The organism is Brachybacterium nesterenkovii, from assembly GCF_900163655.1.
GTDB classification, from domain to species: domain Bacteria; phylum Actinomycetota; class Actinomycetes; order Actinomycetales; family Dermabacteraceae; genus Brachybacterium; species Brachybacterium nesterenkovii.
Genome location: NZ_FWFG01000030.1, coordinates 1 through 55938 on the forward strand (window position 1 = coordinate 1; position 55938 = coordinate 55938).

Genomic DNA, 55938 nt, shown 5'->3' on the forward strand with positions numbered 1-55938 from the left:
TCTACCCCCAGCTACCCGACCACACCGGCGCGCCCACACTCAACTCTGAAGAGCCAGATTGCTCCATGAGCGTGCCGGCTGGCTCGCGGGGCCGACGTGGTCGGCCTCCAGCTCGTGCAGACGCTTGACTGCTCTCCCTGCGTCGTATCGCTCCCTGGCCGTGTCAGCGGGCGCTCCGTCGATCCATTGCAGGATCAGCCACGGGGCAGATGCGCGGTGGCTTGCGGCCAGGAGGCGGGCAGTAGGCACTGCGGGTGACGATGCGAGACGGGCCAGGGCGGTGGTCTCGTTGCTCCAATCCGCCTCGGGGCAGCATTTGACCGCCACTGTGCCTGCATCGGTCGCAACGCGCCAGGACTGATTGGTGACCGACCCCGCTAGGGGATCGACCGAACGCACTCCGGTCCCCAGCTCCTGCACCACGAGCTCGACGACGTCCGGCTCTCCCAGCATCCTCATGCAAACAGTATCCAGCGCACGGTAAGGACGACGCGCGCGAGGTCGGTCCACCGGCAGCGCAGGGGCTCTTAGCCTCCCCTCATCGAGCCTTGGTTCTTCACCTTCAACTGGATGGTCGCAGCAGACATCGTGGCCGCGATCGTGCTCATACGGCACGTCACCTGGGTGCCGATCGCCGAGGCATCAGCACCCGTCACATCGGGCTGGCGACGACCGTGAAGTGCCGCTCCCCGGAGGGGTGCTCGAGCTCATCCAAGACCGCGATGGCGAGGTCCGCGGCGCTGATCGCGGATGTGCCGTCGGGGTTGACGAGAAGGGTGTCGTGGCCGCGCCGGTAGGTGCCGGTCCGAGGCCCGCGTTCGAAGACGGCCGGAGGGCTGAGATAGGTCCAGTTCCGGTTCGCGTGCTCGCGGCAGACCTCGAACTGGGCCAGGCTGGCGCGGGCGATGGGCAGCCAGGCTTCCGGAACGACGTCCCGATCATCGACCACGAGTACGGACGGATCGTCGGGAGAGCGCAGCGGGGCGGAGCCGCCCACGATCAGCACGGGAACGTCGGCCACGTGGGCCGCATCGAGGAAAGACCCGGTGAGGCCCGCGATCTCCCGTTCTCGACCGGAGGGCAGGCGCACGCTCAGCACCGCGGCGTCGACGGTAGAGAGCACTCGCTCGACATGCTGCCGATCAGCGACATCGATCCGCACGGGAGCGAGCGCCTCGACGGAGCTGGAAAGTGGATTCGTTCGCGATCCCGCGGTGACGCGGTGACCGCGCCGAATCCCTTCGGCCACGATCTCGCTTCCCGCCATGCCGGTGGCGCCGAAGACTGCGATTCTCATCTGGATTCCTTTCGATGGAGGGGACGGGGGAGCTGCCCGGCGACCAGCGCGGTGAGCGAGAGGGCGAAGCCGGCGAGCTGCACGATGGTGAGGGACTCGCCCGCGATGAGTGCGCCGGGCAGCGCGGCCGTCAGCGGGGAGAGCAGCCCGAGGAGGGCCGTGGGGGTGACGGACAGGTGGCAGATGCCGGCGAACCAGATGGTGTACGTGAGCAGGGCGCCGACCAGACCGAGCCAGGCGTACCCGGCCCAGGCGCCGGCGTCGATGCGCTCGGGGACGCCGTCGAGGATGAGCGCGGGGATCGCCAGCAGGACGCCGGCGGACGTGAGCTGCCACCCGGCCAGGCCGACGGCGCTGACGTGCTCGGGGCGTCCCCACTTCTTGGTGAGGACGACGCCGGTGCCCATCGACGCGGCGCCGGCCAGCCCTGCCAGGACGCCGAGCGGATCGAGGGCCGCGTCCGGGCCCAGCACGACCATGCCCACCCCCGCCATGCCGGTCATGCCCCACCACAGACGCCAGCCCGAGAGCCGCTCGTGGAGGATGAGGACGGCCAGGATGGCGATGAGGAGGGGCTGGACGGCGCCCAGCGTCGCGGCGACTCCTCCCGGCAGTCGCTGGGCGGTGACGAACAGCAGCGGGAAGAAGGCGGCCATGTTCAAGGCGCCGAGAGCCAGGCTCTCCCACCACCAGTCGCCGCGGGGGAGTCGGCGCGACAGGGCCAGCGCGATGAGCCCGGGCGGCAGCGTCCGCATGAGCGCGGCGAAGACGGGGTGCCCGTCCGGCAGGAGGTGTGTGGTGACGATGTACGTCGTCCCCCACACCATGGGCGCCACGGCGGTCAGAGCGGTCCACCCTGCCTGCTGACCGATGGTCTGATCGCTGTTCGCCATGGGATCAAGCCTGTTCCCAGGTCAGGCATGAGTCCAACGCATGTTTGTCATGGAAGGCATGCACGGTCATCATAGATGGATGGAGCTGCAGCAGATGCGGTACGCGGTCGCCCTCGCGGAGGAGCGCAGTTTCACCAGGGCGGCGGAACGGTGCTTCGTGGTGCAGTCGGCGCTGAGCCATCAGATCAAGGCGCTGGAACGTGAGCTCGGTGTGCAGCTGGTCGCGCGCACGTCGCGTCGTGTCGAGCTCACTGCGGCGGGGGAGGCGTTCGTGGCCGCGGCTCGAGAAGCCCTGCAGGCCGCCGACCGTGCCGTAGTGGATGCTGCGGCTGCCGACGGCCGGGTGCGCGGTACGCTCACGATCGGCGTGATCCCGACGGTCACCGCTGTGGACATCCCGCTTGTGCTGGCGAACTTCTACGCCGCGCATCCTGCGGTGCAGGTGCGCCTTCGCAGCGGCGGCAGCGAGCAGTTCGTGAGCGACATCCGCGCGGGGCATCTCGATGCGGCCTTCCTCGGACTCGCCGAGTCCACGCCGCCCCACGGGGTCTGCGTTCGGGAGCTCTCCCGCGAATCACTCGTCGCGGCGCTGCCGGCGAGCCACCGCCTGGCGCACCGCAAGAGACTGAAGCTCGCGGACCTGGCCGCTGAGGCCTTCGTCGACTTCCCGGGCGGCTCGGCGGGACGCGCCCAGGGCGATCTGGCTTTCCGCGCGGCGGGCCTGCACCGCGACGTCGCCTTCGAAGCCATGACCACTGATCTGATCATCGGTCTCATCCGCAGGGGGCTCGCGGTCGGGATGCTCTCCGCCCACGTCGTCCCGCCAGATCCGGACCTGGTCACCGTCCCGCTCGTCGATGGCCCTCGGCGGGTCGAGTACCTGGCCTGGAACGAGTTCAATCCCAGCCCCGCCGCCCGGGCGCTCGTCGGTGAGGTTGCGGAGGCGCAGGCGTGATCACCGGAACGACGGGGTACGGCCATCAACGACGGTCGCTCCGGCAGCGACGCTCGCGCAACGGGACTCGCGCGCGGACGGACTCGCAGCTCAGCAGGTGAGCACGATCTTGCCGGTGGTGTGCCCCTGCTCGAGAGCCCGATGCGCCGCGGCGGCCTCGGTCAGCGCGAAGGAGGCCGAGACGTGCGGCACGAGATCACCGGACGCCGCCAGGGCCACGACGCGCTCGAGCCATTCCCGCTGCGTGTGGACGTGCGTGGCGGCGTAGCGCACCCCCGCCCCCTCCGCCTGGGCTGCGATCTCGGTCCCGGCTCCGGCTCCGAGGCCGATGAGCACGCCGCTCGGGCGCACGGCGCGCAGAGCGGCGTCGCGCGAGCCCGCCGCCAGGCTCAGGGCGACGTCCGCTGTGCCCTCGAGGGCGGACACCGCGGTCGCGTCGCGGTAGTCGATGGTCTCGCCCGCGCCCAGCTCCCGCAGCCACGCGTGCTTGCCCTCGCTCGCAAGAGCGATGACGTGCGCGCCGAGATGACGGGCGAGCCGAACGGCGAGATGGCCCACGCCGCCTCCCGCCCCCGTGATGAGCACCCGCTGCCCCGCCTCGACGGACGCGGTGTCCGTGAAGGCCTGCCACGCGGTCATCGCGGCCATCGGGAAGGCCCCGGCCTGCTCCTCGGTGAGGATATCGGGCGTCGGGACGAGATCGGCCGCCGGGACGATGACGCGCTCGGCGTACGCCGCCCCCTCGCGAGGGAACCGCGCCAGGCCGAGAACGCGCTGGCCCGGTGCGAGCCCCGTGGCACCCGCGCCGACCGCGCGGACCGTGCCCGCCACGTCCCACCCCGGCGTGAAGGGCAGGGTGATGGCTCCCGTCGCCGCCATCCCACCGCCCGTGCGGGTCATGACATCGATCGGGTTGACGCCCGCCGCGGCCGCCGCGACGAGGACCTCGTCCGGGCCCAGATCCGATGCCGTCGGAGACTCGACCTCGACGACCTCCAAGGTCTCGGGCCCGCCGAAGCGGCGCTGGATGATCCTGATCGCCATGCGAACTCCTCCGCTGTCACGAGAATCGGGGGTGAGGGACGCAGCGCACCGCGGCGCGGCATGAACCGGACGCGCGGGGCCGTGCCGCCAGCGCCCCTCGGGAGGGTCACACCTCCAGGAGCACCTTGATCTCCCGGCGCTCGTTCATCGCCGCGTAGGCCTCGGCGGCCTGCTCGAGCGGGACGCGCTGCGTGAACACCTTCCCGGGCTGGATCTCGCCGCTGCGGATCAGCTCGATCAGCTCGGGCAGGAAGCGGCGCACCGGGGCCGGGCCGCCCTCCAGATGCACCTCGCGGAAGAAGAGGTCGAGACCGTTGATCGTCTGGTCGTGGGAGACGCCGACGAAGCCGACGTGGCCCCCGGGGCGGACCGAGGCCAGGGCCTGGTCCATCGAGCCCTGCGTGCCCACGGCCTCGCAGACGCCGTGCGCGCCATAACCGCCGGTCAGCTCCTTGACCTTCTGCGCCCCCTCCTCGCCGCGCTCGGCGATGACGACGTCGGCGCCGAACTCCCGGGCCAGGGCGGCGCGATCCTCGTGGCGCGAGAAGGCGATGACCCGCTCCGCCCCCAGCGACGTGGCGGCGAGCACCGCGCACAGGCCGACCGCGCCGTCGCCCACGACGGCGATGGTCCGGCCCGGGCCCGCCTGAGCCGCGACGGCGGCGTACCAGCCGGTGCCGAGGACGTCGGAGGCGGCGAGGTAGTCGGCCAGGCGATCGGGGTCGTCGGGGCGTCCGCCGGGAACCTTCACCAGGGAGCCGTCGGCCAGCTCGACGCGCATGTACTCGGCCTGGCTGCCGGTGTACTCGCCGGCGTTGACGCAGCGCGAGGGGTAGCCGTCCCGGCAGATCTCGCACGTGCCGTCGGAGAGCATGAACGAGCCGATGACGAAGTCGCCCAGGTCGAGGGTCGCGACCTCCGCGCCCTTCTCGACGACCGTGCCGACGTACTCATGGCCCATGCGGCGCGGCTCCTCGAAGGAGCCCTCGAGGCCGCGGTAGGGCCACAGGTCGGAACCGCAGACGCAGGCGGCGGCCAGCTGGATGACCACGTCGGTGGGCTTGACGACCCGGGGGGTCTCGACGGTCTCGACCGAGACGTCGCCGGGGGCGTTCATGACGACGGCCCGCATCGTGGCGGGAATGGTGATCGGAGCGTTCATGCTCGGTCCTTCTCGAGGGCGGGGGTGATCTCGACGGTCGCGGCCTTCGGGCCCTCCGCGACCATCGGCGGCAGGTAGGCGCTGCCAGCGTACTTCGTCCGGTATGCGGGATCGATCCGCGTGCCGAGCTCGGGAGCGGCGGCCTCGTCGATCGGGGTCATGGTCACCTCGATGCGGCGTCCGACGGTCTCGATGATGCCGGCCCGCTGCTCGACGGCCGCGCGGTACCAGCGGGAGCGGGGCCCGTTCCAGGCCCGCACGAACAGGCGGTCGTCGACGACGACCGACCAGATCCAGGTGGGGGTGCCCGGGGTGGCGCCGTCGGGTCGGAAGGGGGCGATGTGCAGGTCGTCGGCGGCGGCGTTCCGGTCGATCGTCTCCGTGTCCCATGCGGTCATGGATTCCTCCTGTGCGGGAGAGCCGGTTGGTGTGCGGTGTCAGTCGGCGAGGCGGCCGTACTGCTCGTCGTCGACGGGCTCGAGCCAGACGTTGGACTGCTCGGTGCCCGGCAGGATGAAGGCGATGTGGCTGAACCAGCTGTCGGCCTTGGCGCCGTGCCAGTGCTTGGTGTTGGGCGGTACGACCACGACGGTCCCCTCGGTGAGCTCGACGGGGTCCTTGCCCTCGGACTGGTACCAGCCCTCGCCCGCGGTGCAGATGAGCACCTGGCCGCCGCCGGTGGCGGCGTCGTGCCGATGCCAGTTGTTGCGGCATCCCGGCTCGAAGGAGACGTTGGCCAGGCTCAGGGGCACCTGATCGGTGGGCTCGGTGAGGCCCTGGAGGTAGGACCGGCCGATGAAGTAGGGGGCGAAGGCGTCGTTGGGGGCGCCGGTGCCGAACACGTTGGCGGTGTCGAAGGACTGCTTGTCCGGGTGCTTCACGGGGACTCCTGTGATCGGGCGGCGGTCGGGGCGCTCTCGGCGCCACCCGCAAGCGGAGCCGCGCATCCGCTTCGGAGTCACGCTAACACAAGTGGAGCAAGCGCTCCGCTTATGGGAGGATCGCAGGCATGGCCGAGAACCTGCGCAGCGACGCCGCCGCGAATCGAGAGCGCCTGCTGAGGGCCGCCCGGGAGCTCTACGCCCGGAGCGGGCCGGACGTCTCGCTGAACGAGGTCGCCCGGCACGCCGGGGTGGGCGTGGGGACCGCGTACCGGCGCTTCGCGAACAAGCAGGAGCTCATGGAGGCCCTGTTCGTGTCCGCGGTCGACGAGCTCGAGGCCTATGCCCGGGCGGCCCTCGACGAGCCGGACGCCTGGAGGGGCATCGTCGGCTTCCTCGAGCGCTCCATGGAGCTCCAGTTCGGCGACAGCGGGCTCAACACGATCATGTCCCACCCCGCCCTGGCCGACGAGCAGGTCGCCCAGGCCCGCTCCCGGGTCGCCCCGCTGCTGCAGCGGCTCGTTGAGAGGGCCAGGGAGCAGGGGAGCGTGCGAGCGGACCTCGAGCAGAGCGACATCATCTTCCTGCAGGCGGGGCTGGCCGCGATCCGCAACCTCACGCGCAGCGTCGAGCCCGACCTCTATCGCCGCTACCTGACCGTCTTCCTCGACGGCATCCGCGCCGACCCCGCCCGGACACCCCTGCCCGTGCGGGCGCTCGACTCCGCCCGGACACACGCCGCCATGACCCAGGAACGCCAGCGACCCCGGGAGCGCCGCCGACGCTGAGCCTCGGGCGGACGGTCCGCCCTCAGCTCTCCTCGGTCATCGCCCGATGGATCACGGGACCGGTCTGCTCGGCCTGCCATGCCCGGGCGCCCAGATCGCGCAGACCGGCCTCGACGGCCTCCTCGGCCGGTGCCAGCGGGTTCTCCCACACCCAGGTCCGCAGCAGTCCCGGGTTCAGGAGGTTCTCCGCGGGCATCTCGAGGTCCTCGGCCCGCTGCCCGACGGCCTCGCGGATCACCTGGTAGCGCTCCCACACCTCGGGGTGCTTCTTGGCCCACATCTTGTGGGCCGGCGGATGGCTCGGGACCGAGCGCGAGGGCAGATGCTCGGGCGGCAGCTCCAGACCGGAGCGGGCCACCTGCCACCAGGCGTCCTTGCGGCGCAGGGGAGCAGGCAGGGCCGCATCGAAGGCGGACTTGGACTGGGGCGCGACTTTGGCGGCCGCGACGATCTCGCGATCGCGGATCACCCGGTGCGGCGACAGGTCCTCACGGCGCGCGATCTCGTCGCGCCTCTCCCACATCGCCCGCGCGACGGCGAGCTGCTCGGGTCGGCGCAGCACGCCGATGCCGTGGAGGTTGCGCCACGGCTCGGCGGGCGGCTCCGGGATGCCGCGGGAGACGAGATGCTCGAACTCCTGCCGGGCCCAGTCGTCCTTGCCAGCGTCCGCGAGGCGGGCGGCCATGATGTCGCGCACCTCCACGAGCACCTCGACGTCCAGGGCCGCGTACACCAGCCACGGCTGGGGCAGCGGACGCTTCGACCAGTCGGCCGCGGAGTGCTCCTTGGCCAGGCGCAGGCCCAGGGTGTCCTCGACGACGGCGCCCAGGCCCACGCGCGGCATCCCCAGCAGGCGGCCCGCGAGCTCGGTGTCGAACAGGCGCTCGGGCACCAGGTCCAGCTCCGCCAGGCTCGGCAGGTCCTGCGTCGCGGCATGGAGCACCCATTCGCGGCCTGCGAGCGCACGGCGGAACGTCGCCGGCAGCGTGAACGCGGTCGGGTCCAGCAGCGCGGTCCCGGCCGTGTCGGTCCGCAGCTGTATCAGGTACGCCCTCTGGGAGTAGCGGTAGCTCGAGGCGCGCTCTACGTCGACCGCGACGGGCTCGTCGGGGGTCTCCATCGCCGCTTCGCTCCATGCCAGCAGCGGCTGGATCCGGTCGATCACATCGGGCAGGCCGTCGCGGGGCCCTGTCAGCTTCGGGAGCTCGGGCTCGGTCATCGGGGATCCTCGGCATGGGGGGCGCGGGCGCGGTGCGCCGGGGCGATCGGGGCGACAGGCGGCGGAGCGGGCGGCAGGCCCCCGGCAGCGGCGAGCATGGACGACCAGGCGGAGAAGTGCGGGCCCAGATCGACGTCCGTGCCCGGTTCCTCGTCCGGGGTCCACGACACGCGCATCTCGATATCGACCGTCGAGGGCCGCGAGGCGAGCGCGCCGTAGCTCTGGGAGACCACGCGCGTGGCGGTGCAGCCCAGCTCGTGCACGGACGCTTCGGACAGCTCGAGGGACTCGGTGACCCAGGACCATGCGACGTCGCCCAGCATGGCCTCGACGGCGAACTCGGGCTCGAGCTGCGCCTGGACGAGCGCGACGAAGCGGTAGCGGCCGTCCCAGGCGTCATCGCCCGCGGGATCGAAGAGGACCACCAGGCGACCGCTCGCGAGCTCCTCGTCGTGCAGGTCGACCTCGGCGTTCGCGGCCCAGGTGTGCGGGGCCATCTTCCCGGGGGAGGGGATCTCGCTCCAGCGGACCTCCGGCCTCAGCTGCGTCGCGGTCATCGCCGAGATCGCCTCGGAGAAGCCGTGGTCGGGAGGGATGAGACGGTGGACGGGCACGCTGGGAGCGTAGCGGCCCGCCGCGGGCGCGTCGGGCAGGCGCGCCGCGGGCGCGGGCGTCCGGTCAGTCGCGGTGGCGCAGGCTGATGGAGTTGATGCAGAAGCGCTCGTCGGTGGGGGTGGGGAAGCCCTCGCCGGAGAACACATGGCCCAGATGCGAGCCGCAGCGCGCGCAGCGCACCTCGACGCGCCGCATCCCCAGCGAGTCGTCCTCCAGCAGCTCGACGGCGTCGGAGTCGCGCGGGGCCCAGAACGCGGGCCAGCCGCAGTGCGCATCGAACTGGGTCTCGGCGGTGAACAGCTCGGCGCCGCAGGCACGGCACTCGTAGACGCCTGCCGGGCGCACCTCCTCGTACTCCCCGGTGAAGGGGACCTCGGTGCCGCCCTCTCGCAGGACGCGGTGCTCGGCGGGGCTCAGGCGCTCTCGCCACTGCTCGGGGGTCAGGGCGATCGGGTACTCGCCCTCGCCGATGGGTCGCTCGTCCATTTCAGGAGCCTCCGATCATGGTTGATCCCGGGTACAGGTGCAGCACGGTGGCGTGCAGGTGGTCCTCGACGCGGTGCGCCCAGTCCTGCGCGAAGGTCTCCTCGAACAGCTGGGGGTCGGAGAACACGACCACGGCCTGCGAGGAGCAGTCGTCCAGCAGGCCCTGGACGGCCTCAAGCGGGTCGCCGTCGCACAGCGTCCCCTCGACGGTGCAGCCGACCTTGCGGAAGGACGCCGTCGTGGCCTCGAGAGCCTCCTGGGCGTGGCGGGCGGCGTGCTCGGCGCGCTCGTGGCGCGCGCGCACGGCGACCGCCTCCCACGCGCCCCGCAGGTCAATGAGCCCCAGGGCGTCGATCACCTCCGCCACCAGGGAGCGGTGCGCATCGCGGGGGACGAGCACCCGCACCGCCAGGGCGTCGGGGCTCGCGGCGTCGGCCTCCTCCTGCTCCGCGGGATCGAGGCCCAGGTAGCGCAGGGCGGTCATGGCGTCGGAGGTCGAGACGGGGACCTCCGACAGGACGATGAACGAGGTGCTCATGGTGGTGATCGTACGCGCGACAGACGCCCCGGCGGGACCCAGCGCCCGCTCGTAGACTCCCGATATGAGGACTCGCACGCCCCGTCGTCCGCGCATCCGCCAAGCCGGGCAGGCGGTGCCGGTGCCCTCGCGCTGGCGCGGGGCCGGAGCGATCGGCCTGGCAGGGGCGGGGGCCTCGTTCATCGCAAGCACCCTCGCGCTCGGCGTCGGGGCGCGCGTCATGGCCCGCATCCCCCTCCTCCCGGCCGGGCGGGAGAAGTCCGACGCCGTCGTGCGGGCCGCCTTCGTCGACCGCGTGCACCTCGACGCGACGCCCGAGACCCGGCGCCCCGGCGTCCTCGCGATCCGGCAGGGCGGGGGAGCCCTCAGCGCCCGCCTCGGCGCGGTCACCGGGCACCCGACGCCGACGACCGTGGCCCGCCCGCTCCTCGCGCTCGACGCCGACCGCCCGGGCGCGCGGCTCGAGGCCGGCGCCGCGAGCACCAACGGCTACTTCTGGGCGGGCGATCCGATGACGGCCCACGGCCTCGTGTTCGAGGAGGTGGACGTGGCCTCGCCCGTCGGCGCCATGCCGGCCTGGCTGGTGCCGCCCGGCGACGACGAGGCCGCGGACGGCGCGCGCTCCCACGGGACCTGGGCGGTCATCGTCCACGGGCACGGCGCGACGCGCGGCGAGAGCCTGCGCCTGCTGCCGCTGCTGCACCGCCTGGGGATCACGGCGCTCGCGATCACCTACCGCAACGATGCCGGGGCCGCCGCATCCGCCGACCGCATGATGCACCTGGGCGCCGCCGAATGGGAGGACGCCGAGGCCGCCGTCGCCTTCGCCCTCGAGCACGGGGCCCGCCGCGTCGTCCTGATCGGCCTGTCCATGGGCGGCGGCATCGCCCTGCGCACCTCGGTGCTGTCCGCGCATCGCGAGCAGATCGCCGCCCTCGTCCTCGACAGCCCCGCCGTCGACTGGCACGACATCCTCGACCACCACGCCCGGGCGCTGAAGGCGCCGCGCCCGCTGCGAGCCCTCGCCCTGTGGATGATGCGCTCGCCGTGGGGCGCGCGCAGCGTCCGCCTCCACGAGCCCATCGCGCTCGAGCAGATGCACGCGCCCTTCTACGCCGAGCATCTGGCCCATCCGACGCTCCTGCTGCACGCCATGGCCGACACGACCGTGCCGCCGGCGCCCAGCGCGGTCCTCGCGCATCTGCGGCCCGACCTCGTGCGCTTCGAGCCCTTCGCGCAGGCCACGCACACGCGCGAATGGAACACCGACCCGGAGCGCTGCGAGCGGATCGTCGCCGGATTCCTCGACGAGGTGCTGGGGCTCGGCATCGACGTCGAGCGCCTCGTGCTGCCGGTCCGGGACCCGGCCGCGCCGCCTCAGGAGAGGTCGTCGGGCAGGCGCCTGTAGCGCGCAGCGTGGGCGTGCTCGCCGATCAGCAGCGAGCGCAGCTCCCAGCGGCCGTCGTGGAGAGGGCCGTCGACCGCGCGGGGCGAGGGGCCGCCGACGGTGCGGTGCGTCGTCGACAGGCACAGCTCGTCGAGCAGGCCTGCGGCGGCGAAGCGCCCCAGGCTGGAGGGGCCGCCCTCGATCTGGATGCCGCGGTGGCCGCGCGCGACCAGGGCCGCGACGACCTCGGCGGGGGAGTCCGCGCCGATCACGCGGTCGGCGGGCCAGCCCGATCGCGCGGTGACGGCGGAGACGGCGTCGCGCGGGGCGATCAGCAGCGTCGGCCAGTCGGGCTCGATGCTCGCGGGCACCTGGCCGCTCGAGGTCATGATCGCGAGCACGGGCCGGTCGGCGCCTCCCGGGCGCCGCGACGGATCCCGCAGGTCCCCTCGCCCGGCAGGGCGCCGGTAGTCCTCCGTGCGGACCGTGGAGGCGCCGACCAGGACCGCATCGGCCAGCGCCCGCAGGACGCCGAAGACGAAGGAGTCGTCCGGGTTCGACAGCGACCCGCTCGTCCCGTCGGCCCCGGCGATCGCCCCGTCGATCGTCGCGTTCATCATCGCCCGCACGGTTGTGCCGGGCCCGTAGGCGTACAGATCCGCGAGGGCGGCGGCGCCCGCGCCGTCGTGCGTCAGCGCGGTGGGCGGGCAGGGGGCTCCGTCGCGCAGGACCAGATGCATCGGTGCTCCTCGGGGCGGGGTCGGCGGCGCCTGCTCAGCCTACGGGCAGGCCCGGGACCCGGCCCGCCGAGTCCTCCCCGAGCACCGCGTGGGCGAGCGCGTGGACGGCGAGCATGATCGGCATCAGCAGCGCCCCTGCGGCGGCGAGTGCGGCAGGGGAGGGAGCCGCGGCACCGTCATCGCGCAGGACCCGGCGCGCATGCACCCAGAACGGGATGACCACGGTCGGCGCCGTGAGCACGCCGGAGGTGTAGCCGCGAGCGGCGACGGAGGCCGCGATGTGGGTGATGCCGTGCATCCCGAAGCCCTCGAGGACGGTGCGGGAGATCGGGTCGCGGAAGCGCGTGCGCGCGCCGAGCGCGCTCGCGGCCGCCATGAGGGAACCCATCATGACGATGGCGAGCGCCACGTGCTCCTGGGACAGGCCCCGGTCCCGCACGGCGGCGGGCACGGGGACGGCGGCGGGGACTCGGCGCAGCGCTGCCCGGGACCCCGACCGCATGGTCATGAGCTCCTCGAGATCGTTCAGGCACCAGGCGGCGAAGAGTCCCAGGGCTACGCGATCCGTGCGCGCCATGTGCTGACGACCGGTCATGGACCGAGCCTATACCGTGCCGCGCGGCCGGGGAGGATCGCCATAGAATCGTCGGCTGTGACCGAAGCGCTCGCCGACCGCCGCCCCGTCCCCTCTCTCGACCGGCTCGTCGCCGACCTGGTGCCGCCGCCGCGCTTCGCGGACGCGCGGCTGGAGACCTACGTGCCCGACCCCGCGCACCCCTCGCAGGCCCAGGCCAAGGAGCGCATCGGCGCCTTCGCCGCGCAGCTCGGACGCCCGCGCTCCGGCGGCGGCCTCCTCGCCCGCCTCCGGGGAAAGGACACGGCGGCCCCGGCCCACGGCCTGTACCTCGACGGCGGCTACGGCGTGGGCAAGACGCACCTGCTCGCCTCGCTGTTCCACGTCGCCCCCGGCCGCCCCGTCTACGGCACCTTCGTCGAGTACACGAACCTCGTCGGCGCGATGGGCTACCAGAACGCCGTCGAGCTGTTCTCGAGCGCGTCCGTCCTGTGCATCGACGAGTTCGAGCTCGACGACGTGGGCGACACGCTGCTGATAACCCGCCTGATCCGCGAGCTGTCCGACGCCGGGGTGGCCGTCGTCGCGACGTCGAACACGCTGCCCGAGGCGCTCGGCGAGGGCCGCTTCGCCGCCCAGGACTTCCTGCGCGAGATCCAGTCGATGGCCGAGCGCTTCGACGTGCTGCGCATCGACGGCGAGGACTACCGCCACCGCGGCGGCGACGTCCGCACCCCGCCGCTGGCGGAGGAGACCGTCCGCGAGCACGCCGCCGCGACTGACGGCGCGACCCTCGACGGCTTCGAGGACCTCCTCGCGCACCTCAAGGAGGTCCACCCCTCCCGCTACGGCGCGATGATCGACGACATCCGCTGCGTGCACCTGACCGGGCTGCGCACGATCACCGACCACCACGACGGCCTGCGGTTCGTCGTCCTCGTCGACCGGCTCTACGACCGCGAGGTGCCCGTGCTGGCCTCCGGCACGGACGTCGCCGAGATCTACACCGGTGAGCTGCTGGCCAGCGGGTACCGCAAGAAGTACTACCGCTCGCTGTCCCGCCTGGCCTCGCTCGCGCGCGACGGCGCGGCGCTCGCCGGCGTCTGAGGGGTCAGCGGGCGCGGCTCCAGGGCGCGTGATCGCCCGTGGCGTGCTCGGGCCGGTGGTCGCTCTCTGCTTCGCGAGAGGAGACGCGAGCGCGTCCGGCCCGGGGCGGACCCGTGAGGAGCCGCGGATCGCCATCGATCACCTGATTCGAGACGGCGCACGACCGATGCCGACGACAGCGTGTCGGCTGGCATTGCTGGACGGTACCGCCCGCAGTACCATGAACGCGTGCCTTATGTTGCGAAGGTCCTCGCCCAGATGCGAGCCAATCCCCGCAACATCAGCTATGCCGATGTGTTGAAGGTGTGCGAGCACTACTTCGGGCCAGCCCGGAACACCGGCGGTTCGCATGCGGTGTTCAAGACGCCATGGCCGGGCGACCCGCGGGTCAACATCCAGAACGACCACGGCAAGGCGAAGGCCTACCAGGTCAAGCAGGTCCTGCAGGCCATCGAGAAGGTGGAGGGAAACCGATGAGCACGACGGCAGTCGACCCCGCGCGCTACAGCTTCCGCGTCACCTGGTCGGAACCGGATGAGGAATTCGTGACCACGTGCGTCGAGTTCCCCTCCCTGTCCTGGCTCGATGTCACCCCCGAAGGTGCTCTTGCGGGCTTGCGGTCGGTCGTCGACGAGGTTGTGGCCGACATGCGCGAGAGGGGCGAGGACGTCCCCGAGCCCTTGTCGACCAGGCACTACTCGGGCAAGTTCCAAGTGCGCCTGGGCGAAGACCTTCATCGGCGTCTGGTCATGGAGGCTGCCGAGCAGCATGTGAGCCTGAACCAGTACGTCACGCGGAAGCTGGCTGCTGCATCCTGAGGTGAAGCGCCCTGCGCACACCTCACGACGACCGCGCCCGCGAGCGGCTGACCACGGAGCAAGACCCGGGGCGCTTCATCAAGAGCAGGGGAGCAGCCCCTGTCAGGGACAGTGGAAGACGATCGCGCCCTGCCCCCGCAGCGCCAGCGCGTCGGCATCGGCCGTCTCCGGATCCGTGTCGAAGCGTGCGAGGACCTCTGCCCCGCCCTCGTCGGGCAGCACGATCGGCCCCTCGCCCCGGTGCGCGAGCACGCGGATGCGCCCGCGGCGCAGCACGACGGTCTCCTCGGAGAGGATCTCGACGTCCACGCGGCGCAGATCCGGATCCCGGAGGTCCGCCTCGGCGCGGCGCAGGGCCAGCAGCTCGGTGTACCAGGCGAGCATGCGGGCGTGGTCGCCGTGCTCGGCCTCGGACCAGTCCAGCATCGCCGCCTCGAACGTCGCGCGGTCCTGCGGGTCCGGGATGTCGCCCGACCAGCCCATCTGCGCGAACTCCTCGGCGCGTCCGGCGCTCACGAGGGGCCCGAGCTCGTCGTCGTGATCGGTGAAGAAGGTGAACGGCGTGCTCGCCGCCCACTCCTCGCCCTGGAACAGCATCACGGTCGCGGGACCGCACAGGATCAGGGCCGCGGCGGCGGCGTGGACGCCGAGCGGCGTCGTCGCGTCCGGGCGGTCACCGACGGCCCGGTTGCCCACCTGGTCGTGGTCCTGCAGGAAGGCGACGAAGGAGTGCGCGTCGTAGCCCTCGGCGGTCGGGTCGACGGGGGAGCCCCACACCTGGCCCCGGAACGTCGAGAACGTGCCGGCGTGCTCGAACATGCGGGTGACGCAGCGCGCGAGGACCTCGGCGGAGCCGAAGTCCCCGTAGTAGCCGTCGCGCTCGCCGGTGGACCAGGCGTGCACGGCGTGGTGGATGTCGTCGGCCCACTGCATGTCCATCCCGAGCCCGCCGTCGGCGGTGGGCGTGACCATGCGGGGGTCGTTGAGGTCGGACTCCGCGATGAGCGTCAGCGGGCGTCCGAGCGCCGCGGACCAGGAGGCGACGGCGTCCGCGAGCTCGGCCAGCAGGTGGCGGTCGGAGTCGTCGCGCAGCGCGTGCACGGCGTCCAGGCGCAGGCCGTCCAGGCCCATGTCCACGAGCCAGTGCCGGGCCAGCCCCAGCAGGAACGCGCGGACCTCGGCGGAGCCGTCGGCGTCGAGGTTCACGGCCGGGCCCCATGGGGTCTCGTGGGTGTCCGTGAAGTACGGGGCGAAGGCCGACAGGTAGTTGCCCGCCGGACCCAGGTGGTTCATCACGACGTCCATGACCACCGCGAGACCGCGCTCGTGCGCCGCGGCGACGAAGCGCTCGAGCGCCGCCGGGCCCCCGTAGGCCGCGTGCGTCGCGTACAGGTCCACGCCGTCGTACCCCCAGCCCCGCTCGCCCGGGAACGCCGCGACCGGCATCAGCTCGACGGCGTCGACGCCGAGGGCGACGAGATGGTCGAGGCGGGAGATCGCGGTGTCGAGCGTGCCGGAGGCGCCGTCCGGTCCGGGGGCGAAGGTGCCCACGTGCAGCTCGTAGATCGTGCCGCCGCGCAGATCGCGCCCTGTCCAGGACGGATCGGGCGCGGGGGCGTGGACCTCGCTGTCGCCGTGGACGCCGTCGGGCTGGTGCAGCGAGCGGGGATCCGGCAGCCACGGACCGTCGGCGTCCAGACGGTAGGCGTACCGGTCCCCGGGCACGGCGCGCACCGAGGGCGCGCGGTGCCAGCCGTCGGCGCCGCGCTCCATCGTCGTGACGGTCTCGGCGCCGTCGCGGCGCACGCGCAGCTCGACGGCGGTCGCCCGGGGAGCCCAGACGGCGAGGTCGGCATGGTCGCGGGGGCCGGGATCCGTTGTGCCCGGCGCGGGCGCGACAAGCCGAGCCTCATGGGCGGCGGTCATCGGGTCTCCTCCCTCGTCAGCAGCGCCACGGGCCAGTCGGCCAGCAGCTCTCCCAGGCGGCAGGCGCCGCCGTCCACGCCGCGGCCGGTCAGCAGATCCGTCCAGCGGCCCTCGGGCAGCACGACGGTGCTCTCGTCCCAGCCGCCCCGCTGGGCCAGCGCGCAGGTCAGGCGGGAGGCCACCGCCACGACCTCGAGCGGCGCGTCGGCGGCCGCGGCGCGGCCGAAGGCGACGGCGTGGCCCGTGGTCGTGGGGACGGGGGCGTAGTGGGCGTCGCGGCCGCGGAACAGCTCCGGCCGCTCCCGCCGCAGGGTGAGCGCGCGATGGGTGAGCCACAGCTTCTCGTCGGCGATGCCGTCGGGACGGGCGCCCTCGAGCATCCGGTCCAGGCGCTCGGCGTGGGCAGCGTGGTCCACAGGGCGGCGGTTGTCCGGGTCCACGAGGGACAGGTCGATCGTCTCGTTGCCCTGGTAGACGTCGGGCACGCCCGGCATCAGCAGCTGGATCAGCTTCTGCCCCAGCACGGCGGCGCGCTGAGCGGGCAGCGTGCGGCGCGACCAGTCGTCGAGGATCCGCGCGACCTCCTCGGAGGCCAGCGCGTGCTCGGCGAGCGCGAGCACCGCCGCCTCGTAGTCCGCATCGGGGTCGGTCCAGGTGGTGTGGATCTTCGCCTCGCGGATCGCCTTGGTCAGGTACCCGACGAGGCGCTCCGTCGTGATCCGGGGCGCGGGGGAGCCGGGCATGTCCCAGGTGCCGGCGAGGATCTGCCACAGCAGCAGGGCCGTGGCGCCGTCGACACGGTCATCCCGCACCGCGAGCGTCGCCTCGCGCAGGGCCGCGACCGTCCGGGCCCACTCGGACGGCAGCTCCGTCAGCACCGCCAGGCGCGCGCGGACGTCCTCGCTGCGCTTGGTGTCGTGCGTGGACAGCGTGGTCATCGAGTCCGGGAAGGTGCGCAGCATCCGCCGGCAGTGCTCGTGGAGGTCGTCGGGGTCCACGCCGATGCGGTCCGGGTCGCCGCCCACCTCGTTGACCGCGATGAAGCGGTGGTAGCGGTAGAACGCCGTGTCCTCGAGGCCCTTGGCGTGCACGGGGCCGCAGGTCTGGGCGAAGCGCACCATGAACTCCGCCCTATCGGGCTCGGCCGTGCGGCCCGCGCTGCCGGCCTCGTCGCCGCAGGCCAGCGCTACGACCAGGTCGAGGGTCGCCTGCACATCGGGATCGTCGTCGAGGAGGAGTCGCGCCCGCTCGGCGGCCTCGACGAGCACCTCGCGCTGGGCTCCGGGGGCCTTCTCCCCGGGGACGATGTAGGCGCGGTAGCGGTCCATCGACCGCAGCAGCGCCACGATCGCGCGGGTGATGTTGCGCCGGGTGGTGTCGCGCAGGCGGATGTCGGCGGCGCAGATGCGGTGGACGAGCGCGGTCAGGCGCTCGATCTCGGCCCACAGGCTCGTGGTGATGACCGTGGCCGTCGACTCCGCCGCGATCTCGTCGAAGGGCCGCAGGTCGCCCGTGCGGTGCTGCCACAGATGCGTGAGCTCGAGGGTGCCGCGCGCGTCGTGGAACAGCCCGCCCACCCGCCACAGGGCGTCATAGCCCGTCGTGCCCGCGCAGGCGAAGTCCCCGGGCAGCTGCTCGTCGCCCTCGAGGATCTTCTCCACCACGGTCCAGGCACCGCCCGAGCCCTCGGCGAGGTCGGCCAGGTAGCCGCGCGGATCGGCCAGCCCGTCCGGGTGGTCGATGCGGAAGCCGTCGATCACGCCCTCGGCGTGCAGGGACAGCAGCAGGCGGTGGGTCGCAGCGAACACCGCGGGATCCTCGACGCGCACCGCGGCCAGGGTGTCGACGTCGAAGAAGCGCCGGTAGTTCAGCTCGTCGTCGGCGACCTTCCAGTACGCCAGGCGGTACCACTGGCGCTCCAGCAGGTCAGCGATGCCGAGGGATCCGGTGCCCTCGGCCAGCGGCAGCACGTGATCGAAGTACCGCACGACCGTCTCGTTGCGCGAGCTGCCGTCGGGCTCGGGGATCTCGATCTCGTCGAGGACGATCTGCCCCTCGGCGAGCACCTCGCCCATGGGCCTGCCGAGGACGGGCACGAGGATCGAGCGCTCCGTGTTCGCGTCGATGTCGAACCAGTCCGCATAGGCGGAGGCGGGACCGTTCTTCAGCACGTCCCACAGCTCGCGGTTGTGCCAGATCGGGGTCGGGATCGCCATGTGGTTGGGCACCACGTCGACGATCAGGCCCATGCCGTGCTCGCGGGCGACGGAGGCCAGGCGGCGCAGGCCCTTCTCGCCGCCGCACTCGGCGCTGATGCGGGCGTGATCGACGACGTCGTAGCCGTGGGTGGAGCCAGGCGCGGCCTGCAGCGCGGGGGAGCAGAACAGGTGCCCGACGCCCAGGCGGGCCAGGTAGGGGACCTGCGCGGCGGCGTCGTCGAACGTGAAACCCGCATGCAGCTGCAGGCGGTAGGTGCTGGTCGGGACCACCTGCGGTCGGCCTACCGCCGGGGTGCGGTCTGCGGTCTGCGCCGTCATGAGGCGCCCTCCTCGTCTCGTGTGGTGCGGGGCGTGCTCAGGTCACCGGGGCGGCGGCCGGACGGGCGCCGCCCCGGGAGCGGTCGGTCAGGCGCGGCCGGGCTCCGGCGCGGCCCCGTCCACCGCGGTGGCGTGCTCGGCGCGGGCGCGCGCAGGTCGGTCGACCGCGCACGCGATCGAGTCGGCCGGCGCCTCCGCGCCGGGCACCGGGGCCGACGGCTCGGTGTGCTTGCGGCCCAGGATCAGGATCGAGAACTCCGGGCGGGTGATCGTCGCGCCGGCCGGGATGCGCTCGCCGATCGCCAGGACGTCGCCCGTCCCGGTGACGACCGTCCACTCCTCGCCGTACTCGGCGGGCGGCAGCGTGAAGTCCACGCCGTTGCCGGACCCGTTGAACACGAGCAGGGCGGAATCGTCGATGACGCGCTCGCCGCGCGCGTTCGGCTCGGGGATGGCCGAGCCGTTGAGGAACACCGTCAGGCACTTGTTCAGCCCGTCGTTCCAGTCCGCGTCCTGCATCAGCTGTCCGTCCGCGCGCATCCAGGCGACGTCCGGCAGCTCGGAGACCGCTCCGTCGCGCACGACGCCCTGCAGGAAGCGGCGGCGGCGGAAGATCGGATGCGCCTTGCGCAGGGCGATCAGCTGCCGGGTGAAGTCCAGCATCTCCTGCTGGTCCTCGTCGAGCTCCCAGTGCATCCAGGCGATCTCGGAGTCCTGGCAGTAGGAGTTGTTGTTGCCGCCTTGGGTGCGGCCCATCTCGTCGCCGTGCAGGATCATCGGCACGCCCTGGGACAGCAGCAGCGTGGCCATGAAGTTCTTGGCCCGCCGCAGACGCAGGGCGTTGATCGCCTCGTCGTCCGTGGGGCCCTCGGCGCCGGAGTTCCACGAGCGGTTGTGGCTCTCGCCGTCGTTGCCGCCCTCGAGGTTCGCCTCGTTGTGGCGCTCGTTGTAGGAGACGAGGTCGCGCAGCGTGAAGCCGTCGTGGGCGGTCACGAAGTTGATCGAGGCGATCGGGGTGCGCCCCGAGTGGTGGTAGAGGTCGGAGGAGCCCGCCAGGCGCGAGGAGAACTCGGCCAGCATGCCGGGCTCGGCGCGGTGGAAGTCCCGCACCGCGTCGCGGTAGCGGCCGTTCCACTCCGACCACAGGGGCGGGAAGCCGCCCACCTGGTAGCCGCCCTCGCCCAGGTCCCAGGGCTCGGCGATCAGCTTGACCTGGGAGATGATCGGGTCCTGCTGGATGATGTCGAAGAACGCCGACAGGCGGTCAACCTCGTGCAGCTCGCGCGCGAGCGTGGACGCCAGATCGAAGCGGAAGCCGTCCACGTGCATCTCGGTGACCCAGTAGCGCAGCGAGTCCATGATCAGCTGCAGCACGTGCGGGGTGCGCATCAGCAGCGAGTTGCCGGTGCCCGTCGTGTCGTAGTAGTGCTCCTTGTCATCCTCGACCAGACGGTAGTAGGACGCGTTGTCGATCCCGCGGAAGCACAGCGTGGGGCCCATCTGGTTGCCCTCGGCGGTGTGGTTGTAGACCACGTCGAGGATCACCTCGATTCCGGCCTCGTGCAGGTTCTTGACCATCTGCTTGAACTCCTGCACCTGCTGGCCCACCTGGCCCGCGTAGGAGTACTCGTTGTGCGGTGCGAAAAAGCCGATGGTGTTGTAGCCCCAGTAGTTGCGCAGCCCCTTCTCCTGCAGGTGCCCGTCCTGGACGAACTGGTGGACCGGCATGAGCTCGACCGCGGTGACGCCCAGGGACTTCAGGTGCTCGATGATCACCGGGTGGCCCATCGCCACGTAGGTGCCGCGGATCGACTCGTCGATGCCCGGATGCGTCATCGTCAGCCCCTTGACGTGGGCCTCGTAGATGATCGTGTCGTGGTACTCGTGCGCCGGCGGATGGTCGTTGCCCCAGTCGAAGAACGGGGAGACCACGACGGAGTGCATGGTGTGCTCCGCCGAGTCCTCCTCGTTGCGCTGCGCCGGATCGGCGAAGTCGTAGCTGTAGAGGGAGGGATGGTTTGTGGCCATGCCCTCGATCGCCTTGGCGTAGGGGTCCAGCAGCAGCTTGGAGGGGTCGCAGCGATGGCCGGAGGCGGGATCGTAGGGGCCGTGCACCCGGAAGCCGTAGCGCTGGCCGGGCTGGACCGCGGGCAGGTAGACGTGCCAGACGTGCGCGTCGACCTCGGTGATGGGGACGCGCGTCTCGGAGCCGTCGGCGTCGATGAGGCACAGCTCGACCGCCTCTGCCACCTCGGAGAACAGGGCGAAGTTGGTGCCGACGCCGTCGAAGGTCGCGCCGAGGGGATAGGACTGTCCGGGCCAGATCTGCATGCGGCCAGCCTAGTGGGCGATCCGATGCTCCCTGAGCGTCCGCGGGCGGGACGAGGCGCTGCCGATCGGTCGGGCCGGGGGCCGCGACCGCCCGGGCGGGTCGTGCCCGGACATGCGGGGGCCCCGGTCCGTCGGACCGGGGCTCCTGCTCCCTGTGCGCGATACTGGGATCGAACCAGTGACCTCTTCCGTGTCAGGGAAGCGCGCTACCGCTGCGCCAATCGCGCGAGTGCCTCCCGGGGGAGGTACCGAGCGGACGACGGGACTCGAACCCGCGACCCTCACCTTGGCAAGGTGATGCTCTACCAACTGAGCCACGTCCGCATATCGGCGCTACCGACGAAGGACAACAGTACGGACCTGGAAGGCGGGGCGCAAACCGAGACGGGGGAGGGTGGCGGAGGTCACGGGGCGACAGGTCAACGGCCCGGCCCTGCCGCCCATGTCGCAGGTCACACGCTCCGCGGTGCGGGGCGCTCCGCGGATCGTGTACGCTTCTGCAGGTCCGCTCCGGCGGGCATGAGGGCGATTGGCGTAGTGGTAGCGCGCTTCCTTCACACGGAAGAGGTCACTGGTTCGATCCCAGTATCGCCCACGCAGATCCGGGATGCCGGAGATGTGTGCGGACGTGGCTCAGTTGGTAGAGCATCACCTTGCCAAGGTGAGGGTCGCGGGTTCGAGTCCCGTCGTCCGCTCCGGGAGACGGCGCCCCGAGGTTCCTCGGAGCGCCGTTGTGTGTTCCACCGCCGTCCGGCGCGGTCGCGCGTAGGATGGCGGACACCTCCTGGTGGGTTGGCCGAGAGGCGAGGCAACGGCCTGCAAAGCCGTGTACACGGGTTCGAATCCCGTACCCACCTCCACCGTGAAGGGCCCCGTGATCGCTGCTGCGATCGCGGGGCCCTTCTGCGTGCGCGGGCGGTGCGCGGCGCATCCGGCCGAGGGAACGGCCTCAGAAACCGCCCGGCCCGCCGCCACCGGGGCCGCCGAAGCCGCCGCCCGGCCCGCCGCCGAAGCCGCGACCGCCGCCGCCGAAACTGCCGCCGCCGGGTCCTCCGCCTGGGCCGCCGAAGCCCTGCCCGCCGCGCATCTGGCCCTGGCCGAGCATGCCGCCGAGCAGTCCGCCCATGCCCTGGCCGAAGCCGCCCATGCCCATCGGGCCCATCCCGCCGCCCAGCAGGCGCCGCAGGATGCCGGGCTTCCCGCCGGTGTCGAACAGCGCGTTGACCACCGCGGAGCCGAGCACGCCGATCGCCAGCCCGCCCAGCAGTGCGCCGCCCGTCCCCACCCCGGTGCCGCTCAGGGCGCTGGTGAGCGAGCCGGGCTGCATGATCTCCATGCGCGTGGCCGATCGCGCCAGGGAGGAGGCGCTGGCATCGGCCGGGGCGGCCCCCGCCTGCGCCAGGGCCTGCAGCACCTCGGCGCGCTCGCTCTCGCTCATCGCGGCGAAAGCCTCCTCGTGGGCCTTCTCGATCTGGTCGGGGGAGGCGGTGCGCAGTAGGTACTGGTACTTCTCCACCGCGTCGCGCTCGGGGTCGGCGCTGCCCGCGGCCGCAGGGTCCGTGCCGGTCCCGGCGGGGGTGAAGCCCGCGTAGCCGGGGGTGCTCGTGCTCTGGTCCATCTCGATCTCCTGTCCTGAGGGCCTGTCGGCCTCTCGATGGATCCAGAGTCGGCGCCGGGGCTGTGCCGCTGCCCGACCAGGTGCTGTGCAGCGGCTGTGCCATGGGCGCGGGTGCGCGGGTCGCGGGTCGCCGTGCCGCACTACGATGGTCGGCGGAGCCGGCATCGTGGGCCGGCTCGCCCCTACCTCCGAAGGAGACCGCAGTGGCCGAGCTCGCCATCACCCTCGACGGAAATCCCCGATCCCTCGAGGAGGGGACGACCGGCACCGACCTCTTCGAGGGGCGCAAGGAGGTGGTCGCCCTCCGCATCGACGGCGAGCTGCGGGACCTCGCGACCCGCCTCGCCGACGGGCAGGCGGTCGAGGCGGTCGAGATCTCGAGCCCCGACGGTCTCGCGATCCTCCGCCACAGCGCGGCCCACGTCCTCGCGCAGGCGGTCCAGCGCATCAACCCCGAGGCCAAGCTGGGCATCGGCCCGCCCATCACCGACGGCTTCTACTACGACTTCGACGTCGCCGAGCCGTTCACCCCCGAGGACCTCAAGGCCCTCGAGAAGGAGATGGGGCGGATCGTCCGCGAGGGCCAGGCCTTCGTGCGCCGGGAGATCAGCGATGACGACGCCCGCGCCGAGGAGGCCTCCGAGCCCTACAAGCTCGAGCTCATCGGCCTGAAGTCGAATGCCGGCGAGGCGGCCGAGGGCGCGAGCGTCGAGGTCGGCGACGGCGGGCTCACGATGTACGACAACGTCCGCCGCGGCGGCGAGGTCGCCTGGACCGACCTGTGCCGCGGCCCGCACCTGCCCTCCACCAAGCTGATCGGCAACGGCTTCGCCCTGACCCGCTCGGCCGCCGCCTACTGGCGCGGCAGCGAGAAGAACCCGATGCTGCAGCGCGTCTACGGCACGGCGTGGCCCTCCAAGGAGGAGCTCAAGGCCTACCAGGAGCGCATCGCCGAGGCCGAGCGGCGCGACCACCGCCGCCTGGGCAGCGAGCTCGACCTGTTCTCCTTCCCCGACGAGATCGGCTCGGGCCTGGCGGTGTTCCACCCCAAGGGCGCGATGATCCGCATGGAGATGGAGGACTACTCCCGCAAGCGCCATGTTGAGACCGGCTACTCCTTCGTCAACACGCCGCACATCACCAAGGGGCAGCTGTTCGAGACCTCCGGGCACCTCGACTGGTACCGCGAGGGCATGTACCCGCCCATGCACATGGACGAGGAGCGCGACGCCGAGGGCAACGTCACCAAGCAGGGCCAGGACTACTACCTCAAGCCCATGAACTGCCCGATGCACAACCTGATCTTCCGCTCGCGCGGGCGCTCCTACCGCGAGCTGCCGCTGCGGCTGTTCGAGTTCGGCACCGTGTACCGCAACGAGAAGTCCGGCGTGGTCCACGGCCTCACCCGCGCCCGCGGCTTCACGCAGGACGATGCGCACATCTACTGCACCCGCGAGCAGATGCGCGACGAGCTCACGAACCTGCTCACCTTCGTCCTGGACCTGCTCAAGGACTACGGCCTCGACGACTTCTACCTCGAGCTGTCCACCCGCAACCCCGAGAAGTCCGTGGGCGACGACGCGACGTGGGAGGAGGCGACCGAGACGCTGCGCGAGGTCGCGACCGCCTCGGGCCTCGAGCTCGTCCCGGATCCGGGCGGCGCCGCGTTCTACGGCCCCAAGATCTCGGTGCAGGCGCGCGACGCGATCGGCCGCACCTGGCAGATGTCGACCATCCAGCTCGACTTCAACCTGCCCGAGCGCTTCGACCTCGAGTACACGGCGGCCGACGGCACCCGCCAGCGCCCCGTGATGATCCACCGCGCCCTGTTCGGCTCGATCGAGCGCTTCTTCGGCGTGCTCCTCGAGCACTACGCGGGAGCCTTCCCGGTGTGGCTGGCCCCCGTGCAGGCGGTCGGCATCCCCGTGGCCTCGGAGTACGTGCCCTATCTCGAAGACGTCGCCGCGAAGCTCCGCGCCCGCGGCGTGCGCATCGAGATCGACGACTCCGATGACCGCATGCCCAAGAAGATCCGCAACCACACCAAGGCCAAGGTCCCCTTCCAGCTCATCGCCGGCGGGGAGGACATGGACAAGGGCGCGGTCTCCTTCCGCATGCGCGACGGCAGCCAGGACAACGGGATCCCCGTGGACGAGGCGGTCGAGCGCATCGTCGCGGCGATCCGGGACAAGGTGCAGGTGTGACCGACCGCGAGGGCACGACGATGAGCGCCGCGGACGGCGGCCCGGACGGCGGTGCCGAGGGCACCGCGGCAGCGGGACCGGGGAAGGACGTGCGGGTCGAGGACTCCGCGGCCTTCCCCGGCGAGCCCGACGCCCTGGACCGCCTCTGGACCCCGCACCGCATGGTGTACATCCAGGGCGAGGGCAAGCCCGACGACCCCGCCGACGCCGAGCAGTGCCCGTTCTGCGCGGGGCCGGGCAGGTCCGACGAGGACGCGCTCATCGTCCACCGCGGCACCAGCGCCTTCGTGATCCTGAACCTGTTCCCCTACAACAGCGGCCACCTGCTCGTCTGCCCGTACCGCCACGTCGCCGACTACACCGAGCTCACCGAGCAGGAGGTCCTCGAGGTCGCGGAGCTGACGCGGACGGCGATGCGGGTGGTGCGCGCCGTCTCGAAGCCCGCAGGCTTCAACCTGGGCATGAACCAGGGCGAGGTGGCGGGGGCCGGGATCGCCGCCCATCTGCATCAGCACGTGGTCCCGCGCTGGCAGGGGGACGCGAACTTCCTGCCGATCGTGGCGCGGACGAAGGCGCTGCCGATCCTGCTGGCGGACACGCGGCGCATGTTCGCCGAGGCGTGGCCCGACGGCGAGGCGGCGGACGGCTGATGCGAGAGCCCGGGCCGGACGCGGCCGATGCTGTCCCGCGCCCGCGCCCGTCCAGCACAATGGACCCGTCCAGCACCATGGGCGCAGACCGCACACCGGGCAGCGACCGCGCGCAGGAGGCGATGTGAAGAATCCGGCACCCCCGATCCCGCCCGCTCCCGGGCGCGCTCCGGCGCGACCCGCCCCGCCGCGCGGCGACGGCTACGGCTACGACGTCGCGCGCTCCGATCCGCGGGCGCCGGGACGGCTCGGGGAGGCCGACGGCACCGGTCCCGTGCGGCCCACGCGCCCGTGGGTGCGCCGCCTCATCTGGTCGATCGCGTTCACGGCGCTCGCGCTCATCGCGGTCGGCGTCTGGTTCCTCGCGATCCGCCCCATGGGCCTGGGGACATCGCTGGTCGCCTTCACGGCCGCGCTGGTGCCGGTCGCGATCGTGCTCTCGGCCGTGTGGTGGCTCGATCGCTACACGCCCCAGCCGCGGGTCACGCTCGTCTTCGCCTTCGCGTGGGGCGCCGCGATGTCCGTCGCCCTCGCGCTCCTGGTGGGCAGCATCGCCGAGTTCGCGATCTCGGCGATCGGGGCCGAGGAGGACTCCGCCCAGTTCCTCGGCGCCGTCGTGCAGGCGCCCGTCGTCGAGGAGTCCATGAAGTCCGCCGGGCTGCTCGTGCTGCTGATCTTCGGGCGCCGCTTCATCTCCGGCCCCCTCGACGGCGTGGTCTACGCGATCCTCATCGCCGGCGGCTTCGCCTTCACCGAGAACATCCTCTACTTCGGCAGCGCCTTCCTCGAGTCCCAGGCCGCGGGGGAGGTCGACGCCTTCTGGCAGACCTTCCTGCTGCGCGGCATCATGTCGCCCTTCGCCCACGCCAGCTTCACCTCGCTCGCGGGGATCGGGATCGGGCTCGCCGCCGAGCGCCGCTCGCTGCTGCTGTACGCGGGCCTCGGGCTGGGAGGGCTGTCGCTGGGCATGTGCCTCCACGCCCTGTGGAACGGTGCGACGTTCTTCCTCGACGTCGACCCAGAGAACCCGCTGCGCTCCTTCCTCGAGTACTACGCGTACGTCCAGCTCCCGATCTTCCTCGTCCTCGCGGGGATCCTGCTGTGGCTGCGCCTGCGCGAGCGCTCGATCATCCGCCGTCAGCTCAGCTCGTACGGGCGCGCCGGCTGGTTCACGCCCGACGAGGTGAGGATGCTGCTGTCGATGCGCCGCCGCCGCCGCGCCGAGGCCTGGACGGCCCGCTCCGGCGCCAACGCGCGGCGCGCGATGCGCGACCTCATCCGCGCCTCCGTGCAGCTGGCCATGGACCGCAACTCGGTCATGTGCTCCCGCTCGACCGAGCGCACGCGCCGCGCCGAGCGCGAGCTCCTCGAGCGCATCACGTCCGACCGGCGGCTCATCGGCGCGCTCACCCGGCCCGTCGCCCGGCGCGCGTCCTCTGGGGGTGCCGAGCGCCCCGTCGCGCCCGCGCATGATCCCGCCGCCGTCGAGGCCGTCGGGGCCCGCGCCTGACGCCCCGGCCCTCCCGGTCCGGGGGAGGGGCCGTGCGCTCGTACAATGGAGCGACGCGCAGCGTGCCCGAACGGATCCCCCTCGGGTCCCGGACGGGCGCCCCGGCGCCGCCAGCCATCACCGAAGGAGAGTCATGTCGGGTCATTCCAAGTGGGCGACGACCAAGCACAAGAAGGCCGCGATCGATGCCAAGCGCGGCAAGCTGTTCGCCAAGCTGATCAAGAACATCGAGGTCGCGGCGCGCACCGGCGGCGCCGACCCCGCGGGCAACCCGACGCTCTTCGACGCCATCCAGAAGGCCAAGAAGACCTCGGTCCCCAACGACAATATCGAGCGCGCGGTCAAGCGCGGCGGCGGCCAGGAGGCCGGCGGCGCCGACTACCAGACGCTCATGTACGAGGGCTACGCGCCCGGCGGCGTGGCCGTCCTCGTCGAGTGCCTCACCGACAACAAGAACCGTGCGGTCTCCGAGGTCCGCGTGGCGTTCAGCCGCAACGGCGGCAACATGGCCGACTCCGGCTCGGTGTCCTACATGTTCCACCGCAAGGGCGTCGTGACCCTGCCCCAGGGCGAGCACACCGAGGACGAGCTGCTCGAGGTGGTCCTCGACGCGGGCGCCGAGGAGATCTCCGACGAGGGCGAGACCTTCGAGATCATCTCCGAGGCCAGCGACGTCGTGGCCGTCCGCACCGCCCTGCAGGACGCCGGCATCGACTACGACAGCGCCGAGGCGCAGTTCGTGCCGACGATGCGCACCGCCGTGGACCTCGAGGGCGCGCAGAAGGTGTTCCGCCTCATCGACGCGCTCGAGGACAGCGACGACGTCCAGAACGTCTACACGAACATCGAGATCCCCGAGGACGTCGCCGCCCAGCTCGAGGCCGAGGACTGATCCCGCGGGCGGGGGAGCGGTCGTGACGCTGCGCGTCCTGGGGGTCGACCCCGGTCTCACCCGCTGCGGCATCGGCGTCCTCGACGCCGGTGCCGGGCGCGGCGCGACCCTCGTGGACGTGGGCGTCATCCGCTCGAGCTCCGACGATGCGATCGACCAGCGCCTGCTCGCCCTCTCGCGCGGGCTGCGCGAGGTCATCGAGCTGCACGCGCCCGACGTCGTCGCGATCGAGCGCGTCTTCGCGCAGAACAACACCCCGACGGTGATGGGCACCGCCCAGGTCTCCGGGATCGCGATCTTGCTGGCGGCCGAGCGGGGCATCCCGATTGCCATGCACACCCCCAGCGAGGTGAAGGCGGCGGTGACGGGGAACGGCAGTGCGGACAAGAAGCAGATCCAGACGATGCTCGTGCGCCTGCTGGGACTGTCCGCCCCGCCCAAGCCGGCCGATGCGGCCGACGCCCTCGCGATCGCGCTCACCCAGCTGTGGCGCGGCCCCGGCCCGGTGCGCACCGACGCCTCCGGCGGCGCCCGCACGAGCGCCCAGGCCGTGTGGGCGCAGGCGGAGCGCTCGGCGCGCCGCGCCCGGGAGACCTCCACCTCCCGCTTCTGATCGAACACCCGTTCTAGAGTGGTCCCGTGATCTCGACACTGACCGGGCGCGTCGCCGCCCTCTCCCTCGATGCCCTCGTCCTCGACGTCGGCGGCGTCGGCTTCGCCGTGCGCACCACGCCCCAGGCCCTCGCCGAGGCGCGGCACGGCCAGGAGCTCACGATGCACACTGAGCTCGTGGTCCGCGAGGACTCCCTGACGCTCTACGGCTTCCCGCGCCCGGAGGAGACGGAGATCTTCCGCATCGTGCAGTCGGTCTCAGGCATCGGCCCGCGCATCGCCCTCGCGGTGCTGGCGGTGCTGTCGCCGGACGACCTGCGCCGCGCGGTCGCGGCAGGGGACACGAAGGCGATCACGCGCACTCCCGGGATCGGCCCCAAGGTGGCCCAGCGCATGGTGCTCGAGCTCAAGGACCGCATCGGCGCCCCGAGCGGCGAGGCCTCCGCCGACGGCGATGCCGCCCCCGCCCTCGCGGCCGACGCCCCGGCGACGGGCCCCGAGGGGGATGTCGTGCAGGCGCTCATCGGCCTGGGGTGGCCCGAGAAGGCGGCGGCCGACGCGGTCGCGAAGGCCGCGGGCGACGGTGCGAGCGACGCCGGAGCGCTTCTGCGCGAGGCGCTGCGCCGCCTCGGAGGCTCCCGGTGAGCCCGGCGCCCGGCACGGGCGCCTTCGAGTCCGGCCTCTCGGCGAGCACGGGGACCGGCGAGGCGGGCGAGCGGGCGGGGGAGCGCGGCGTCACGAGCGCCGAGTCCAGCGCCCTCGAGCGGGCCGCCGAGGCCGCCCTGCGGCCGCGCCGCCTCGCGGAGTTCGTCGGGCAGCAGGTGGTGCGCGAGCAGCTCTCGCTCGTGCTCGACGCCGCCGCCGCCCGCGGCCGGGCGCCCGAGCACATGCTGCTGTCGGGCCCGCCGGGGCTCGGTAAGACGACGCTCGCGATGATCATCGCGGCCGAGCTGAACGCCCCGCTGCGCATCACCTCGGGCCCCGCGGTCCAGCACGCGGGCGATCTCGCGGCGATCCTCTCCTCCCTCGAGGAGGGCGAGGTGCTGTTCATCGACGAGATCCACCGCCTCGCGCGCCCGGCCGAGGAGATGCTCTACATGGCGATGGAAGACTTCCGGGTCGACGTCGTCGTCGGCAAGGGGGTGGGCGCCACCTCGATCCCGCTCGAGCTGCCGCCGTTCACCGCGGTCGGGGCGACCACCCGCGCCGGGCTCCTGCCCTCGCCGCTGCGCGACCGCTTCGGCTTCACCGGCCACCTCGATTACTACCGCCCCGCCGAGCTCGAGACCGTCATCACGCGCTCGGCCGCCCGGCTCGAGGTCGAGATCGACGCGGAGGCCGCCGCGGAGATCGCGGGACGCTGCCGCGGGACCCCGCGCATCGCCAACCGCCTCCTGCGGCGCGTGCGCGACTGGTCCCAGGTGCGCGGCTCCGGGCGCATCGACCTCGAGGCCGCGCATGCGGCCCTGGCCGTCTACGAGGTCGACGAGCGCGGGCTCGACCGGCTCGACCGCGCCGTGCTGCGCGCCCTGTGCGAGCGCTTCGCCGGCGGACCGGTCGGCCTGGGGACCCTCGCCGTCGCCGTGGGGGAGGAGACCGAGACCGTCGAGACGATGGTCGAGCCCTTCCTCGTGCGCGAGGGCCTCATCTCCCGGACGCCGCGCGGTCGGATCGCGACGCCCGCCACCTGGGCGCACGTCGGCCTCGCGGCGCCCTCGCCCGGAGCCGGGACGACTCCGCCGCTCGGCCGCTTCTGAGGCGCACCGGGCGCACGAGGGGCTCATCACGTGCCCGGCCCCGGGGCTCGATCCCGTTCAGGGGCCTCCGGCTAGGATGGCCCGGTCACCCGCGCGCCCTCGGCGCGTGCCGCTGTCGAAAGGCTCCCCATGGATCCCATGCTCATGCTCCTCGTCGTCTTCGCCGTCATGATGATCCCGATGTTCATGATGTCGAGCCGGCAGCGAAAGGTGCAGAAGCAGAAGCAGGAGATGCTCCGGCAGCTCGGCGTGGGCGACGAGGTCCGCACGCACTCGGGCTTCTACGGCCTGATCGTCGAGGAGTACGACGACACCGTGGTCCTCGAGGCCGAGGACGGCTCGCAGCTCAAGTGGGCCCGCGCCGCGATCGCCATGAAGGTCGACCCGGCCGACGGCGTCCCCGTCGTCGGCGAGGACCCCGCCTCCGCGGACGCGGGGACGGCGGAGGACGCCGAGAGCCGCTATGACGCCGACCTCGCCGCCGAGGAGCCCTCTGCCGACTTCGACCAGGAGACCTCCTCCGCGGCGGAAAGCTCGTACGAGTCCTACGACGCCGACCGCGCCCCGCGCGACAGCGACCGCCTCTGATGCACCCCCGGCGGGCCCGTCCGCGTGCCCGCCGCGCCTGACAGCCCGCGCCACCGACCCGTCAAGGACCCCGTCGCCGCCATGCCCGCACGCAGATTCGCTCTGGCCGCGCTGGCCGTCATCCTCCTGATCCTCGGAGGAGGCGTCGGCGCCGGCATCGCCCGCGGCGGCTGGCAGGCCACGCCGAAGCTCGCCCTCGACCTCGAGGGCGGCACCCAGGTGATCCTCACCGCCTCGTCGCTCGACGGCCGCCCGATCGACGCCGCCACCATGGAGCAGGCGCGGCAGATCATGTCCGACCGCGTGAACGCGATCGGCGTGGCCGAGACCGAGATCAGCATCCAGGGCGGGAAGAACATCGTCGTCGACGTCCCCGGGCGCCTCGACGAGAAGACCTCGGAGGCGCTGCGGCGCACCGCGGCCATGTCCTTCCGGCCCGTGCTCGCCGTCGGCGACGGCACCGCGGGCGCCTCGGACGCCGGCGGCGCATCCGACGCCGTGCCGCCCAGCACCACGGCCTCCGTGAGCCCGGCCGACGGCGCGGCCGGCGGAGCCTCGGATGCCGGTGGTGCCTCGGATGCGGGTGGCGCCTCGGATGCGGGCGGAGCCTCCGACGCCGGGGGAGCGACCGACGGCGGCGTCCCCGCCTGGTCGCCCGAGCAGCTGACCCCTGCGGCGCAGACCATCTTCACCGAGTCCACCTGCGCGGACCCGCGTGCCCTGGCCGAGCAGGCCGAGACGGCCGCCCCGACGGACCTCGTGGTGCTGTGCGACGAGGCCGGGACCACGAAGTACCTCCTGGGCCCGCAGTCGCTCGAGGGCGCCGGCGTCGCCGATGCCAAGGTGGCCCCCGCGACCAACAGCCAGGGCCAGGCCACCGGCGGCTACGTGGTCAACATGACCTTCACCTCCGACGCCGCCTCGAAGTTCGGCGCCCTCACCACGGCGCTCTACAACGGCGAGGGCGCGACGGGGCAGTTCGCGATGGTGCTCGACGGCACCGTCATCTCCGCCCCGCAGGTGCAGGCGCCCACGTCCTCGTCCGCGTCGATCGAGGGCGACTTCACCCAGGAGAGCGCCCAGCTCCTGGCCGATCAGCTCCGCTTCGGCGCCCTGCCGCTGAAGTTCACGGTGCAGTCCGAGCAGCAGATCTCCGCGACGCTCGGCTCCGACCAGCTCGAGAAGGGCCTGCTCGCCGGTCTCATCGGCCTGCTGCTCGTGGTCCTCTACGCGATCGCCCAGTACCGCGTGCTCGCCGCCGTCACCACCGCGAGCCTCGCCGTCATGGGGGCCCTCGCGTACGGCGTCATCACCGTCATGTCGAACATGCCGGAGATCGGCTACCGCCTGTCGCTGGCGGGCGTCGCCGGCCTCATCGTCGCGATCGGCTTCACCGCGGACTCGTTCATCGTCTACTTCGAGCGCGTGCGCGACGAGATCCGCGACGGCCGCGGGATCGTCAGCGCCGTCGACCACGGCTGGCAGCGCGCCTCGCGCACCATCATCGCCTCCGACACCGTCAACATCATCGCCGCGGTGGTCCTCTACGTGCTGTCGACCGGCGGCGTGCGCGGCTTCGCCTTCACGCTCGGCCTGACCACCCTGCTGGACCTCCTGGTCGTCTTCCTGTTCACGCATCCGATCCTCCAGGTCCTCGCGCGCACGCGCTTCTTCGGCAAGGGGCACCCGCTCAGCGGGCTCGACCCCAACGCGCTGGGGCGCGACCTGCCCGCCTACGCCGGGCGCGGCCGCGTCCGCGACAGCGCCTCCCGGCGCCGCCGCGACGCGGAGGAGGAGCCCTTCGAGTCGCTCGCCGAGCGCAAGGCCCGCCGGGCCCGCGAGGAGGCCGAGGCGCGCTCCGCCTCGGCGACCACCACCGATGAGGAGGGCACGAAGTGACCGCCGCCTTCTCCCGCTTCGGCAACGACCTGCACACCGGGCGCCGCGAGTTCCCGATCGTCCGCCGTCGCCGCCTCTGGTACCTGCTGAGCGCCGCCGTCCTGGTGCTCCTGGCGACGATCGCGCTCGTCCGCGGCCCGAACCTGGGCATCGAGTTCACCGGCGGCTCGGAGTTCCAGATCTCCGGCCTCGCCTCGGCCGATCAGTCCACGGCCCGCGATGTGGTCCGCGAGCATGTGCCGGACAACGAGCCCAAGATCACCGCCGTCGGGTCGGACGGGCTGCGCGTCCAGACCGAGCAGCTCTCCAGCGAGGAGACCGGCGCCCTGGCCGAGGACCTCGCGAGCGCCTACTCCGTGCCCGCCGCCAACGTGTCGAGCTCGTTCATCGGCCCGACCTGGGGCGGCGACGTCACCTTCACGGCCCTGCGCGCCGTCGTCGTCTTCCTCGTGCTGGTCGGCGGCGTCATGGCGCTGTACTTCCGCAACGTGAAGGCGTCGGTCGCGGCGATGCTCGCGCTGCTGCACGACATGCTGCTGACCGCCGCGGTGTACGTCGCCGTCGGCTTCGAGATCACGCCCGCCACCGTCATCGGCTTCCTGACCATCCTGGGCTACTCGATCTACGACACCGTCGTGGTCTTCGACAAGGTCCGCGAGAACACGGAGGACCTCGCCTCCAGCCCGCTGACCTTTGAGGGCAATGTCGAGCGCGCCGTGAACCAGACCCTGGTCCGCTCGATCAACACCTCGGTCGTCGCGCTGCTGCCCGTCGGGTCGATCCTCGTCATCGGAGCCTTCCTGCTGGGCGCCGGCACCCTCAAGGACATCTCGCTGTCCCTGTTCGTCGGCATCCTCGCCGGCACGTACTCCTCGATCTTCCTCGCTCCCGGCTTCCTCACGGATCTGCGCCGCGGCGAGCGGGCGATCCAGGAGCACGACGCCGAGGTCGCCGGTCGCGCCCCCGTCGAGGCGCCTGCTGCGGGCCCCGCCCAGTCCGACGAGGCCGACGCCGCCGATGACGCTCCCGAGCCCGCCGTCCTCAGCGCCTCCGGCGCCCGCGCGCACGACGCCGCTCCCACCGACCGGGACGACGGCGCCGCCGCCGTCCGCCACCAGCCGCGGCGCACCACGCGCCGTCGGCGCCGCTGAGACACCAGGAAGCCCCATGCACACCGACCGCCTCTCCGATCCCGCCCAGGTCCCCTCCGCCGCGGAGATCCACGAGCTCATGACCGGCCGCATCGCCGAGTTCCCGGACTTCCCGGAGCCCGGCGTCCTGTTCCGGGACATCACGCCGCTGCTGGCCGACGGCCCGGCGATGCGCAAGGTCATCGCGCACTGGTGCTCGCTGCTGCCCGCGGACCTCGACGTGATCGTCGGCACCGAGGCCCGGGGCTTCGTCCTCGGCGCCCCGCTCGCCTACGAGCTCGGGATCGGCTTCGTGCCGGTGCGCAAGGCGGGCAAGCTCCCCGGCTTCCCGCGCTCGGTCACCTACTCGCTGGAGTACGGCACGGCGACCGTCGAGATCGCCCAGGGCGCCATCGCCCCCGGCCAGCGCGTCGTGATCGTCGACGACCTGCTCGCCACCGGCGGCACCGCGCAGGCCACGGCCGAGCTCGTCCGCGACTTCGAGGCCGAGCTGCTGGGCGCCTCCTTCCTCATCGAGCTCGAGGGCCTGGGCGGGCGGGACAAGCTCGCTGACCTCCCCGTCTCCGCGCTCTGGTCCATCCCGAACTGACGAGCGCGCCGTGCGGCCCGCCGTCGGCGCGCGCCCGGCGCGTCCGCCCGCGGCGGACGCGGTCGGCCGATGCCTCCCGGCGCTCGTAGACTGAGGCTTCGGCGAAGGGAGGCCCCCGTGGACGAGGGAGATCGCAGCGGCAGGACGGTCGATCCGCTCGCGGGCGCCCGCGCGCGGCGCGCCCGGCGCGGGTTCTTCGGCTCCAAGGCGGCCGGTCCCGACCGGATCCTCGATCCGCTGCTCCAGGCCGCCGTGCGGACCAGCGGGCGCGAGGACACCGCGCTGCTCGAGCGGGCATACCGCGTCGCCGAGGCCTGCCACCGCGGGCAGTTCCGCAAGAGCGGCGACCCGTACATCACGCACCCCGTGTCCGTCGCGACGATCCTGGCCGAGCTCGGCTCGCCCAAGGAGGTCCTCGCGGCGGCTCTCCTGCACGACACGGTCGAGGACACCGACTACTCCCTCGAGCGCCTCCGCTCCGAGTTCGGGGAGGAGATCGCGCTGCTGGTGGACGGGGTCACCAAGCTTGACAAGATCCAGTTCGGCGAGGCCGCGCAGGCGGAGACCGTCCGCAAGATGATCGTCGCGATGAGCCGTGACATCCGCGTCCTGCTCATCAAGCTCGCCGACCGCCTCCACAACGCGCGCACCTGGAAGTACGTCTCCGCGTCCTCGGCCGAGCGGAAGGCCAAGGAGACCCTCGAGATCTACGCGCCCCTCGCGCACCGCCTCGGCCTCAACACGATGAAGTGGGAGCTCGAAGACCTCTCGTTCCGCGCGCTCTACCCCAAGGTGTACGACGAGATCGTCGCGCTCGTGGCCCAGCACGCGCCGGCCCGCGACCAGTACCTGCAGGCGGTCACGGACCAGATCAACGAGGACCTGCGCAAGGCGCGCATCCGCGCCGAGGTCAGCGGGCGCCCCAAGCACTACTACTCGATCTACCAGAAGATGATCGTGCGCGGGCGCGACTTCGCGGACATCTACGACCTGGTGGGGATCCGCGTGCTCGTGGACTCGGTGCGCGACTGCTACGGGGTCCTGGGGATCCTGCACTCGCGCTGGTCCCCGGTGCCGGGCCGGTTCAAGGACTACATCGCGCTGCCCAAGTTCAACCTCTACCAGAGCCTGCACACGACGGTGATCGGGCCGACGGGCAAGCCCGTCGAGATCCAGATCCGCACCTACGAGATGCATCGGCGCGCCGAGTACGGCGTCGCCGCGCACTGGAAGTACAAGGCCATGTCCGGCCCGCAGGAGATGGCACGGGCCGGCACGCAGGAGATGGCGTGGCTGCGCCAGCTCATGGACTGGCAGAAGGACACCAAGGACTCCGGGGAGTTCCTCGAGTCGCTGCGCTTCGAGATCAGCAGCCAGGAGGTGTACGTCTTCACCCCCAAGGGCGATGTGATCGCCCTGCCGCAGGGCGCCACCCCCGTCGACTTCGCCTACTCTGTGCACACCGAGGTGGGGCATCGGACGATGGGCGCGCGGGTCAACGGGCGCCTCGTGTCGCTCGAGTCCCAGCTCACGACCGGCGACGTCGTCGAGGTGTTCACGTCCAAGGCCCCGGGGGCGGGGCCCAGCCGCGACTGGCTCGCCTTCGTGACGTCCCCGCGTGCGCGCACGAAGATCCGCCAGTGGTTCTCCAAGGAGCGGCGGGAGGAGGCGCTCGAGCGCGGCAAGGAGGAGCTGTCCAAGGCCCTGCGCAAGCAGCACCTGCCGATGCGCCGCCTGCTCACCCACGACACGCTGCAGGCGGTCGCCGTGGACCTCAACCTCGTGGACGTTGACGCCCTGTACACGGCCGTCGGCGAGGGCCATGTCAGCGCCGCCGCGGTCACCAACCGCCTCGTCGCGGCGTTCGGCGGGGACGAGGGAGCGGCCGAGGACGTCGCCGAGATGGCGCTGCCGTCCAAGGCGCGCACGCACCGCTCGCATCGCACCGACGACGCCGACCAGGGCATCAGCGTGGACGGGCAGGACGACCTGTGGGTCAAGCTCGCCAAGTGCTGCGGCCCCGTCCCCGGCGATCCGATCATGGGCTTCGTGACCCGCGGAGCGGGGATCTCCGTCCACCATGAGCAGTGCTCGAACGCGAAGCAGCTGCAGGTCGACCAGCCGGACCGGATCGTGCCGGTGCACTGGTCGGGCCGCAGCGGCAGCGCCTACCTCGTCCACATCAAGATCGAGGCGCTGGACCGCAGCCGCCTGCTGACCGACCTCTCGGTGGTCATCGCCGAGCAGCATGTGAACCTCCAGTCGGTCCACTGCCAGTCGCAGGCCGATCGCCTCGCGACCGCGTACTTCTCCTTCGAGCTCGCCGACCCCGCGCACCTGAAGTCGGTGCTGTCGGCCGTGAGGCGGGTCGAGGGCGTCTACGACGTCTATCGCGTGACCTCCGACGGCAAGCGCGTCGACTCGGGCGCGGCCCTGCCCGTCGCCTGAGGCCCCTCAGACCCCCGTCGCGCTGACGGCGCTCCAGCGCGCCCGGGCGCGCCGCAGGTGGGGGAGCGCGGCGCAGGATGCGAGGCGCCGGTCGATCGCGCGCGGATCGGCGTGCCCCGATCGGAGCAGCGCCTCGACCGCCCGGAGCGCGAGCGCATCGTCCGCGGCGAAGCGCAGGACGTCGATCGCGGTGCGCACGGGGATGGTGACGGGGCATCCGCCGATCGCTTCGACCTCGGCGGGCGACACCTCGACCTGACGGATGCGCGTGCCGGCGAGCGCTCGGGGGCGGGCGGTGGTGACGAGCTCGAGCAGCGGCGGCGGGGCGACGCCCGTGAACACCCAGGCGGCGCTGAGGCCGGCGACGACGAGGTCTGCGGACAGTTCCGCGCCGAGCGCGCAGCCGATCGCGACGGCACGGTCCGGCATCGTCAGCAGGCTCGCCGGGTGCGCCCAGACCCCGTCGCGCAGAGGCACGAGACCGTCGTGCCGCGCGCATGAGCGGGTGCTCGGCCCGTCGGGGTAGGCGGCCAGCTCGCCCGCGATGCGGCGGGCGAGATCGCCCGCATGGGCGGACCAGGCCCCGCAGCCGGAGGCGCGGGGCGGAGCGGGGGCGAGGGGCGGAGACGGCATACGCGACAGCCTCCCGTCTGCCGTGCGGCGGGGCAACGGCAGGCGGGAGGCTGTGGATCGTGCGGTGGACGAGGCGGGGTCAGCCGAGATCGCGGGCGGAGCGCTCGATGACGGCGAGCCACTCCTTGCGGGCCTCGAGAGCGGCGCGGGCCTTCTCGATCTTCTGCGGGTCCCCGGTGGCCTCGGCCTTGGCGAGGTCCTCCTCGTAGGAGGCGATCGCGGCCTGCAGCTGCGAGGACGCGCCCTCGACGCGCGCCTTCGTGCGGGGATCGGTGCGGCGCCACTCGTCGTCCTCGGCCTTCTTCACGGCGCGCTCGACGGCGTGGAGGCGATCCTCTATGCGGCGCATATCGGCGCGCGGCACCTTCCCGGCCTCCTCCCAGCGGTCCTGGATGCGGCGCAGCGCCTCAGCGGCCTGCTTGTGGTCCTGGACCGGCAGCAGCGCCTCGGCCTCGGTCAGCAGCTGCTCCTTGACCTGGAGGTTCTCGTGCTGCTCGGCGTCGGAGGCCTGCAGGTCCGCATTGCGGGCAGCGAAGAACGTGTCCTGCGCGGCCTTGAAGCGCGTCCACTGCTGGTCGTCCTTCTTCCGGTTGCCGCGCGGGGCCTGGCGCCAGGAGTCCATGAGCGAGCGGAACTCGCGGACCGTCGGCCCCCAGTCGGTCGAGTCCTGCAGGGACTCGGCGCGGGCGATCAGCTCCTCCTTGACGCGCTCGGCCTCGGCGTGCTGCTCGTCGAGCTGGGAGAAGAACTGGCGGCGGACGCGGTCGAAGGTGCCGCGGGCCGCCGACAGGCGCTTCCACAGGGCGTCCTCGGTGGGCCGGTCGAGGGAGACGTCCTCCTTCTGCATGGCCTTCCAGGTGGGCACCATCTGCCGCATGGTCTCGCCGGCGCTCTTCCACGAGATCCGCGAGGGATCCTGCGAGACGAGCTCCTCGATCGACTCGACGAAGGCGGTGCGGCGCGCGGTGGCCTCCTCGCGGGCCTTGGTGCGCTCGGCCTCGAGCCCCTGGATCAGCTCCTTGGCCTTCTCCCGCAGCTCGCCGGCGCGCTTGCGCAGGGCGGGGATATCGCCGACGACCTGCGGCTCCTTGAGGTTCTTGCGCAGCTGCTCGAGGAGGCGGTTGAGCTCGGCCTGCGTATGCGTCGGCGCCGCGAGGCGGGACTCGGTCTGGTCGAGGAACGCGACGAGATCGAGGTAGGCGTGCGCGAAGGGGCGCAGAGCGGCCTCGTGATCGCTCGGGTCCTCGGCCTTCCCGATCTCGCGCACCTGGGTCCCGTCGGTGACCGTGACCGTGCCGTCCTCGGCGACGGCGCCGAAGGCGAGCGCCTCGGCGACCTGGGCCTCGTCGTGCTCGACCACGGGCGGGGCCACGGGGATGAGCGGGGCGGCGTCGGCCGGACGCGCGGCCAGGACGGCCGGGCTCGGTGCGGCCGGACGCGGCACGGGGCGGGGGACGGGACGAGGGGCAGGAGTCTCGGACTCGCTCACGGGGAGCTCCTTCGGTGGGTTCCGCTGCAGGGCGGGCACTGCCGCGAGGCGGCATGGACGGGGGAGATGCGGAGGCATCTGGCACGAGACTCTACAACCCTGCGGGGGCCCGCCACCTCCCCGTTCGGCCCGGGCGCACGGGCCGCGGATAATGGAGGCGCACCACCTGCCCACCCGCACCCAGCACGCCTCCCCGAGGCCCAGGAGATCACCCGATGGCGAAGATCAGCGCCCTGTCCGGATTCCCCGAATGGCTCCCCGCCGAGAGGATCGTCGAGCAGCACGTCATCGACACGTTCCGCCGCGTCGCCGAGCTGCACGGGTTCTCCGGCCTGGAGACCCGCGCGGTCGAGCCGATGAGCCAGCTGTTGCGCAAGGGGGAGATCGACAAGGAGGTGTACGTCCTGCGGCGCCTGCACGCCGAGGACGACGGCGCCGACGCCGATCCGGACCGCCAGCTGGGCCTCCACTTCGACCTGACGGTGCCGCTGGCCCGCTACGTCCTCGAGCACCAGAACGATCTGGCCTTCCCGTTCCGCCGCTTCCAGATCCAGAAGGTATGGCGCGGCGAGCGCCCCCAGGACGGACGGTTCCGCGAGTTCTACCAGGCCGATCTCGACGTGATCGGCCAGGACGTCCTGCCCGACCACATCGAGGCCGAGGTCGCGATCGTGATGGCCGAGATCCTCGCGCAGCTGCCGCTGCCGGGGTTCACCATCCACGCCAACAACCGCCGCCTCTCCGAGGGCTTCTTCACCTCCATCGGCCTCACGGACATCCCCGCGGTGCTGCGCTCCCTGGACAAGCTCGCCAAGATCGGGCCGGAGAAGGTCGCCGAGCTCCTCGTCGCCGACGCGGGGGCGACGGACGAGCAGGCCCGCGCCTGCCTCGCCTTCGCCGGCATCCGCACCGCCGACGACTCCTTCGGCCAGCAGGTGCGCGCCCTCGGCGCGAGCGGGGAGATGCTCGAGCAGGGCATCGCCGAGCTCGCCGCCGTGCTGCGCCGCGTGAACGCGGCCGTGCCGGGTGCCTGCGTGGCCGACCTGTCGATCGCCCGCGGCCTCGACTACTACACGGGCACCGTCTTCGAGACCTTCGTGCACGGGCACGAGTCGCTCGGGTCGATCTGCTCGGGCGGGCGCTACGACCGCCTCGCCGCCGACAACCGCCACACCTACCCGGGCGTCGGCCTGTCCATCGGGCTGTCCCGCGTCGTCTCGCGCCTGCTGTCGACCGGGTCCGTGCGCGCGAGCCGCCCCGTGCCCACCTGCGTGCTCGTGTCCGTGGCCGATGAGGAGCACCGGACGGCGAGCGAGGCCGTGGCCTCGCGACTGCGCGCCCGGGGGATCCCGACGGAGATCGCGGCGAGCGCGGCCCGGTTCGGCAAGCAGATCAAGGCGGCGGACAAGCGCTCGATCCCCTTCGTCTGGTTCCCCGGCGCCGAGGGCAAGGAGGACCAGGTGCGCGATATCCGCACGGGCGAGCAGGTCGCGGCCGACGCGGGCACCTGGACGCCGGCGGCGGAGGACCTCCGTCCCCAGATCATCTCCGAGTCCACCGCCGTCTCCGAAGCCTGATCGCCGACCGCTCCGCGGGAGGGATCCCGATCCGTCCCGCGGAGCGGGAATGCGGTGCGCGGGAGCGGCGTTGCAGGGGGTATGGCTACCACTACGCTGACCACCGAGAACCACGACGAGACCGTCAAGGACGGCACCGTCCTCATCGACTTCTGGGCGGGCTGGTGCGTCCCGTGCCAGCGCTTCGCCCCGATCTTCGACAAGGCCTCCGAGGCGCACCCCGAGGTGACCTTCGCCAAGGTCGACACCGAGGACCAGCAGCTGCTGGCCCAGCGCTACGGCGTCACGTCGATCCCCACGCTCGTGGCGTACCGCGACGGCATCCCGGTCTTCTCCCAGCCCGGCGCCCTGCGCGAGGCCGACCTCGAGGACCTCATCTCCCAGATCGGCAAGCTCGACATGGACGAGGTCCGCGCCGCATACGAGAAGGCCAAGGAGCAGCAGCAGGGCTGAGAGCGCCCGGACGCACCGCTTCCCGCACGACGAAGGGCCCCGATCGGATCACGGATCCGACCGGGGCCCTTCTCTCTGACGTCTGGTCCATGGCGTCTGGAGGCCTCGACGTCTGGAAGCGGCGTCGGCTGGCTCCTGCGCCGTCCGGAAGCGGCGGTCGCCCGGCAGGGCGGCGCCGCGCGGGCTCAGGGGCGCGTGCGCGGACCTCCGCGGCGCTCGAAGCGATCGCCGCCGCCGCGACGCTCGGAGCGCCCGCCGTCCTGGCGACGGTCGTACCGGTCGCCCGTGCGGCGGTCGCCGCCGCGGCCCTCGTCGCGCCGATCGTCGTGGCGCGGGTTGTACTTCTTCATGGCGCTGGCCCGCGGGCCGGTGTCCTTGGCGATGCGCAGCGAGCGCCCGGCGATGCGGGAGCGGCCGATGCGGTCGAGCTGGGAGTCCGAGAGCTCGCCGCGGACCTCGACGAGGGAGAAGGAGCCGAGGATGTCGATCTTGCCGATGTCCTTGCCGGTCAGGCCGCCCTCGCCGGTGATGGTCCCGACGATGGCGGGCGGCTTGGCGCCGTGGCTGTGGCCCACGTTGATGCGGTAGGCGGTGTAGCCGGCCTGCGGGGGGCGGGGCCCGCCGCGGTGGCCGGAGCCCTCTCGGCTCTCGCGGCCGCGGTCGCCGCGGTCCCGCTCGAGGCCGCCCTTGAGGGAGGCGCCCGAGAACTCCTCGTCCTCGGTCTGCGTGCCGGGGCCCTGGTCGCCGACGGCGATGGCGCCGAGGACGGCGGCCAGCTGAGCGGCATCGGTCCCGGAGGACTCGAGGAACTCGGCGATCAGCTCGGTGTAGATGCCCAGGCGGCCGCGCTCGGCGCGCGCCGGGACGGACTCCAGGAGCTTCTTCATGCGGTGGCGCGAGACGTCCGCGGGGGTGGGGATCTGCACCTCCTCGAGCTTCTGGCGCGTGGTGCGCTCGATCGAGGCGAGCTTGCGGCGCTCGTGCGGCGCGACGAAGGTCAGCGCCTCGCCGGTGCGGCCGGCGCGGCCGGTGCGGCCGATGCGGTGCACGTAGTTCTCGGGCTCGCCGGGGACGTCGAAGTTGACGACCAGGCCGATGCGCTCGACATCGAGGCCGCGGGCGGCGACATCGGTGGCGACGAGGACGTCGAGGGAGCCGTCGCGCAGGCGCTCGACGATCCTCTCGCGCTCCTTCTGGGCCACGTCGCCGGAGATCGTGGCCGCGACGATGCCGCGGGACAGCAGCTCGACGCCCACGTCCTCGGCGGCGCTGCGGGTGCGGACGAACACGATCGCGGCATCGGCGTCGGAGGTCGCGAGCACGCGCGCGAGCGCCCCGGTCTTGTGGCGGAAGGGGACCACCGCGTAGCTCTGGCGCACCGAGGTAACGGTGGAGGACTGGCGGGCGACGGACACGCTGACCGGATCGGTCATGTGATCGGCCGCGACCTTCTTGATGGCCGGCGGCATCGTCGCGGAGAACAGGGCCACCTGCTTCTCGGCCGGTGCGTAGGACAGGATCTCGTGGACGTCCTCGGCGAAGCCCATGCGGAGCATCTCGTCGGCCTCGTCGAGCACGAAGTACTTGACCTCGTCGAGCTTGAGGTTGCCGCGCTTGAGGTGGTCGATCACGCGACCGGGGGTGCCGACGACCACCTGCGAGCCCTTGGACAGGGCGCGCTCCTGGGGACCGTAGGGGGAGCCGCCGTAGACGGCGGTGACCGTGAGGTCCTGGACCTGCTCGGCGAAGGAGGCGATCGCGTCGGCCACCTGCATCGCGAGCTCGCGGGTGGGGGCCATGACGACGGCCTGGGTGCGGCGGTCGGAGGGGTCGACGGCGGCGAGCAGGGGGAGGCCGAAGGCGGCGGTCTTGCCGGTGCCGGTCTGGGCGACGCCGATCACGTCGCGGCCCGCGAGGAGGGCGGGGATCGCCTGCTCCTGGATCGCGGACGGGGTGGTGAACCCGAGGGCGGCGACCGCGCGCTGGAGCGCGTCGGGCAGGTCCAGGTCGGCGAAGGTGCCGGGGGCGCCGGTCGGCGCCGGGGAGGTCTCCTCCGCCGCGGCGGGGGCGTCGGCGGGAAGGTCGGACGGGTCGTGCAGGGTCATCGAGTCCTCGATCATGGAGCGGGGCGGACCCACTCTCGCGCAGGTCAGGACGTTCCTCCACTGTAGGCGGGGCCGGGTCCGATCCCCAGGGGGAGGCCGGGCGAGATCCGTCACGGGCGGGCGATAGGATCGCGGTGCCGTCCGGCGCGTCCGGACGCGCCGATCGCGTGCGGGGCCCGGCCCCGCACGCGGATCGCCCCGACAGCGGGCGCCCGTGCGGGCGCCCGATCCCACGTCACGAAGGACATCACGTGCTGCGCACCCACTCCGCCGGCGAGCTCCGCGACGAGCACATCGGCCAGACCGTCACCCTCACCGGCTGGATCGGCCGTCGCCGCGATCACGGCGGCGTGACGTTCCTGGATCTGCGCGACGCCAGCGGCGTCGCCCAGGTGGTCGTGCGCGAGGACGATGCCCTGCACCTGCGCAACGAGTACGTGCTCAAGGTGGTCGGCACCGTCGATCGGCGCCCCGAGGGCAATGAGAACCCGGCCCTGCCGACCGGCTCGATCGAGGTCACGGCCACGGACGTCGAGGTCCTCAACGCGTCGGCGCCGCTGCCCTTCCAGCTCGATGCGCACACGGAGGTCGGGGAGGAGGCGCGCCTGCGCTACCGCTATCTCGACCTGCGCCGCGAGGGCCCCGCGAAGGCCCTGCGCCTGCGCTCGCAGGTCAACCGCGCCGCGCGCGACGTCCTGCTCGACGACGGCTTCGTGGAGATCGAGACCCCGACCCTGACGCGCTCGACGCCCGAGGGCGCGCGCGATTTCCTGGTGCCCGCGCGCCTGGCGCCCGGCTCCTGGTACGCCCTGCCCCAGTCGCCGCAGCTGTTCAAGCAGCTGCTCATGGTCGCGGGCATGGAGAAGTACTTCCAGCTGGCCCGCTGCTACCGCGACGAGGACTTCCGCGCGGACCGCCAGCCCGAGTTCACCCAGCTCGACATCGAAATGAGCTTCGTGGACCAGGAGGACGTGATCGCTCTGGCCGAGCGGATCCTCGTCGCCGTCTGGGGCGCCGCGGGGCACCAGGTGACCACGCCGATCCCGCGCATGACCTACGAGGAGTCCATGCGCCGCTTCGGCTCGGACAAGCCGGACCTGCGCTTCGACCTCGAGATCACCGAGATGACCGAGTACTTCGCCTCCACGCCCTTCCGCGTGTTCCAGGCGCCGTACGTGGGCGCCGTGGTGATGAAGGGCGGCGCCTCCCAGCCGCGCCGCACGCTCGACGGCTGGCAGGAGTGGGCCAAGCAGCGCGGTGCCAAGGGCCTCGCGTACGTGCTGGTCCAGGAGGACGGCAGCCTGACGGGCCCGGTCTCCAAGAACATCTCCGAGGAGGAGAAGGCGGGACTGGCCGCGAAGGTCGGTGCCGAGCCCGGTGACTGCGTGTTCTTCGCCGCGGGCGATGCCAAGAGCTCGCGCGCGCTCCTCGGGGCCGCGCGCGATGAGATCGCCGAGCGCCTCGGCCTGATCGACCATGACGCGTTCGCGTTCGTGTGGGTGGTCGACGCCCCGATGTTCGAGCCCGCGGGCGATGCGGTCGCGGCCGGGGACGTCGCGGTCGGCTCCGGCGCCTGGACGGCCGTGCACCACGCGTTCACCTCTCCCAAGCCGGAGTTCCTCGACACCTTCGACACCGATCCGGGCAGCGCGCTCGCCTACGCCTACGACATCGTCTGCAACGGCAACGAGATCGGCGGCGGCTCGATCCGCATCCACCAGCGCGACGTGCAGGAGCGGGTGTTCTCGGTGATGGGGATCGACGAGGAGGCGGCCCGCGAGAAGTTCGGCTTCCTGCTCGACGCCTTCGCCTTCGGCGCCCCGCCGCACGGCGGCATCGCCTTCGGCTGGGACCGCATCGTGGCGCTGCTCGCGAAGACGGACTCGATCCGCGACGTCATCGCGTTCCCGAAGTCGGGCGGCGGCTTCGACCCGCTGACCCAGGCGCCGGCGCCGATCACGCCCCAGCAGCGCAAGGAGGCGGGCGTCGACGCGAAGCCCGCCAAGGACGATGCCGCGAAGCCCGCCGAGGACGACGCGGCGAAGCCCGCCGAGGACGACGCGGCGAAGGCCTGACCCGGCCCCCATGGCGACGGGGCCCGTCCACCGGTGCGAACCGGAGGGCGGGCCCCGTCGACGTGCGCGGAGGAAGTCGACGTGCGCGGAGGAATGCGCCGCCAGATGCGGGCCGCGTGAGACGCGCTGCGTCGCGGACGGCGTCAGCGGCGCGGCTGCTCCCCGTGGCGGATCTGCGGCTTGGGCAGGCGCCAGCGGCGAATCTGGATGGCGCGCATGTTGCCGTAGGAGACGAGGCCGGGGGAGACCATGCCGAAGCGCTCGGTGAGCGCGGCGCGCAGGCGGCGGCGGATGAAGACGGCGTCGAGGACGCACAGGGCGATGCCGCCCCACAGGACCGCGAGCATCACGGTGCTCATCACGGTGTACAGGTTCGGGGCGAAGAACGGCACGACCAGCGCGATGAGCATGAGCACGATCGCGACGGGGAAGAAGTACTCCGCGACGTTGTGGCGGGAGTCGATGATGTCGCGCACCAGGCGGCGATCCGCACCGGAGTGCTGGGGCGGCAGGTGCCGCTCGTCCCCGGTCACGAGCGCCTGGCGCGCGCGGGCGCGCTCGGCATCGGCCTGGGCGCGCGAGCGCTTGCGCGCCTCCTTGCGGTCCGCCGGGACCAGCGGGCGCTGGCGCGCGGCGAGCGCCTCCTTGCGCGAACGCGTCGGACGCCCCTTGGCGCCGGGGCGCTCGGGCTCGGTGCCGACGGGGGTCTCGGAACGCTCTGCTCTGCGACTCATCACCCGTCGATTCTAGGCGGTGGTCGGGACGACTCCCCCGTTCAGGCGCTGCGCGCCGCGATACCGTGAGGGACATGGCATCGCAGACCCCCTCGTCCTCCACGCCCACCTCCCAGGACTCCTCGCGGGACTCCTCGGGGACGACTGCATCGTCGGCGGACGTCGTCGCCCTCCGGGAACGGCTCGACGGACTGCTCGAGCAGTCGCTCGCCGAGCTGCAGGACCTCGTGCGCATCCCCTCCATCGCCTTCGAGGGCTATGACCGCGAGGGGGTGGAGACGAGCGCCCGGGCGGTCGCGGATCTCCTGCGCTCGACGGGCCTGCCGGACGTGCGGATCGAGAGCGTCGAGGGCGGATCGCCTGCGGTGATCGCCCGGCGGCCCGCGGCCGAGGGACGCCCGACGGTGATGCTGTACGCCCATCACGACGTCCAGCCCACGGGTGACGAGGCCGCCTGGACCAGCGCCCCCTTCGAGCCCGAGATCCGCGGGGATCGTCTGTACGCGCGCGGCGCCGCCGACGACAAGGCCGGCGTCATGGCCCATGTGACCGCGCTGCGCCTGGTGGGGGAGGAGCTCGCCGAGCGCGGCATCGGCGTGACCGTCTTCGTCGAGGGCGAGGAGGAGTGCGGCTCGCCGACCTTCCGCCCCTTCATCGAGACCTTCGCCGAGGACCTCTCGGCCGATGTGATCGTCGTGGCCGACTCCGCGAACTGGGCCGTCGGGACGCCCGCGCTCACGACGAGCCTGCGCGGCGTCGTCGACCTGACGGTCACGGTCCGCTCCCTGAAGCACGCGGTGCACTCGGGGATGTTCGGCGGCCCGGCGCTGGACGCCCTCACCCTCCTGTCGCGCCTCATCGCGACCCTCCACGACGAGGACGGCTCGGTGGCCGTCGAGGGCCTGGTCGTCGCGGACGATCCGCAGGTCCACATGCCCGAGGCCGACTACCGCCGCGACGCCGGCACCGTCGACACGCTCGAGCTCGCGGGGACGGGGCCGCTCACGGCGCGCCTGTGGACCCGCCCGGCCCTCGCGGTCATCGGGATCGACGCGACGCCCGTCCAGCAGGCCTCGAACACCCTGATCCCCGAGGCCCGGGCGAAGCTCTCGCTGCGCATCCCGCCGGGCCAGGAGCCGCGCGCCGCGATGGACGCCCTCGTCGCCCACCTCGAGTCCCACGCCCCCTTCGGCGCCGAGGTCGTGATCGAGCGCGGAGAGGAAGGGCGGCCCTACGCGGCCGGAAACGACACCCCCGGGATGCGCCTGGCCCGCTCGGCCTTCGCCCGCGCCTGGGACACCGACGCGGTGGACACGGGCCTGGGCGGCTCGATCCCGTTCATCGCGGACCTCCTCGAGGTCTTCCCCCGCGCCGAGGTCCTCGTCACCGGCGTCGAGGACCCCGACTCGCGCGCCCACGGCATCGACGAGTCGCTGCACCTGGGCGAGTTCGCCCGCGTCTGCATCGCCGAGGCGCTGCTGCTGCGCGACGCCGCCGAGCTCCCGGCCGCGCAGACCGGCGCAGCCCGGGACTGACCCCGACGGCGGCGGGACGGGCGCCGGACGGGGCGAGCTGCGCAGCCAGCGCTGCATCCCGAGGGAGCGCTCGTTCCGCCCGGGGAGAACACGGGGCGCTGGGCCCGGTGCCTGAGAGCCCGGTGGGCTCAGCGGGGCGTACGCTGGTCCGGACCGACCCAGGAGGTACTTCCATGACCACCACGTCCACGGAGACGAAGCCCGCTCACGGCGTCGCGCTGACCCCCGTCGCCGCGGAGAAGGTGTCGTCGCTGCTGGCCCAGGAGGGCCGCGACGACCTGCGCCTGCGCATCGCGGTGCAGCCCGGCGGCTGCTCGGGCCTGATCTACCAGCTCTACTTCGACGAGCGCGAGCTCGACGGGGATGCGGTCGTCGACTTCGACGGCGTCGGCGTCGTCGTCGACCGCATGTCCGTCCCCTACCTCGACGGCGCGACGATCGACTTCGCCGACACCATCGAGAAGCAGGGCTTCACGATCGACAACCCGAACGCCGGCAGCTCCTGCGCCTGCGGAGACTCCTTCTCCTGACCCCCGGGCCCAGCGCCCTGCGGCTTCCGGACCATGCGGTCCGGGAGAGCACCCAGCGGTGCGCTCCTGGACCGCGTCCGTTCGGGGCGAGTCGCACCCCGAGAACGGCCCGACCGCGTATGATGACGACGTGCCGTCACGTCCACGGCCCGATCCTGCCCCGTCGAGCGCATGATGCCCCCTCCGATGCCCCACCGGCTCGGCATCCGCGCATCGCCCCGCGCTCGCCGGCGGTCGCCTTGGATCCGCGGACGCGACGGAGGGATCGGCCCCCCGATCCCGCATGACAACGAGCCCCTCGCCGGCACCGTCTCCTCAGGACGGCGGCGGGGACGACGAGCGGAAGGTCATCCTGTGATCCCCCAGTCCTCACACGGCTCCCGGCGCACCGCGCGCTGGGCGGTCGGCCTCACCCTGGCGTCGCTGGCGCTGGTCGGCTGCAGCGATGCGCAGAGGCGCGGCTTCATGCCCGGCGACACCGAGCAGGAGGTCACCAACCAGACCGGCCGCATCATGAACCTGTGGAGCGGCTCCTGGGTGACCCTCATGGTTGTCGGCCTGATCGTGTGGGGCCTGATCATCTGGTGCGCGATCGCCTACCGCCGCAAGAAGGGCGACACGGGCCTCCCGGTGCAGCTGCGCTACCACGTGCCGCTCGAGATGATCTTCACGCTCCTCCCGGTCGTCATGATCATGTCGCTTTTCTACTTCACGCAGCGCGATGCCACCGAGATCGAGGCGCTGTCGGAGAACCCTGACGTCACGATCCACGCCGTCGCCAAGCAGTGGAGCTGGGACTTCAACTACGTGGACGAGGACGTCCACGAGCCCGCCGGCGTCCAGTCCTTCGAGACGGGCACCGAGGGCGCCGAGGAGTCCCTCCCGGTGCTGTACCTGCCGGTGAACAAGACCGTGCGCTTCGAGCTCGACTCGCGCGATGTCGTCCACTCGTTCTGGGTCGTGGACTTCCTCTACAAGAAGGACATGTTCCCCGGCCACTCGACGTCCTTCGAGGTGACCCCCACCAAGGAGGGCACCTACAAGGGCAAGTGCGCCGAGCTGTGCGGCGAGTACCACTCGGACATGCTGTTCAACGTCAAGGTCGTCTCCCAGGAGGAGTACGACCAGCACATGCAGGAGCTCCGCGACCAGGGCAGCACCGGTCAGCTCGGTCTCGACCTGAACCGCGATCAGCAGGACTGGAGCATCCGCGAGAAGGACGCCGAGCGCGACCAGAAGAAGATCGAGGAGGACTCGAAGTGACCACCGACGTCCCGGTCGCGCCGTCCGTCGGCGCCGCGCGCTTCGAGCGCACCGAGCCCACCACGATGGGGCGGAAGTTCTTCCAGCTCCTGACGACCACCGATCACAAGCTGATCGGCCTCATGTACATGGGCATGGCCTTCGCGTTCTTCTGCTTCGGCGGCGTGCTGGCCCTCATGATCCGCGCCGAGCTCTGGGAGCCCGGTCTGCAGGTCGTGGTCTCCAAGGACCAGTACAACCAGCTGTTCACCATGCACGGCACGATCATGCTGCTGATGTTCGGCACCCCGCTGTTCAACGGCTTCGCGAACTACCTCGTGCCGCTGCAGATCGGCGCCGTCGACATGGCGTTCCCGCGCCTGAACATGTTCGCCTTCTGGCTCACGCTGTTCGGCTCGCTCATCGCGGTCGCCGGCTTCCTCACCCCGCAGGGCGCCGCCTCCTTCGGCTGGTTCGCGTACGCGCCGCTGTCGGACACGACGTTCTCCCCGGGCCTCGGAGGCGACCTCTGGGTCTTCGGCCTGGCCCTGCAGGGCTTCGGCACGATCCTCGGCTCGGTCAACTTCATCACCACCATCGTCTGCATGCGCATGCCCGGCATGACGATGTTCCGCATGCCGGTGTTCACCTGGAACGTCCTCATCACGGCCGTCCTGGTGCTCATGGCCTTCCCGCCGCTGGCCGCCGCGCTGCTCGCGCTGGGCGCCGACCGCCGTTTCGACGCCCTGATCTTCGACCCCGCCAACGGCGGCCCGGTCCTGTGGCAGCACCTGTTCTGGTTCTTCGGCCACCCCGAGGTGTACGTCCTCGCGCTGCCGTTCTTCGGCATCGCCTCGGAGATCATCCCGGCGTTCTCCCGCAAGCCGATCTTCGGCTACAAGACGCTGATCGGCGCGACCATCTCGATCGCGGCCCTGTCGGTCACCGTGTGGGCCCACCACATGTTCACCACCGGTGCGGTGATGCTGAACTTCTTCAGCTTCATGACGATGCTGATCGCGGTCCCCACCGGCGTGAAGTTCTTCAACTGGGTCGGCACCATGTGGCGGGGCTCCGTCACCTTCGAGACGCCGATGCTGTTCACCCTCGGCTTCCTCACGACCTTCCTCTTCGGCGGTCTGACGGGCGTGATCCTCTCGAGCCCGGTGCTCGACTTCCACATCTCCGACACCTACTTCGTGGTGGCCCACTTCCACTACGTCATCTTCGGCACCGTCGCCTTCGAGATGTTCGCGGGCTTCTACTTCTGGTGGCCCAAGATGTTCGGGTACAAGCTGAGCGAGAAGCTGGGCGTCTGGCACTTCTGGATCCTGATGATCGGCTTCCACACGACGTTCCTGATCCAGCATTGGCTGGGCGTCATGGGCGCCCCCCGCCGCTACGTGAACTACCTGGCGGAGGACAACTTCGACTGGATGAACCAGATCTCCACGGTCGGCGCCTTCATCCTCGGGTTCTCGACCCTGCCGTTCATCCTCAACGTCGTCCTGTCGGCGCTGAAGAACGAGCGCGTCACGGTCGACGACCCGTGGGGCTACGGCGCCTCCCTCGAGTGGGCGACCTCCTGCCCGCCGCCGCGCCACAACTTCCACTCTCTGCCCCGTGTGCGGTCCGAGCGCCCCGCGTTCGACCTGCACCACCCGGAAGTGGCCGCCGTCGATCACATCCTCCGCGAGGAGCCGATCAAGAACCCCGGGAGCAACTGACACATGCGCACGACTGCTCGGATCTTCACGATCCTCATGGTCTTCTTCCTCATCGTCGGCACCGTCTACGGGCTGATGTCCTCGCTGTGGGACCCGGCCGGTCTCGAGCCCGTCGGCTTCGCGGCGATCCTCATGCTCGGCGGCCTGTCCGCGATGATCGCGGCGGTGATGGGGATGAACGCCCGTCGCCACCGGGACCGCCCCGAGGACGATATGCACGCCCCGGTCTCGGCCGATGCCGGCATCCAGGGCAGCTTCGCCCCCTACAGCTGGTGGCCCCTGTGGTGCGCCCTCGCCGGCGCGATGGTGTTCCTCGGCGTCGCGGCCGGCTGGTGGATCGCCGGCCTCGGCGCGGTCGTCGCGATCTACGGCGTGACCGGCTGGGTCATGGAGTTCTCCCGCGGCCCGTACGCGCACTGAGCCGCCCCCGGCAGGTCCTCGACGGCCCGGCACCGCTTCGGAGGTACCGGGCCGCTCCGCGTCCGGGGCCGGGCGGCGTCGGGGAGAGCTGTCCGGCGGGACGCCTGCCGTCGGGGAGCGACGTCGGTCGGGGTACGCCGTCCGGCGGGGAGTGCCGCCCGTGGGGTCATGACCTGCGGTGCTGATGCCTGCTACGGTCGGGTCAGCGCCCGCGGCGATGACGCCCGGGCACCCGACGACGAAGGAGCACCTCATGCCCATGCGGTACATCGGAGGCTGGCGCAAGCCCGCCCAGGAAGCTGAGCTCCAGGTCCGCGGGATCTTCGCCGACGACGCCTCGCTCGAGCGCGGCGCGGCCTGGGCCATCTCCGTGCTCCAGGACGCCGATATCGACCCCCACGATCAGCCCGTGCGTGCCATCAAGGCGCTCCGGGACGCCGATCGGCGCATCGGCCTCGCCGCCGGCCGCTTCCTGGTCGATCTCGCCGCAGGCAAGCGCGAGCAGCTGGATGACGGGCTCGGGGACTCCGCCCCGAGCTGAACAGACTGACGCGAGTCCGCCGCGAACCAGGGCCCTCAGAGCACCGCTCTGAGGGCCTTCTCGTCGTCGTCGGAGAGCCCCGCGGGCCGGACGCCCTCCCGGTGCTCCTCGGTCGCGAGAGCGGCCGCCAGGGTGTCCCGGAGGGGACGGGTGCGCAGCCCCGCGGCCTGCGCGGCGCGCGTGTCCATCGTGGCGAACCAACGCCATGACGGGTCCTCGAGCCAGAGCGGCAGGCTCCTCGGTCCCCTGCGGCAGGCTCCACCGCATCGTCGCGGCACGGGGGGCGGAAGTACAGCTGGAGAATGGTGTAACCAGAGCAGTGCAGGAAAAGAGGCGTGCTGCCCTTGCGGTGGGAGCCCGGCTGCAGCAGGTTCGGGGCCCGGAGCAGGTGCGCTCTGCACGGCGGGTTCGGCGGGGGAGTGTGCCTGGCAGGTGGAGGGCGGGCCTGACAGGGGGAGCAGGTCCCACGGATGCGGTGGACGCCGCCCGGAGATGCGCGAAGGGCCCCGGGGAGTCCCGGGGCCCTTCGCGCGGTCGAACGGCCCGACGGCCGATCGGCGTCAGTTCGTGGCGTGATCGCCCGTGCCGGCGCCGATCAGCTCGTCGATCTTGTGCTGCTCGTGCGAGCCGTGCTCGAGAGCCTTGCGCAGATCGGCGGGGGTGACGGGCTCGATGTAGTCCTTGAAGAAGAACGACGAGGCCTTCGCCCGCAGCCCCGAGACGCCCTTGCCGGCCTTGAGCGGACGGAACTGGTCGGCGGAGACCAGGACCCAGCGGTCGTAGTCGGACAGGGGCTCGTGGATCTCGAGCATCTCGCCGTCGGCCATGCGGACCACCTTGGAGGTCTCGACGCCGTGGAGCGCGAGATCCCGCTTGTGGCGCTGGATCGCCAGGCACAGGCGCTTGGTCACGAAGAACACGAGGACGGGGACCACGAAGAACGAGATCCGGTAGAGCCACGTGAGGTCGTTGATCGACAGCTTGAGAGCGATCGCCAGGAGGTCGTTGGTCGCGCCGAGGCAGAGGATCAGGTAGATGCTGATCCAGGCCACGCCGAGGCCGGTGCGGACAGGCACGTTGTAGGGCAGGTCCAGGACGTGGTGCTCGCGGTCGTCGCCGGTCACCCACGCCTCGAGGAACGGGTACAGCGCGAGGAAGGCGAGGAACGCGCCGTAGAAGGCCATCGGGATCAGAATGTTCCACGAGAACACGTACCCGAAGATGGTCGACTCCCAGCCCGGGATGAGGCGCAGGCCGCCGTCGGTGAACAGCATGTACCAGTCCGGCTGCGATCCCGCCGACACGGGGGAGGGGTCGTAGGGGCCGTAGATCCACACCGCGTTGATCGACGTGGTCGCGGAGACGAGCGCGATGATGCCGAAGACCAGGAAGAAGAAGCCGCCGGCCTTGGCCGTGTACACCGGGAACAGAGGGTAGCCGACCACGTTCTTGTCGGTGCGCCCGGGGCCGGGGTACTGCGTGTGCTTGTGCGCGACCAGCATCGCCAGGTGGATGCCGATGAGGCCCAGGATCGCAGCCGGGATCAGCAGGATGTGCACCGTGAACAGGCGCGGGATGATGTAGTGCCCCGGGAACTCCCCGCCGAACAGGAAGAACGAGAGGTACGGGCCCACGAGCGGCATCGCCAGCATGAGGCCCTCGGCGATGCGCAGGCCGTTGCCCGAGAGGACGTCGTCCGGGAGCGAGTAGCCGGAGAAGCCGGCGACCATGCCCAGCATCATGAGGCCGAAGCCCACCAGCCAGTTGAGCTCGCGCGGCTTGCGGAATGCGCCGGTGAAGAACACGCGGAACATGTGCACGAAGATCGCGACCATGAACACGAGCGCGGCCCAGTGGTGGATCTGGCGCATCAGCAGGCCGCCGCTGACCTCGAAGGAGAGGTGCAGCGTGGACTCATAGGCCTTGGACATGTGCGCGCCCTGCAGCGGCTCGTAGACGCCGTCGTAGACGACCTCGTCCATCGAGGGGACGAAGAACATCGTCAGGAAGACGCCCGAGATCAGCAGGATCACGAACGAGTAGAGCGCGACCTCGCCGAACATGAACGACCAGTGGTCGGGGAAGATCTTGCGGGCGAAGAAGCGGACCAGGCGGGCGCCGCCGACGCGCTGGTCCAGCCAGTCGCCGCCGACGGAGCCGAGGCGGGCCATGCGGCCGCCCTTCTCGGGGGCGTCGCTGCGGGAGGAGCCGCGGGTATCAGTGGTGGTCGACACGAAGGATCACTTCTCCTTGTGGATGTCCCAGAAGCTGGGACCGATCGGCTCGGGGAAATCGCCCTTGGCGACCAGGTAGCCCTCGGCGTCGACCTCGATCGGCAGCTGGGGGAGCGGGCGGTGGGCAGGGCCGAAGATGACCTTCGCGCCGTCGGTGACGTCGAACGTCGACTGGTGGCACGGGCACAGCATGTGGTGGGTCTGCTGCTCGTACAGCGCGGCCGGGCAGCCCACGTGCGTGCAGATCTTCGAGAACGCGAGGATGCCGTTGTAGCCGTTGGCGAGGGACTCCTCGTCCTGGCCGATGGACGGGTCGATGCGCACGATCACGGCGGCGGCCTTGGCGCGCTCCTCGAGGTAGTTCTCGGTCTCGTTCGTCAGGCCCTCGGGCATGATGTGGAAGATCGAGTTCATCGCGACCTCGGACGCCTTGATGGGGGTGCCGTCGTGGTCGCGGGTCAGGCGCAGACCGGCCTTCCAGAAGGTGTGGTGCAGCTTGTTGCCGGGCAGCGGGCCGAGCGTGCTGAGCGGCGCCAGCACCGCGATCGGCAGCACCGCGAACGCGCCGACCATCGCCGTCACGATCAGCGGACGGCGGGTGATCCCGGACTCCTGGATGCCGTCGGACAGGATCTGCACGGCCTGGCGCTGGCCCTCCGCGTCCGAGCCCAGCTCGTGGCGCTCCTCGACCATCTCGTGATCGGGCATGAGGGTCTTGGCCCAGTGGACGGCGGCGGCGCCGATGAAGAACACCGAGATCGCCAGGCCCAGGCCCGTGAACAGCGTGTTCCAGCGGACGGCGTGGAGGGTGTCCGGCTCGGCCAGCAGGTTCGTGCCCGTGGGGGAGAACAGGAAGTACGACGCGACGAACAGGACCGTGCCGAGGATCGACAGGACGAACATCGCGGCGACGAGGCGCTCGGCGCGGCGCTCCGCCCGCGGGTCGACGTCGGCGGCGCGGTGCTCGTGCGGGGGGAGCCCCGGGTTGGGGAAGCCGCCGCCCTCGGGCGCCGCGAGGGCGCTGACGGTCGTGCGGGAGGAGGGATCGGTGGTGGTCATCTGTGCCTTCGTGCTCACTTGGCCTTCGCCCCCAGCCAGACCGCGGTGCCCATGAGCAGCGCGAGGATGATGGTCCAGGCGTACAGGCCCTCGGTGACCGGCCCCAGGGATCCCAGCGAGAGACCGCCGGGGGAGCCGTTCTCCTCGAGGGCGTCGAGGTAGGCGATCACGTCGCGCTTCTGCTCGGCGGAGATGTTGGAGTCGTTGAAGACGGGCATGTTCTGCGGCCCGGTCTCCATCGCCTCGTAGATGTGCTTGGGCTCCACGCCGGTCAGCGGCGGGGCGAACTTGCCGTGCGTGAGAGCGCCGCCGGCGCCGGCCGCGTTGTGGCACATGGCGCAGTTGATGCGGTAGATCTCGCCGCCCTC

The 55938-nt window shown here is 72.0% G+C and carries 52 protein-coding genes and 5 tRNA genes (1 of these 57 only partly in view); 30 read left to right on the forward strand and 27 right to left on the reverse strand.

From position 1 onward, the window contains the following. Nucleotides 1-39 precede the first annotated feature (39 nt). The 3 genes from FM110_RS14910 to FM110_RS03215 form a co-directional block, all read right to left on the reverse strand. Nucleotides 40-459, reverse strand: a complete 420-nt coding sequence (locus tag FM110_RS14910) for a phosphotransferase family protein (RefSeq protein ID WP_087102615.1) — start codon at nucleotides 457-459, stop codon at nucleotides 40-42. Nucleotides 460-652: 193 nt separating this feature from the next. Then, nucleotides 653-1297: an NAD(P)-dependent oxidoreductase gene (locus FM110_RS03210; protein WP_087102617.1), complete on the reverse strand. Its 645-nt coding sequence runs from the start codon at nucleotides 1295-1297 to the stop codon at nucleotides 653-655. Beyond that, a complete protein-coding gene (locus FM110_RS03215) occupies nucleotides 1294-2190 on the reverse strand; it encodes an EamA family transporter (protein ID WP_087102619.1) in 897 nt (298 codons plus the stop codon). The genes FM110_RS03210 and FM110_RS03215 overlap by 4 nt, the downstream gene beginning before the upstream one ends. Before the next feature lie 79 nt (nucleotides 2191-2269). Between FM110_RS03215 and FM110_RS03220 the strand changes: the two genes are divergently transcribed. Further along, on the forward strand, nucleotides 2270-3145 hold the full coding sequence (locus FM110_RS03220; protein ID WP_200810153.1) for a LysR family transcriptional regulator: 876 nt from the start codon (nucleotides 2270-2272) through the stop codon (nucleotides 3143-3145). A gap of 90 nt (nucleotides 3146-3235) precedes the next feature. On the opposite strand, the gene FM110_RS03225 is transcribed toward FM110_RS03220, so the two are convergent. The 4 genes from FM110_RS03225 to FM110_RS14445 form a co-directional block, all read right to left on the reverse strand. Then, on the reverse strand, nucleotides 3236-4189 hold the full coding sequence (locus FM110_RS03225; protein ID WP_087102621.1) for an NADP-dependent oxidoreductase: 954 nt from the start codon (nucleotides 4187-4189) through the stop codon (nucleotides 3236-3238). Between the two features lie 106 nt (nucleotides 4190-4295). Beyond that, the gene (locus FM110_RS03230) at nucleotides 4296-5321 is read right to left on the reverse strand and encodes a zinc-binding dehydrogenase (RefSeq protein ID WP_087102769.1); all 1026 of its coding nucleotides are present in this window, start codon (nucleotides 5319-5321) and stop codon (nucleotides 4296-4298) included. Nucleotides 5322-5347: 26 nt separating this feature from the next. Beyond that, a complete protein-coding gene (locus tag FM110_RS03235; RefSeq protein WP_087102623.1) occupies nucleotides 5348-5749 on the reverse strand; it encodes a DUF2255 family protein in 402 nt (133 codons plus the stop codon). A gap of 39 nt (nucleotides 5750-5788) precedes the next feature. Next, entirely contained in the window at nucleotides 5789-6232 is a 444-nt protein-coding gene (locus tag FM110_RS14445; RefSeq protein WP_087102625.1) for a cupin domain-containing protein, read from the reverse strand. Nucleotides 6233-6360: 128 nt separating this feature from the next. Here FM110_RS14445 and FM110_RS03245 point away from each other — a divergent pair, with 128 nt between their 5' ends. Then, nucleotides 6361-7020: a TetR/AcrR family transcriptional regulator gene (locus FM110_RS03245; RefSeq protein WP_087102627.1), complete on the forward strand. Its 660-nt coding sequence runs from the start codon at nucleotides 6361-6363 to the stop codon at nucleotides 7018-7020. A gap of 22 nt (nucleotides 7021-7042) precedes the next feature. Here the strand turns inward: FM110_RS03245 and FM110_RS03250 are convergent, their stop codons facing one another. From FM110_RS03250 to FM110_RS03265, 4 genes are all read right to left on the reverse strand, one after another. Further along, complete coding sequence (locus FM110_RS03250; RefSeq protein ID WP_087102629.1) at nucleotides 7043-8239, reverse strand: HRDC domain-containing protein; 1197 nt, start codon at nucleotides 8237-8239, stop codon at nucleotides 7043-7045. Beyond that, a complete protein-coding gene (locus FM110_RS03255; protein ID WP_234991872.1) occupies nucleotides 8236-8853 on the reverse strand; it encodes a DUF3000 domain-containing protein in 618 nt (205 codons plus the stop codon). The genes FM110_RS03250 and FM110_RS03255 overlap by 4 nt, the downstream gene beginning before the upstream one ends. A 64-nt stretch (nucleotides 8854-8917) precedes the next feature. Then, nucleotides 8918-9340 carry a peptide-methionine (R)-S-oxide reductase MsrB gene (msrB, locus tag FM110_RS03260; protein WP_087102633.1) on the reverse strand — a complete coding sequence of 141 codons (423 nt, stop codon included), beginning with the start codon at nucleotides 9338-9340 and terminating at the stop codon, nucleotides 8918-8920. Nucleotide 9341: 1 nt separating this feature from the next. Further along, nucleotides 9342-9878 carry a hypothetical protein gene (locus FM110_RS03265; RefSeq protein ID WP_087102635.1) on the reverse strand — a complete coding sequence of 179 codons (537 nt, stop codon included), beginning with the start codon at nucleotides 9876-9878 and terminating at the stop codon, nucleotides 9342-9344. 64 nt (nucleotides 9879-9942) lie between these two features. Between FM110_RS03265 and FM110_RS03270 the strand changes: the two genes are divergently transcribed. Further along, on the forward strand, nucleotides 9943-11286 hold the full coding sequence (locus FM110_RS03270) for an alpha/beta hydrolase family protein (RefSeq protein WP_087102636.1): 1344 nt from the start codon (nucleotides 9943-9945) through the stop codon (nucleotides 11284-11286). Here FM110_RS03270 and FM110_RS03275 read toward each other — a convergent pair. Next, entirely contained in the window at nucleotides 11256-12005 is a 750-nt protein-coding gene (locus FM110_RS03275) for a dihydrofolate reductase family protein (RefSeq protein ID WP_087102638.1), read from the reverse strand. The genes FM110_RS03270 and FM110_RS03275 overlap by 31 nt on opposite strands. A gap of 34 nt (nucleotides 12006-12039) precedes the next feature. Continuing rightward, nucleotides 12040-12600, reverse strand: coding sequence for an HXXEE domain-containing protein (locus FM110_RS03280; RefSeq protein ID WP_200810155.1), 561 nt, complete (start codon nucleotides 12598-12600; stop codon nucleotides 12040-12042). Between the two features lie 57 nt (nucleotides 12601-12657). Between FM110_RS03280 and zapE the strand changes: the two genes are divergently transcribed. The 3 genes from zapE (at nucleotide 12658) to FM110_RS03295 (ending at nucleotide 14504) form a co-directional block, all read left to right on the forward strand. Next, the gene (gene zapE / locus FM110_RS03285) at nucleotides 12658-13686 is read left to right on the forward strand and encodes a cell division protein ZapE (protein WP_087102642.1); all 1029 of its coding nucleotides are present in this window, start codon (nucleotides 12658-12660) and stop codon (nucleotides 13684-13686) included. A gap of 228 nt (nucleotides 13687-13914) precedes the next feature. Further along, nucleotides 13915-14163: a toxin HicA gene (locus FM110_RS03290; RefSeq protein WP_087102644.1), complete on the forward strand. Its 249-nt coding sequence runs from the start codon at nucleotides 13915-13917 to the stop codon at nucleotides 14161-14163. Further along, nucleotides 14160-14504: a type II toxin-antitoxin system HicB family antitoxin gene (locus FM110_RS03295; protein WP_087102646.1), complete on the forward strand. Its 345-nt coding sequence runs from the start codon at nucleotides 14160-14162 to the stop codon at nucleotides 14502-14504. The genes FM110_RS03290 and FM110_RS03295 overlap by 4 nt, the downstream gene beginning before the upstream one ends. 102 nt (nucleotides 14505-14606) lie before the next feature. Here FM110_RS03295 and treZ read toward each other — a convergent pair whose 3' ends face one another. From treZ to FM110_RS03320, 5 genes are all read right to left on the reverse strand, one after another. Continuing rightward, on the reverse strand, nucleotides 14607-16430 hold the full coding sequence (gene treZ / locus FM110_RS03300) for a malto-oligosyltrehalose trehalohydrolase (protein ID WP_087102649.1): 1824 nt from the start codon (nucleotides 16428-16430) through the stop codon (nucleotides 14607-14609). After that, complete coding sequence (gene treY / locus FM110_RS03305) at nucleotides 16427-18967, reverse strand: malto-oligosyltrehalose synthase (protein ID WP_087102651.1); 2541 nt, start codon at nucleotides 18965-18967, stop codon at nucleotides 16427-16429. The genes treZ and treY overlap by 4 nt, the downstream gene beginning before the upstream one ends. A gap of 87 nt (nucleotides 18968-19054) precedes the next feature. After that, nucleotides 19055-21298 (reverse strand): glycogen debranching protein GlgX, encoded by a 2244-nt coding sequence (gene glgX, locus FM110_RS03310; protein WP_087102653.1) that lies wholly within the window; start codon nucleotides 21296-21298, stop codon nucleotides 19055-19057. A 155-nt stretch (nucleotides 21299-21453) separates the two neighbouring features. Continuing rightward, a tRNA-Val gene (locus FM110_RS03315) sits at nucleotides 21454-21525 on the reverse strand. A 24-nt stretch (nucleotides 21526-21549) separates the two neighbouring features. Next, nucleotides 21550-21622 (reverse strand) — tRNA-Gly (locus FM110_RS03320). A 199-nt stretch (nucleotides 21623-21821) separates the two neighbouring features. Between FM110_RS03320 and FM110_RS03325 the strand changes: the two genes are divergently transcribed. The 3 genes from FM110_RS03325 to FM110_RS03335 all read left to right on the forward strand — a co-directional run bounded on the left by FM110_RS03325 (nucleotide 21822) and on the right by FM110_RS03335 (nucleotide 22158). Continuing rightward, nucleotides 21822-21893: transfer RNA gene (locus FM110_RS03325), tRNA-Val, on the forward strand. A 27-nt stretch (nucleotides 21894-21920) separates the two neighbouring features. After that, nucleotides 21921-21993: transfer RNA gene (locus tag FM110_RS03330), tRNA-Gly, on the forward strand. Nucleotides 21994-22084: 91 nt separating this feature from the next. Beyond that, nucleotides 22085-22158: transfer RNA gene (locus tag FM110_RS03335), tRNA-Cys, on the forward strand. Nucleotides 22159-22247: 89 nt separating this feature from the next. Here the strand turns inward: FM110_RS03335 and FM110_RS14240 are convergent. After that, on the reverse strand, nucleotides 22248-22916 hold the full coding sequence (locus FM110_RS14240; protein WP_200810156.1) for a hypothetical protein: 669 nt from the start codon (nucleotides 22914-22916) through the stop codon (nucleotides 22248-22250). Nucleotides 22917-23119: 203 nt separating this feature from the next. Between FM110_RS14240 and thrS the strand changes: the two genes are divergently transcribed. From thrS to FM110_RS03400, 12 genes are all read left to right on the forward strand, one after another. Next, complete coding sequence (thrS, locus tag FM110_RS03345) at nucleotides 23120-25120, forward strand: threonine--tRNA ligase (RefSeq protein ID WP_087102655.1); 2001 nt, start codon at nucleotides 23120-23122, stop codon at nucleotides 25118-25120. Between the two features lie 20 nt (nucleotides 25121-25140). Continuing rightward, nucleotides 25141-25770, forward strand: coding sequence for an HIT family protein (locus FM110_RS03350; RefSeq protein WP_087102771.1), 630 nt, complete (start codon nucleotides 25141-25143; stop codon nucleotides 25768-25770). 124 nt (nucleotides 25771-25894) lie between these two features. Then, complete coding sequence (locus FM110_RS03355) at nucleotides 25895-27280, forward strand: PrsW family intramembrane metalloprotease (protein ID WP_268802189.1); 1386 nt, start codon at nucleotides 25895-25897, stop codon at nucleotides 27278-27280. Nucleotides 27281-27413: 133 nt separating this feature from the next. Then, nucleotides 27414-28172, forward strand: a complete 759-nt coding sequence (locus tag FM110_RS03360; protein ID WP_087102657.1) for a YebC/PmpR family DNA-binding transcriptional regulator — start codon at nucleotides 27414-27416, stop codon at nucleotides 28170-28172. Between the two features lie 22 nt (nucleotides 28173-28194). Next, on the forward strand, nucleotides 28195-28785 hold the full coding sequence (ruvC, locus tag FM110_RS03365) for a crossover junction endodeoxyribonuclease RuvC (RefSeq protein WP_087102658.1): 591 nt from the start codon (nucleotides 28195-28197) through the stop codon (nucleotides 28783-28785). 26 nt (nucleotides 28786-28811) lie between these two features. Beyond that, the gene (gene ruvA, locus FM110_RS03370; protein ID WP_087102660.1) at nucleotides 28812-29429 is read left to right on the forward strand and encodes a Holliday junction branch migration protein RuvA; all 618 of its coding nucleotides are present in this window, start codon (nucleotides 28812-28814) and stop codon (nucleotides 29427-29429) included. Beyond that, nucleotides 29426-30541, forward strand: a complete 1116-nt coding sequence (gene ruvB, locus FM110_RS03375) for a Holliday junction branch migration DNA helicase RuvB (RefSeq protein ID WP_087102662.1) — start codon at nucleotides 29426-29428, stop codon at nucleotides 30539-30541. The genes ruvA and ruvB overlap by 4 nt, the downstream gene beginning before the upstream one ends. Before the next feature lie 129 nt (nucleotides 30542-30670). Beyond that, the gene (yajC, locus tag FM110_RS03380) at nucleotides 30671-31129 is read left to right on the forward strand and encodes a preprotein translocase subunit YajC (protein WP_087102664.1); all 459 of its coding nucleotides are present in this window, start codon (nucleotides 30671-30673) and stop codon (nucleotides 31127-31129) included. A gap of 81 nt (nucleotides 31130-31210) precedes the next feature. Next, entirely contained in the window at nucleotides 31211-33028 is a 1818-nt protein-coding gene (gene secD, locus FM110_RS03385) for a protein translocase subunit SecD (protein ID WP_087102667.1), read from the forward strand. Beyond that, nucleotides 33025-34179 (forward strand): protein translocase subunit SecF, encoded by a 1155-nt coding sequence (secF, locus tag FM110_RS14720; RefSeq protein ID WP_087102669.1) that lies wholly within the window; start codon nucleotides 33025-33027, stop codon nucleotides 34177-34179. Before secD ends, secF begins: the two co-directional genes overlap by 4 nt. A gap of 16 nt (nucleotides 34180-34195) precedes the next feature. Continuing rightward, nucleotides 34196-34768 carry an adenine phosphoribosyltransferase gene (locus tag FM110_RS03395; RefSeq protein ID WP_087102671.1) on the forward strand — a complete coding sequence of 191 codons (573 nt, stop codon included), beginning with the start codon at nucleotides 34196-34198 and terminating at the stop codon, nucleotides 34766-34768. Nucleotides 34769-34837: 69 nt separating this feature from the next. Continuing rightward, the gene (locus FM110_RS03400) at nucleotides 34838-37216 is read left to right on the forward strand and encodes a RelA/SpoT family protein (RefSeq protein ID WP_087102673.1); all 2379 of its coding nucleotides are present in this window, start codon (nucleotides 34838-34840) and stop codon (nucleotides 37214-37216) included. Nucleotides 37217-37222: 6 nt separating this feature from the next. Here FM110_RS03400 and FM110_RS03405 read toward each other — a convergent pair whose 3' ends face one another. Both FM110_RS03405 and FM110_RS03410 read right to left on the reverse strand, forming a co-directional pair. Continuing rightward, complete coding sequence (locus FM110_RS03405; RefSeq protein ID WP_087102675.1) at nucleotides 37223-37849, reverse strand: hypothetical protein; 627 nt, start codon at nucleotides 37847-37849, stop codon at nucleotides 37223-37225. 79 nt (nucleotides 37850-37928) lie between these two features. Further along, entirely contained in the window at nucleotides 37929-39338 is a 1410-nt protein-coding gene (locus FM110_RS03410; protein WP_234991874.1) for a DUF349 domain-containing protein, read from the reverse strand. Between the two features lie 215 nt (nucleotides 39339-39553). On the opposite strand from FM110_RS03410, the gene hisS reads away from it, so the two are divergent. Continuing rightward, nucleotides 39554-40915 carry a histidine--tRNA ligase gene (hisS, locus tag FM110_RS03415; protein WP_087102679.1) on the forward strand — a complete coding sequence of 454 codons (1362 nt, stop codon included), beginning with the start codon at nucleotides 39554-39556 and terminating at the stop codon, nucleotides 40913-40915. 81 nt (nucleotides 40916-40996) lie between these two features. Continuing rightward, complete coding sequence (gene trxA / locus FM110_RS03420; protein WP_087102681.1) at nucleotides 40997-41368, forward strand: thioredoxin; 372 nt, start codon at nucleotides 40997-40999, stop codon at nucleotides 41366-41368. 185 nt (nucleotides 41369-41553) lie between these two features. Here trxA and FM110_RS03425 read toward each other — a convergent pair whose 3' ends face one another. Next, complete coding sequence (locus FM110_RS03425; RefSeq protein WP_234991875.1) at nucleotides 41554-43473, reverse strand: DEAD/DEAH box helicase; 1920 nt, start codon at nucleotides 43471-43473, stop codon at nucleotides 41554-41556. Between the two features lie 251 nt (nucleotides 43474-43724). Between FM110_RS03425 and aspS the strand changes: the two genes are divergently transcribed. Next, nucleotides 43725-45548: an aspartate--tRNA ligase gene (gene aspS, locus FM110_RS03430; protein ID WP_087102682.1), complete on the forward strand. Its 1824-nt coding sequence runs from the start codon at nucleotides 43725-43727 to the stop codon at nucleotides 45546-45548. A gap of 143 nt (nucleotides 45549-45691) precedes the next feature. Here the strand turns inward: aspS and FM110_RS03435 are convergent, their stop codons facing one another. Next, entirely contained in the window at nucleotides 45692-46282 is a 591-nt protein-coding gene (locus FM110_RS03435; protein WP_087102777.1) for a DUF3043 domain-containing protein, read from the reverse strand. Nucleotides 46283-46356: 74 nt separating this feature from the next. Between FM110_RS03435 and FM110_RS03440 the strand changes: the two genes are divergently transcribed. The 6 genes from FM110_RS03440 (at nucleotide 46357) to FM110_RS03465 (ending at nucleotide 52277) form a co-directional block, all read left to right on the forward strand. Beyond that, nucleotides 46357-47817, forward strand: coding sequence for a dipeptidase (locus FM110_RS03440; protein WP_087102684.1), 1461 nt, complete (start codon nucleotides 46357-46359; stop codon nucleotides 47815-47817). Nucleotides 47818-47990: 173 nt separating this feature from the next. Further along, nucleotides 47991-48347 (forward strand): HesB/IscA family protein, encoded by a 357-nt coding sequence (locus FM110_RS03445; protein WP_087102686.1) that lies wholly within the window; start codon nucleotides 47991-47993, stop codon nucleotides 48345-48347. A 354-nt stretch (nucleotides 48348-48701) separates the two neighbouring features. Beyond that, nucleotides 48702-49610 (forward strand): aa3-type cytochrome oxidase subunit II, encoded by a 909-nt coding sequence (gene ctaC, locus FM110_RS03450; protein ID WP_234991876.1) that lies wholly within the window; start codon nucleotides 48702-48704, stop codon nucleotides 49608-49610. A 65-nt stretch (nucleotides 49611-49675) separates the two neighbouring features. Beyond that, nucleotides 49676-51316 carry an aa3-type cytochrome oxidase subunit I gene (gene ctaD / locus FM110_RS03455; protein ID WP_234991881.1) on the forward strand — a complete coding sequence of 547 codons (1641 nt, stop codon included), beginning with the start codon at nucleotides 49676-49678 and terminating at the stop codon, nucleotides 51314-51316. Between the two features lie 3 nt (nucleotides 51317-51319). Then, nucleotides 51320-51736: a cytochrome c oxidase subunit 4 gene (locus FM110_RS03460; RefSeq protein WP_087102695.1), complete on the forward strand. Its 417-nt coding sequence runs from the start codon at nucleotides 51320-51322 to the stop codon at nucleotides 51734-51736. Between the two features lie 253 nt (nucleotides 51737-51989). Beyond that, entirely contained in the window at nucleotides 51990-52277 is a 288-nt protein-coding gene (locus tag FM110_RS03465) for a hypothetical protein (protein ID WP_143276233.1), read from the forward strand. A gap of 35 nt (nucleotides 52278-52312) precedes the next feature. Here the strand turns inward: FM110_RS03465 and FM110_RS14070 are convergent, their stop codons facing one another. The 4 genes from FM110_RS14070 to qcrC all read right to left on the reverse strand — a co-directional run. Then, on the reverse strand, nucleotides 52313-52465 hold the full coding sequence (locus FM110_RS14070; RefSeq protein WP_159457962.1) for a hypothetical protein: 153 nt from the start codon (nucleotides 52463-52465) through the stop codon (nucleotides 52313-52315). A gap of 372 nt (nucleotides 52466-52837) precedes the next feature. After that, entirely contained in the window at nucleotides 52838-54511 is a 1674-nt protein-coding gene (qcrB, locus tag FM110_RS03470; RefSeq protein WP_087102698.1) for a cytochrome bc1 complex cytochrome b subunit, read from the reverse strand. Between the two features lie 6 nt (nucleotides 54512-54517). Then, on the reverse strand, nucleotides 54518-55570 hold the full coding sequence (gene qcrA / locus FM110_RS03475; RefSeq protein ID WP_087102700.1) for a cytochrome bc1 complex Rieske iron-sulfur subunit: 1053 nt from the start codon (nucleotides 55568-55570) through the stop codon (nucleotides 54518-54520). A gap of 14 nt (nucleotides 55571-55584) precedes the next feature. Then, on the reverse strand, nucleotides 55585-55938 hold the 3' portion of the coding sequence (gene qcrC, locus FM110_RS03480) for a cytochrome bc1 complex diheme cytochrome c subunit (RefSeq protein WP_087102702.1). Its footprint extends 447 nt past the window's final position; 354 of the gene's 801 nt are visible here — the last part of the coding sequence; the start codon falls outside the window, past its right edge — the gene reads right to left on this strand; its stop codon occupies nucleotides 55585-55587.

Excerpts from the sequence above, each read along its gene's own strand:
- FM110_RS14910 (WP_087102615.1), bottom strand. The coding sequence starts at position 459 with ATGAGGATGCTGGGAGAGCCGGACGTCGTCGAGCTCGTGGTGCAGGAG.
- FM110_RS03210 (WP_087102617.1), bottom strand. The coding sequence starts at position 1,297 with ATGAGAATCGCAGTCTTCGGCGCCACCGGCATGGCGGGAAGCGAGATC.
- FM110_RS03215 (WP_087102619.1), bottom strand. The coding sequence starts at position 2,190 with ATGGCGAACAGCGATCAGACCATCGGTCAGCAGGCAGGGTGGACCGCT.
- FM110_RS03220 (WP_200810153.1), top strand. The coding sequence starts at position 2,270 with ATGGAGCTGCAGCAGATGCGGTACGCGGTCGCCCTCGCGGAGGAGCGC.
- FM110_RS03225 (WP_087102621.1), bottom strand. The coding sequence starts at position 4,189 with ATGGCGATCAGGATCATCCAGCGCCGCTTCGGCGGGCCCGAGACCTTG.
- FM110_RS03230 (WP_087102769.1), bottom strand. The coding sequence starts at position 5,321 with ATGCGGGCCGTCGTCATGAACGCCCCCGGCGACGTCTCGGTCGAGACC.
- FM110_RS03235 (WP_087102623.1), bottom strand. The coding sequence starts at position 5,749 with ATGACCGCATGGGACACGGAGACGATCGACCGGAACGCCGCCGCCGAC.
- FM110_RS03245 (WP_087102627.1), top strand. The coding sequence starts at position 6,361 with ATGGCCGAGAACCTGCGCAGCGACGCCGCCGCGAATCGAGAGCGCCTG.
- FM110_RS03250 (WP_087102629.1), bottom strand. The coding sequence starts at position 8,239 with ATGACCGAGCCCGAGCTCCCGAAGCTGACAGGGCCCCGCGACGGCCTG.
- msrB (WP_087102633.1), bottom strand. The coding sequence starts at position 9,340 with ATGGACGAGCGACCCATCGGCGAGGGCGAGTACCCGATCGCCCTGACC.
- FM110_RS03265 (WP_087102635.1), bottom strand. The coding sequence starts at position 9,878 with ATGAGCACCTCGTTCATCGTCCTGTCGGAGGTCCCCGTCTCGACCTCC.
- FM110_RS03270 (WP_087102636.1), top strand. The coding sequence starts at position 9,943 with ATGAGGACTCGCACGCCCCGTCGTCCGCGCATCCGCCAAGCCGGGCAG.
- FM110_RS03275 (WP_087102638.1), bottom strand. The coding sequence starts at position 12,005 with ATGCATCTGGTCCTGCGCGACGGAGCCCCCTGCCCGCCCACCGCGCTG.
- FM110_RS03280 (WP_200810155.1), bottom strand. The coding sequence starts at position 12,600 with ATGACCGGTCGTCAGCACATGGCGCGCACGGATCGCGTAGCCCTGGGA.
- FM110_RS03295 (WP_087102646.1), top strand. The coding sequence starts at position 14,160 with ATGAGCACGACGGCAGTCGACCCCGCGCGCTACAGCTTCCGCGTCACC.
- treZ (WP_087102649.1), bottom strand. The coding sequence starts at position 16,430 with ATGACCGCCGCCCATGAGGCTCGGCTTGTCGCGCCCGCGCCGGGCACA.
- treY (WP_087102651.1), bottom strand. The coding sequence starts at position 18,967 with ATGACGGCGCAGACCGCAGACCGCACCCCGGCGGTAGGCCGACCGCAG.
- glgX (WP_087102653.1), bottom strand. The coding sequence starts at position 21,298 with ATGCAGATCTGGCCCGGACAGTCCTATCCCCTCGGCGCGACCTTCGAC.
- FM110_RS14240 (WP_200810156.1), bottom strand. The coding sequence starts at position 22,916 with ATGGACCAGAGCACGAGCACCCCCGGCTACGCGGGCTTCACCCCCGCC.
- FM110_RS03350 (WP_087102771.1), top strand. The coding sequence starts at position 25,141 with ATGAGCGCCGCGGACGGCGGCCCGGACGGCGGTGCCGAGGGCACCGCG.
- FM110_RS03360 (WP_087102657.1), top strand. The coding sequence starts at position 27,414 with ATGTCGGGTCATTCCAAGTGGGCGACGACCAAGCACAAGAAGGCCGCG.
- yajC (WP_087102664.1), top strand. The coding sequence starts at position 30,671 with ATGGATCCCATGCTCATGCTCCTCGTCGTCTTCGCCGTCATGATGATC.
- secD (WP_087102667.1), top strand. The coding sequence starts at position 31,211 with ATGCCCGCACGCAGATTCGCTCTGGCCGCGCTGGCCGTCATCCTCCTG.
- FM110_RS03395 (WP_087102671.1), top strand. The coding sequence starts at position 34,196 with ATGCACACCGACCGCCTCTCCGATCCCGCCCAGGTCCCCTCCGCCGCG.
- FM110_RS03400 (WP_087102673.1), top strand. The coding sequence starts at position 34,838 with ATGCCTCCCGGCGCTCGTAGACTGAGGCTTCGGCGAAGGGAGGCCCCC.
- FM110_RS03405 (WP_087102675.1), bottom strand. The coding sequence starts at position 37,849 with ATGCCGTCTCCGCCCCTCGCCCCCGCTCCGCCCCGCGCCTCCGGCTGC.
- hisS (WP_087102679.1), top strand. The coding sequence starts at position 39,554 with ATGGCGAAGATCAGCGCCCTGTCCGGATTCCCCGAATGGCTCCCCGCC.
- trxA (WP_087102681.1), top strand. The coding sequence starts at position 40,997 with ATGGCTACCACTACGCTGACCACCGAGAACCACGACGAGACCGTCAAG.
- FM110_RS03425 (WP_234991875.1), bottom strand. The coding sequence starts at position 43,473 with ATGACCCTGCACGACCCGTCCGACCTTCCCGCCGACGCCCCCGCCGCG.
- FM110_RS03435 (WP_087102777.1), bottom strand. The coding sequence starts at position 46,282 with ATGAGTCGCAGAGCAGAGCGTTCCGAGACCCCCGTCGGCACCGAGCCC.
- FM110_RS03440 (WP_087102684.1), top strand. The coding sequence starts at position 46,357 with ATGGCATCGCAGACCCCCTCGTCCTCCACGCCCACCTCCCAGGACTCC.
- FM110_RS03445 (WP_087102686.1), top strand. The coding sequence starts at position 47,991 with ATGACCACCACGTCCACGGAGACGAAGCCCGCTCACGGCGTCGCGCTG.
- ctaD (WP_234991881.1), top strand. The coding sequence starts at position 49,676 with ATGGGGCGGAAGTTCTTCCAGCTCCTGACGACCACCGATCACAAGCTG.
- FM110_RS03460 (WP_087102695.1), top strand. The coding sequence starts at position 51,320 with ATGCGCACGACTGCTCGGATCTTCACGATCCTCATGGTCTTCTTCCTC.
- FM110_RS03465 (WP_143276233.1), top strand. The coding sequence starts at position 51,990 with ATGCCCATGCGGTACATCGGAGGCTGGCGCAAGCCCGCCCAGGAAGCT.
- FM110_RS14070 (WP_159457962.1), bottom strand. The coding sequence starts at position 52,465 with ATGGACACGCGCGCCGCGCAGGCCGCGGGGCTGCGCACCCGTCCCCTC.
- qcrA (WP_087102700.1), bottom strand. The coding sequence starts at position 55,570 with ATGACCACCACCGATCCCTCCTCCCGCACGACCGTCAGCGCCCTCGCG.